Source organism: uncultured Methanobrevibacter sp. (assembly GCF_902764455.1).
GTDB lineage: Archaea > Methanobacteriota > Methanobacteria > Methanobacteriales > Methanobacteriaceae > Methanocatella.
The window spans coordinates 1-57,671 of the sequence record NZ_CACWVY010000006.1 but is presented as its reverse complement, the minus strand read 5'-3'; the positions used below and the strand labels follow the sequence as shown (position 1 = coordinate 57,671).

Sequence of the window (57,671 nt, the reverse complement as noted above, 5' to 3'; positions counted from 1 at the left end):
GCTTCAAGCTTTATGAGTGCTACCAACAAAAGAATTACTGAAGGAAATCTGGATTACTTTAAGAAATATTTGGAAAAGGGTTTTATTCCTGTTGTTTACGGTGATGTTGTACTTGATTCAAAGTTGGAAATTTGTGTTATTTCAGGAGACCAGTTAATACAGTATTTGGCTATGAATCTCAATCCGACTCAAGTTATTTTAGGAACCGATGTCGATGGGGTTTATAATAAGAATCCTAAAACACATGAGGATGCATTATTTTTTGACAAGTTTTCATCACTTGATGATTTGGATACTCTTGAAGGAACAACAAATGTGGATGTGACCGGTGGAATGGTTGGAAAAATTAAAGAACTTTTATATTTGGCTGATTTAGGAATTGAATCTAAAATAATAAATGCTGAAGTTAAGGACAATATTTTCAAAGCATTAGAAAATGAAGACGTGAAAGGAACAGTAATTTCAAGGGGAAATTAAGGTATGATTTCAGATAGAAAATTAGAGCATTTATTAATTTGTGAAAATTATGATGTAGAGTTTAAAAACAAAACAACAGGATTTGAAGACATAGAATTAATTCACAATGTCTTGCCTGAAATTGATAAAAATGAAATTGATTTATCAACTAATGTTTTTGGAAAAAAATTAGACTCTCCCTTATTTATAACTGCAATCACTGGAGGGCATCCTGCTGCAAAATCAATTAATAAACAATTGGCTATTGCAGCTGAAAACAATAATATTGCTTTAGGTGTAGGTTCTCAAAGGGCTGCATGTGAACATCCTGAACTTGCAGATACTTATACTGTCGTTAGAGAAAATGCTCCCGACTGTCTATTAGTAGGAAATATTGGTGCGCCTCAGTTGAATTTAGCAGAAAAAGCTGTTGAAATTTTAGATGCAGACATATTGGCAATTCATTTAAACCCTCTTCAAGAATCAATTCAGCCTGAAGGTGATTTGGATGCAAGAGGTTTTACTAATTTAATAGAACAAATCACAGAATCTGTAGATATTCCTGTCCTTGCAAAGGAAACAGGTTGCGGAATATCTGGTGACTCTGCAAAAACATTGGTTGATGCAGGTGTTGATTATATTGATATTGAAGGTGCAGGCGGAACCAGCTGGGCAGCTGTTGAAACATATAGGGCTGAAGACAAATACTTTGGTGAAATATTTTGGGATTGGGGAATTCCTACTGCAGTCAGTACTGCTGAAGTAACCAATGCAGTTGATGTTCCTGTCATTTCATCAGGAGGTATTAGAAACGGTCTTGAAGCAGCCAAAGCTATTGCACTTGGAGCTGATGCCGTAGGTATGGCATTACCATTTTTAAAGAATTGCACATCACAAAAACAATTAAATGATTTTATTAACAGATTTAATGATTCACTTAGAATTGCAATGTTTTTAGTAGGAGCTAACAACATTGAAGAATTAAAACAAGCCAATCTTGTTATTCGCGGTAAAACAAGAGAGTGGCTCAATGAAATAGGAATTAACACTAAAAAGTATTCAAGGAGATGAAACATGAGCGTAGAAGTAATCGCTATAGGCGGATATCAGGAAGTCGGGAAAAACATGACTGCGGTTCGCATTGGTGAAGATGTAATTATCTTCGATATGGGAATCCACCTTGATAGAATTAGTATGCACGAGGATACTGATATCGATAGGATGCATAGCCTAGATTTAATTGAAAGAGGAGTTATTCCAGATGATACATTAATGAAAGATGTTGACGGTAAAGTAAAGGGAATAATTTTCTCTCACGGACACTTGGACCATATTGGTGCAGTCGCCAAATTGGCACATAGATATGATGCACCGTTAATAGGAACACCATATACTGCTGCTTTAATTGAAAAACAAATTAAAGGGGAACGTAAATTTAAAGTAACAAACCCCATCAGGCCTTTAAATCCTGGAAGCAAATTAAAATTATCCAAGGATATTACTTTGGAGTTTGTCCAATCAACACACAGTATCCCTCAGGCGGTATTTCCAGTATTACATACTCCAGAAGGAGTAATTGTATATGCATTGGACTTTAAATTTGATAACCATCAGAAAGTTTCTCCACCGCCGGATTATAAGAGATTAAGAGAACTTGGAAGAAAAGGAGTTCTCACATTGATTGTGGAGACAACAAATGCTAAAAATTATAATGAAGTAAAAACTCATTCAGAAAGAATTGCAAAAAATATTCTCGAAGATGTAATGAAAGGACCTCTTCAAGAAAGTACTGGGATGATTGTAACTACATTTTCATCTCATGTTGAGAGAGTTCAGGCAATTGCAGATATAGCCAAAAAAAGTCATAGAGAAATATTTTTCCTTGGAAGATCAATGGAAAGATTCTGTGGTATTGCCCAAAAATTGGGAATTTTAAAATTGCCTAAAAATGCCAGTATTTATGGCTCTCCTAAAGCAGTAAATAAAGCATTAATGAAAGCTGATGAGGACCGGGCAAATTATCTTTTAGTAACAACAGGTCACCAGGGTGAACCTGATGCATTGCTGCCTAGAATTGCAAATGGCAGAACTCCATTCAATATTAAGAAAGGGGATAATGTAATCATTTCAGCACCGATTATTCCAAATCCAACCAATGCCGCAAATAGGCACATTATGGAAAGAAGGTTAAAAACAAAAGGTGCAAGAATCTATCCTAATGCTCACGTTTCCGGACACGCTGGAAGAGAAGACCACAGGGAATTCTTACGTATGTTAAGACCTCAACATATTATACCGGCTCACGGAGATTTATCAATGCTTGCAGCTTATGCAGAACTTGCAGAAGAAGAAGGATATAGAATAGGGTATGATATTCATATTTTAAGAAATGCTCAAGCACAAGTTTTTAAAAGTTAAAAGAGGGATTATAATGAGTGATGTAAAAGAGGTACTTGGAAGTTATTCAACTGACATTACTAAAACTATTGAAGAAGAATTAGCTAAAATTACTCCAGAAAATCTTGCAGAGGCATCAGTTTATCTCACAAGAGCTGGAGGAAAAATGCTCAGGCCAGCATTAACTTTAATCACTGCTGAAGCTGTTGGTGGGAAAAAAGAAAATGCTCTTAAAGCGGGAGCTGCAATTGAATTGATTCATACATTTTCATTAATTCATGATGATATCATGGATCAAGATGATATGAGAAGGGGAATGCCTTCTGTCCATAAAGTATGGGGAGACGATGTTGCAATTCTTGCGGGAGACACTCTATTTTCAAAAGCATTTGAAATAATTGTTGGGTCTGAAGGAACAAGTTCCATGCAAAACAACATGACTTTAGCTACTGTTGCTGATGCATGTGTTAAAATTTGTGAAGGTCAGGCTTTAGATATGGGATTTGAAGACAGGTTTGACGTTTCAGAAGAGGAATATATGGAAATGATTTTCAAAAAAACTGGTGCATTGATAGCTGCAGCAACAAAATCAGGAGCTATAATGGGTGGTGCATCAGAAGAAGTCATTGATTCAATGTATGAATATGGCCGTTTGATAGGACTTGCCTTCCAGATTCAGGATGATTATCTGGACATTGCTTCTGATGAAGAAACATTGGGTAAGCCAATTGGTTCAGACATTGGAAAAGGTAAAATGACCATCATTGCAATTAAAGGTTTGGCCAGTGTTGATGATGACAGATTGCTTGAAATCTTAAAATCTGAAAATAATTCTCAGGATGATATAGATGAAGCGATTGAAATTTTAACAAATTGTGGTGCCATTGAATATGCTCGCAATTTGGCACTAGAATCTGTTGACCAAGCAAAAGAAGTACTTGAAATATTGCCTGATTCTTCATTTAAACAGGTACTTGTAAACATTGCAGATTTTGTACTTGAGAGAAGTTCATAATTTCTCTCATTTTTTTTAAACTTTTTTTTAAATTTTTTTATAGTATCTTTTGAAAATTTTGAATAGATTTTGTCAAAAATGGGTGTCATGTCATTTTTTTTCAATTAGTAATATTCTTTTATTTTTAATTCATATTTGTAATAATTAATCATGATTATTAAGTTTTTTATTTTTCTAATATTTGCTCTTATTTTCTTTAAATAAATAATTTAATAGTTTTAAATTTTATTTTAAAAATAAATAATTTATTTTATATTATTTAAAGTTTATATGAATTGTTATATTAATTTTAAATGATTTATAGGGCTCAGATATTATGGTAAGATTTATATGTTAGAACGATAATACAATTAATTGGATTATTTGATTAATGGATTTTTTTTAATCGAGTAATTTAAATTATTGTTTTAATAAAATGGTTAGAGGAGTAATAGATAATTTATTCGTATATGTTTGAACAAAATAGCTGTATAGTGAGCTTTAATATTTTGGTCATGAAAATTTCTAATACTTTTTAGACTAATTTTGGAGATGAATTATGTTGGAGATTAAGCACACATTATGTCCATCCTGCAGTGTAGGTTGCGGCATTAATGTTGTTTTAAATGATGGTGAAATAGTAGGGACTTTTCCTTATAAAAGACACCCTGTAAATGCGGGTAAAAATTGTTTGAATGGAAGAAATTCCATTGACTGTTATAAAAACAAGTTTGATGATGTAAATGTAGACAGTTTAATTGGTGATGTTTCAAAAGAATTAAAATCTGCTTCTGACGTCACTGTAATTTGTTCTGGTAACAGTAGTATTGATGAAATTGAAGCAATAAAAGAATTTGCAGAATCTAATGGGTATAACATTGGATTTTATGCAGATAATTTAAAAAATTATGATGAAGTTGCTTCTTATGAAGATATTGAAAATGCGGAAAAGGTTTTTGTAATTGGCGATCTTTTATACGAAAATCCATTGATTGGAAGAAGAATTGTCCATGCAAAACAAAACGGAGCTAAAATTTCTGCATTTGTAAACTCTGAAGCTTCAGTAACATTTAATATTGCAGATGAATGCTTTAATGACTCTGTTGCCGAATTTTTAGATGCTGTTAAAGATAATGTTGATGAATCTTCAGTATTGATATTCAATCAAATCGACAATGCTGGGGATTTGGAAAAAATTGATGCACTTGGCTGTAAATTGTTACCGGTATTCAGTAAATCTAATTCAAAAGGTGCTTTAAGCATTTTAGAACCTAAATCAAAAGAAGAAATGTTTGAATTATTGGATAATACTAAATTATTACTGGTATTTGATGATGATATTGCTGATGAATTGGAATATGATTTTTCAAAAATATCCAAAATAATCAGTTTTGCTCCATGTGCAAATAAAACAACTGAAATTTCAGATATTGTTGTTCCAATTAAAACATGGCTTGAAAAAGATGGATCATTTGTAAATGCAATGGGTGAAACCCAATCTTTCAATGCTGCAGTTGAATCTGATGTTTTAAGTGAAATTGAGGTAATTGAAAAATTAAACGGATAAGCAGGTGATTATTATGAGTTATGTTTTAGCAAAATCTCAAAATGATGAAATACATAAAGCAGGTGAATGTGGGGGAGCTGTAACCAGTATTCTTAAATATTTGCTTGATGAAGAAATTGTAGATGGAGTTTTAGCAATAAGTCCTTGTGATGACGTATATGATGGTATACCAACTTTTGTAACCAACTCTGAGGATTTAATGAAAACTGCTGGTTCTTATCACTGTGCACCTACAATGATTGGAGACCTTGTTCAAAAATACTTGTTTGACAAAAAAGTTGCAGTTACAGCAAAACCTTGTGATATGAGGGCTATTGAAGAGCTTATTACAAGACACAAAATCAATAAAGACAATATTTATGTCATTGGTTTAAACTGTGGTGGAACTGTTCCTCCTGTTGCAGGTAGAAAAATGATTGACTTGTTCTATGAAGCAGACCCTGATGATGTTGTAAGTGAAGAAATTGATAAAGGTCAATTTATCATAGAACTTGCAGACGGTTCAGAAGAAGCAGTCAAAATACACGACCTTGAAAATGAAGGATACGGACGTCGTACCAACTGTCAAAGATGTGATGTAAAAATCCCAAGAAAAGCAAACATTGCCTGTGGAAACTGGGGAGCAGAAGATGGATGGACTTTCATTGAAATCAATGATGAAAAAGGCCAAGAAATGATTGATGGTGCAAAAAAGGCAGGAATTTTAGAAACTAAAAATCCAGCTGAACCTGCAATTGAAGGCAGGAAAAAAGTCGAAGGCATCATGATTAAGATGGCTAATAAGATTCAGGATAAAATGTATCCTACAGTCAATGAAATGGACGATTGGAATAGATGCATTAGTTGTTATGCTTGCCGTGATGTTTGTCCTATCTGCTGGTGTTATGAAAACTGTGAATTAAACAAGCCATTCTTTAAAGATGCACAAAACGTACCGCCAAGCCCTATTGCATTCCAAGGTGTAAGGTTATCACACATGAGTTTCAGCTGCGTAGACTGTGGTCAGTGTGATGATGTATGTCCAATGGACATTCCTGTTTCATTAATCTTTGATAAATTGCAGAAAAAATACTATAATAGAACTGGCTATGTAGCTGGAGTTTCAGATGATGTAAAACCTCCGTTATACAGTCCAGAAAAAACTGAATTATGAGGTGGTTTGATGTCTGAAGATTTAAAAATAGTAGGATTATTATGTAACTGGTGTTGTTACGGTGGTGCAGATACCGCAGGAACTGCACGTATGCAATACCCACCAAATGTAAGAATCATTCGTGTAATGTGTTCTGGAAGAATTAGCCCTTCAATGATTTTCAAAGCATTCCAAGAAGGTGCAGATGGAGTATTTGTAGGAGGATGCCACATAGGAGACTGCCACTATGATGCAGGAAACTACAAATGGTCTAGAAGATCAAAAATCGTAGAAGACATTCTTGAAGAATTTGGAATAGAAAAAGAAAGATTCCGCCATGAATGGATTTCCGCATCTGAAGGAGAAAAATTCAAAACAACTATGGAAGAATTCCATAAAACTCTTTCAAAACTCGGTCCATTAGAATTAGAATAATTGGATGAATATTTGGGTGAATAGCTATTAATGGCTATTTACCTTATTAATTGTCTTTCTAACATTGGTATTTTTTACTAATGTTAGAAAGATAGTTAAATAGTGAATATTTGATTATTTTTCAGATTAATTAATTCTATATAGATAAATTCATCATTAGCCGATAATTAGTATTTATTATATTAATTATTATTTTTCTCCATCGATATAGAATTATTAATTAAAAAAGAGAGATTTATATAAATAAAATTTATGTAGGTTTCTTTAACTGTCTACAATAGCTATTGAAGTTAATTTTACTTTGATAGCTATCTATTTTTTATATTTATTTTAGAAGTAATTTTTTTTTAATGATTCCAGATTTCTCCGGAATCATTTTTGCATATTATGCAACCTTTGTTAGTTTTGGTTTTGTTTTGAAATTTCTATTTTTTTAGTAACAATAATGTATGAATTTATTCAAGGAGTGGGTTAAGAAATTTTTTATAAATCCCAGTAATAGAAATTTCAAAGTTTATGATAATAGGGCCTATTATCAAATATAATTATATTTAAGGCCATATATAACTTTTTTCTTTGAAACTAAAACAATTCTACTAAGTTACTACAATTATAATGTGTCACAACAATTTTGCATGTTGCAATCAATAATTTTATTAATTGTTTTTACACAATATATTATCATGAAAGGAATTATTGGTGCAATTTGCGGAGATATTATAGGATCAACCAGGGAGTTCAATCCTATAAAAACAAAAGATTTTAAGTTATATACTAAAAAATCTACATTTACTGATGATACAATAATGACGCTGGCTATTGCTAAATGGTTATGTGAAGATAAGGATTCAAAAGACGTTTTAATTAAAAATTTAAAATATTTTGGAAATAAATATCCTAATGCAGGCTATGGGGGAAGGTTTGCCGGATGGCTTATTGATGATTCTCCAGAGCCATATGGCAGCTGGGCTAATGGTTCTGCAATGAGGGTATCTCCTTGTGCATGGGTGGCAGAATCCTTGGAGGAAGCTAATGATTTGGCATATAAATCTGCTATAGTTACTCATGATCATCTTGAAGGGATAAAAGGAGCTCTTGCAACATCTGATGCTATTTATTTGGCAAGAATTGGTGCAAATAAAGATGAGATTAGGGAACACATTGAAGTTAGATATGATTATGATTTAAATCGTAGTGTGGATGAAATAAGACCTTTTTACTCGTTTGATGTGTCATGTGCCGGAAGCGTTCCAGAATCCATAATCTGTTTTTTAGATGCAAAAGATTTTGAGGACACAATTAGAAATGCAGTCTCTTTGGGTGGTGATGCAGATACTCAGGCAGCTATTGCAGGTTCTATTGCCGGAGCGTACTATGATATTCCTAAAAATATTGCATATAAAGCAATTCATCGACTGGATTATGATTTGCTAAATGTTTTCATTGATTTTGAAGAAAAATTATGAAATTTTTCTTCTTTGTCTGCATTTTCTATCAGTAGTTTTCCATATCCGGAATCCACATTTTTTCTAATTTTCTATAATTTTCCTTACAAACCATTGTATATTTTGATATGTATGTTTCAATATTCATTATATCACCTGATTATTTGCTGTTGAAAAAATCACATCCGTCATCAGCAGGAGATAATCCTTCTGATGCGTAACAGTTCATACAAATGCCGTTTCCAATTAAATTCTTGTTAAATTTGTAGTTTTTGCAGTTTCCATGTATTTTAAGTAATTTTTTCATTTGTATCTCTCCTACTTATTATTTTAAATAATTAGTAATGTGTGTTCTAACTTCAATTGAACTTGTCATACTTGTTTATTAATTGATTTAAAGTATATAAATAGTTTTTCGAATGTAAGCGCTAACTTTCATCGGGGATATTAAAAAAATAACGTTGAGGGGTTTATTTTAAAAAATTAATAAATAACTCTATGTTTTAAAATTAAAAATTTTTATTTGAAATAATGGCCAAATTTTCTAAAATTTTTGTTTTTAATCCACATATATATAGTTTAAAAAACTTAAATATGAATGATGAATTACAATTTTAAAAAATATTCTCCAATAATCCTTTTTGTTGCGTTAATGTTTATATTGCATTTGATTATGGGGTTTAATGGGGATGATATTAAATATGCTAAAATCCTAAATAATCAGACTTTAATAGATTATGTTAATTTTAGATATTATAACTGGTCTTCCAGAATAATTATAGATACTGTTTTGGCAATTTTAGCCCGTCAAAACATGATTATCTGGAAAATCTTGGATATTGTGATTTACACATGTGGAGTTTACTATCTTATTAAATTAGTAAATAAAAACTATTCAAAAAAGATTGCCTATTTGGGAGTTCTCTTGTTTTTGATGTATCCGTTTTATGAAATGGCAAGTGCTGGATGGATTTCAACAACTCTTAACTATTCTTGGTGTTTTGCATTTGGAATGATTTCATTTATTCCCCTAATCTATGAGTATCATGGTGAAAAAGTAAATAAATATGTATACATAGTTTCATTTTTGGCACTTTTATACGCTACAAACCAGGAGCAGAGCGGTGCATTAATATTTGGATTTAACCTGTTGTATCTGTTATACTCTGTAATCAACAAAAAAGGAATAAACAAATTTAATCTGCTTGCAACAGTAATATCTGCAGTGGCACTGATTTTTGTATTAACATGTCCTGGAAACAGCATAAGATTTGCACAGGAAGTTTCATACTGGTATCCTGAATTTGCAAATTTCACAATCCTTCAAAAATCATATCTGGGTCTTGTTACAACATTTGGAAACCTGATTGAGCAAAAGGTCATATTTCCGTTATTTTATATTATTTTAAGTGTCGGTGCATTGATTCGTTCACAAAACAAATACTTCAAATACTTCTGTTACTTTAACATTGTCTTTGTATTGTTCATAACAATATTCAATACATTCATTGACATTTCCGTTTTAGAAACTTCTCTAAAATCTCTTGGAAGTGTTCCGAATGTTATTAAAAGTTCTCCATTAATGTTGATTCCGCAGATATTCAAACAGATTGTCAATATAGTTCCGTTCATCACAGATACATTAAAGCTGTTTACCTATGAAGGCCTTCCAAAGGTTGGTATAAACTCAATTGCTATTGTAATAATATCATTGTATTTCCTGATTAGCAGCTGTGCAATGATTGTCAAAGCATTTCCTAAAAATTTATTCCCTCTGTTCATATTCCTTGGAGGATTCCTTTCTAGATTTATTGTTGGATTTTCTCCTGTGATATTTCCTTCAGGTGCAAGAGTTACAATCTTTTTGTATTTTGCATTAATAGCAATAACTTTAATGCTTATTAAAAATTTATATGATGAAAATAGAATTCCTGATAAGTGGCAGTTTATTTTAGAAAAAACACTGCTTGTAATTGCAGTTTTAAATTATCTGATAGTATTTGCAATTTCATTCATGAAATATGGAATTTTTTAAGTACTGGAAGTAAGTATTATAATGCAAAAAATGTGAAAGCTAAATTTGTTGTTAAGTAGGTTGCATTACTTCTTTTTATTTTTTTCCATATCTATTTTTTGTTTTCTTTTGATTTTTTCTAATTGATTCATAAACCTTTCGTCATAGTTTCTTGCAACGTCTTCGTATTTGTTCCAGATTCCAATTGCAGTTTCAGGTATTACATAACGTTTATCTTCTGAAAACTTGGTATAGGTATGCATCATTTCTTTTGAATCGGAAATCAGAACCTTTACAAATGGAATATCTGCCTTTTGAACATTAATATTACTGTCCTTAAACATTTTAATGATATTAACTTCATTTTCATTAATGTAACATGTAGGTGAAGATAGTATATTCACTTTCAAACCACGTTTTTTCTTAAATGCCTTAATTAGGGCCTCGCCTTCTCCTTCAAATAAAAATCCAATTCTCATGTTAACTGTGTTTTTTGCTCTTTTTATGATTTCTATTTCTTGGCTGATGATTTTTTCAACGCCATATATCCTCCATATTGGTGCTTGAACTTGACTCATTCCGTTTTCATATATGTTAGTTAGTCTTGTTATTGTATCGTCAATTTGTGAGTCAATTTTTTCTTTTTCACGGCCCAACACTTCGACTGGGGATTTAACATTGTAGGTCAGAGGTCTTCCATCTTCAACATCAATGTAATTTTTCTTGATTAATCCCTTCAACACATCATATATTTTACTGCGAGGGATGCCTGATTTTTCAGCCACTTCACTTGCTGTTGATGAAATTAATGAGGTGAGTGTTAAATATGCTTGAGCTTCATACATTGTAAGTCCTAATCCTTTTAATACAGATATATTCTCGTCCATGATTGTAGTATGTTTGAAGTGATATTTAAGTTTACTACTTTTAACCCTTAAATAGTGACAAAATCTTTATAAGCTTTTCAAATATAATCTTAATTAACGACTCAAAAGAGGTAATTATTATGTCAGAAGGTTTAGATATGTTTTGTTATCAATGTTCCCAGACTGCTAAAGGTACTGGTTGTACAGTAAGTGGAGTTTGTGGTAAAAAACCAACCGTAGCAAGATTACAAGATAATTTAATCTTTACTATGAAAGGTATAAGTGCATACAACTACAATGCAAATGTTTTAGGCAAAAATGATCCGGAAATCGATGCATTTTTAACCAAAGGATTATACACTACTTTAACCAACGTTAACTTTGATGTGGAAGATTTAGTTGGATTAGCTTTAGAAGCTGGTGAAAAAAGTGTAGCAGTAATGAGATTGCTCAAAGACGCACACATCGAAGCTTACGGCGAACCACAACCTGTGGAAGTTAAAGTTGGAGCACAGGAAGGTCCGGCAATTATCGTAACAGGTCATGACCTAAAAGCATTGGAAGAGTTATTAAAACAAGTGGAAGGAACTGATATTAAAGTTTACACTCACTCTGAAATGTTGCCTGCTCACGGATATCCTGGACTTAATAAATACAAAAACCTGGCAGGTCAGTTAGGTGGAGCATGGCATGATCAAAGAACAATCTTTAAAAAATACAATGCTGCAATTGTTGGAACCAGTAACTGTGTCTTACCTGCACTTGATTCCTACAAAGAAAGAATGTTTACTATGGATGTTGCAAAACTTGAAGGTGTTAAAACTGTAGAGGATTATGATTTCTCAGAAGTAATAGAATGTGCAAAATCCTTAGGAGGATTGGAAGCAGAAGAATTAACCACTATCACTACAGGTTGGAGTGCAGGAGCTATTGTAGAACATGCAGATGCAATTAAAAAATTAGTTGAAGAAGGAAAAATCAGAAGATTCTTTGTTGTTGGTGGATGTGACAAAGCAGCAAAACACAATGACTATTACCGTGAATTCGTACAAAATCTGCCACAAGATACAGTTATATTGACATTAGCATGCGGAAAATATAAATTCAATGATTTGGATTTAGGAGATATTGAAGGAATTCCAAGATTGTTGGATGTAGGTCAATGTAATGATACAATTGTTGCAGTTGATGTGGCTGTAGCTTTATGTGAATTATTTGACATGGAATTAAATGAATTGCCGTTAACTATTGTTCTTTCATGGATGGAACAAAAAGCAGCAGCAGTACTCTGGGCATTACTATATCTTGGTAAAACTGATATGTGGATTGGACCTGTGCTTCCTGCATGGTGTAACGAAGACATTTTAAATGTCTTAGTTGGAAACTACAACTTAACACCAACTTCCGGTGATGCAATAGCTGATATTAAAACAATTATGGGGGAATAGGTGTGAGTGAAGATCTAAAAGCAAAACCTTTGGATATTCAGTTTTTGCTTGATTATCAAAAAGATAGTGTAGTCAGTCGTGAAATAATTAAAAAAGAATTGGGGACTGTTACATTTTTTGCTTTTGATCAAGGTCAAGGCCTATCAGAGCATTCAGCACCATTTGATGCGATGGTTCAGGTAATTGACGGTGAAGCTGAAATAACAATTTCTGGTGTAAAAAAAACTGTTAAAGCAGGTCAAATAATTATCATGCCTGCAAATGAACCTCATGCTCTTCAAGCTGAAAACAGTCCATATAAAATGATTTTAACCATGATTAAAAGTGATTAATTTCATTTTATTTCTTTTTTTTTAAATTTTTACTGATAAATTATTTTTTCCACCAAACCATTATCCAGTCTGCTTTGTCTTTAACGTTATAATATTTTTCAGTTTTACTATCATATGTTAATATTCTTTCCAGATACTCTTTTAAAAGCTCTTTTTCTTTATCATTGTATAAATCAAGTCTAAATTTACCGTTGTCCATTGCTTCTGCAATGCTGTCATATTCACGGTAGTTATTCAAATCAAAGCGCTGAACATTGGCATAAATTCCCATATTAAACAATATGTTAAAGAAGTAGTTGTAATCAGGAAAATCTTCGGTTTTTTTACCAAGCTCTTTTTCAAAGTCCTTTTCGATTTTTTTATTTTCCGGTCCAAAAATTGTTATGAACACATATTTGTTAGCAATCTTATCTAATTCACATAAAACATCTTCGATAGGTATTATTCCATTCAAAGACCTTGAACACACAACAACATCAACATTTCCAATCTCTTCATATTTTATCTCTTCAATTGGTTTTAATATTGTTTCAATATTGTCTGCATTATTTTCATGAGCTCGTTTTTCCAAATATTCTAGCATTTTGGGTGAGGAATCTAATCCAATTACATTTTTTACTTTTTTTGACAGGGGTATGGTTATTGATCCTTCACCGCAGCCCACATCTAAGACGGTATCATTTTCACTGAGGATTAACATGTCAAATAATGCATCGTTGTAATCGTCTTTTCGTGTTCTTTTAAAGAATCCCTGAGCAGCTTTGTCCCAATCTTTATTAGTTTTACCTTCCAGTCTTTCAGCCCAATAAGCTGGCCAGTTTACATCATTCGGATTTTCAATGCACTGTTTCATGGTTACACCTTGGTTTTTCCGGATAATACGTTTTGGAAATCTTCGTAGTTTTCCTTTAAGAGTTCCGGAATGTCCAGTTCGTAGGGGCAGTTGTCAACACATGCATAGCATTCCATACAGTTCAATGTCTGATTCATCATTTCCTGATATTCTTCAGTTAGGTATGGCTCAGCTGGAAATCTTCTAATCCAGAGAGACATTCTGGCACATAGGCTTATGTTAATTTCTTCAGGACAAGGCATGCAGTATCCGCATCCTCTGCAGAAATTCTCTCCAAGTTCTTTTTTATCACTTTCAATTGAAGATTTTAAATCATCATCCAAAACAGTATTTTCATCATATGATAAAAACTCGTCAAGTTCTGAAATTTTTTGAATTCCCCAAATTGGCAGAACATTATCAAATTGATTTAAAAATGCAAAACTGGCTTTTGAATTATTAATTAATCCTCCTCCCATAGCTTTCATTGCAATAAAACCAACGTCGAATTTTTCACATTTTTTAACAAGTTCTATTTCTTCATCTCCGCTCAAATAGGAAAATGGGTATTGGAGGGTTTCATAAAGCCCACTTTCAATGGAGTCATGTGCAAATGTGATTTTATGTGTGGTTATTCCAATATGTCTAATCATTCCTTTTTCTTTTGCTTCAAGCATTGCATGGAATAGTTCATCGTCCTCTTTAGGTACGAATGAAATATTGTGGAATTGATATAAATCCAAATAATCTGTTTTTAAGCTTTTAAGGGAAGTTTTTAAATCACTCCAAAAATCCTGTGGAGTTTCAGCTCCAGTTTTACTTGCAAGATAAATATTTTCACGTGGAATGTCTTCAAATGCATTTCCCATTTTTTCTTCACTGTCTGAATAAAAATGAGCAGTATCATAAAAGTTTATTCCATTATCATATGCTTTTTTAAGTATTTCAACTGCTTCATCCATATTGCATCTTTGGATTGGCAGAGCACCAAATCCATTTTTATTAACTTCAAGGTTAGTTTTTCCGAGCCTCATCTTATCTCAATTCCCCATAATTCTTAATGTTTATATATCTTCAATTAGATAAATAATATTACTTATTTTTATTAATTAAATTATTGATTGTGATGATTAAATGAATGATTTAGAAGAAATTATCTATAAACATGCTTTGCTCAATGCAGCTAAACATAAAGGAAATGCAAATCCTGGTGCTGTAATGGGTTCAATCATGTCCAACGAACCTGAACTCAGAAGTAAAGCTAAAGAAATTGGACCAATGTCTGGTAAAATTGTAGCAAAAGTAAACGCTTTATCTCCAGAAGAACAAAAAGTGGAAATGGAAAAATTAGGTGTTGAAGTTCAGGAGAAAAAACCTAAAGCAAAAGAAACCGGACTTCAAGAACTTCCTGGAACTCATGAAAATATAGTTTTAAGATTCGCTCCAAATCCTAGCGGGCCTCTTCATATCGGCCACTCAAGAGCAGCAGTTCCAAATGCAGAATATGTAAAAAGACATAATGGAAAATTGATTTTAAGAATTGAAGATACTGACCCGAAAAGAGTATACGAACCTGCTTATGAGATGATTCCTGAAGATTTGGAATGGTTAGGAATTAAAGCGGATGAAGTGATTTATCAGTCTGACAGATTTGAAATTTATTATGACCTTGCCCGTCAGTTAATCGAAAAAGGTGCTGCTTACATGTGTACCTGTGACGGAGCAACATTCAAAGAGCTTAAAGATAACTGTAAGCCATGTCCATGCAGAGACAACTCTGTTGAAGAAAATCTTGAATTATGGGAAAAATTCGATACAATGGACGCAGGTGAAGCAGTACTCAGGGTAAAAACCGATATTGCACATAAAAACCCTGCTATACGTGATTGGGTAGCAATGAGATTGGTTGATGAGGAACACCCTCGTTTAGGCACTAAATATAGAATTTATCCAATGATGAACTTCTCAGTTGCAGTGGATGACCATTTAATGGGATTAACTCATGTTTTAAGAGGAAAAGACCATTTGGCAAATACTGAAAAACAAAAATACTTATATGACCATATGGGTTGGGACGTGCCAGAATATATCCACTATGGTAGATTAAAAATGGAAGATATTGCTTTAAGTACCTCAAAGGCAATGGCAGGAATTGAAGATGGAACTTATAGCGGATGGGATGATCCAAGACTTGGAACTTTAAGAGCTATTGCAAGACGTGGAATTGACCCAAGAACAATTTACAATCTAATTACTGAAATTGGAGTTAAAATGGCAGATTCTGCAATTAGCTGGAAAAAGATTTACGGACTGAACCGTAACTTCCTAGAACCTGTGGCAAATAGATATTTCTTCTGTGAAAACCCTGTTGAAATTACTGTTGAAGGTTATGAAGGAGGCAGTGTAGATATTGAAAGGCCACTTCATGCAGACCATATGGACAGGGGAAATAGGATTTTACCTTTCGATGGGAAAGCTTATTTAGCTGAAAGTGACATTAACGATGGATTGTTCAGATTGATGGATGCAGTCAATGTTAACATTAACGGCAGCGAAATTACATATCATTCTACTTCTTTTGAAGAGGCAAGGGAAATTAAAGCAAGAATTATTCAATGGGTTCCTGTAAATGATAATGTTAATGTTAAAATAGTTATGGATGATGCATCAACTAAAACAGGTCTTGGTGAAGGTGCACTTCGTGATTTAGAAGTTGGAGATATAGTTCAGTTTGAAAGAGTAGGATTTGCTCGCCTAGATGAAATTGCAGATGATGAATTGATTTTCTACTTTGCTCATAAATAGGTGATTTAATGGTAATGTTTTCAAATGGATTTTCAACACTTCAGATGCCTGAGGATTTTCAGCAGATTCCTCCTAAAGATGAATTCACTGATTTATATTTGGTAAATACCAAAATTCCAATGTCCATTAAGTTTTCAACAACACCTACATTATCAGGACTTCCAGAAATAATGAACGGCATTGAAGAGAATTTAAAAGACAATGGTAAAATTGAATTGATTACTTCAGATTTCATTGTAATTAATGAATCTCTATATTATATGGTTGTTTCTTCATTTAATGACGGTGAAAATCAGATTAGGCGTAATGAATTTTTATATGTGGAAGATGATAATCTATACATTTTTGAATTCACATATCCCTATGCAGATCGGGAATTGGATGATTTTTATTTAAATATTATCCGCTCTTTAAAGATTATTGTTCCAAAATATATTGTTGAAAACGGAAGTTATAAATTAAACAAAGAAGAATCCTCTAATTCTTCTTAAATCTTTTTTTTAATAAAAAATAATAATAGTGATGTTAAATAGTGGTGTTGGTAAAAAAGATATTTAATATACCTTTTTCACATCTTCTGGTTTGATTTTAATGTCTTTACGTCTGTACCTTACAGAGATTTCATCACCGTTGATTGCATAAACTTGACTTGAATAAGTTTCTCCGTCATGTTTAAATATGATTTCATCTCCTTTTTTAAGTACAACTTCAGTATTACCCATTTGAATTTTAATATTGTCTCTTGATGGTTTAGATTTAATAACATTAGCTTTTGGTTCTGTTTTTTCAATTTTAGGTTTTTCAGGAGTAATGGTAGTTGTTTCAAATAACTTTCGAGTATTTTCTTGTCTTATTGCTTCATCATAATCCGGTTCATAATATTCTCCAAATTCATCATGAGTTTCATTAATGATTGGAGCATATTCATCTTCATATTCATTGACATTTCTTATGTATGTTTCTTCTAAATCATTAATAGGCTCATATTCTGGAGTTTCAGGTCTTAATTTTTCTTTAACGTCTTGGAATAATTTAGAACCTCTAATTGTATTTTTAATTTTGTTTAAATCATTTCTGTAATCTAGTTCATTTGCAGGTTCATCAGAAGATAAATAAGAGTCGTCTATTGGTGTTTCAACACTTTCAGTTTCACTGATTTTAGTTGGGGATTTTAAAGCAGGTTCTTTAATTTCCTCTTCTGAGTTTAATAATGCATCAGTAATGTTCTCTCTTTCTGAAATACTTTCAATTTCTTTTTCTTCGATTTCTTGGGATGCAGTGTTTATAGCTTCCTCAATGTCTTTTTGTGTTGCAACAGATTGATTTTCAATTTCAGGTGTTTCTGTTTCTTCTTTTATGTCTGCACTAACTTCTTTAGTACTTTCTTCAGGGGTTTCAACATCTAAAACATCTTGAACACTTTCTTCTGATGTTTCTTCTGTGTTTATTATGTCTGCTATGGTTTCTTCTGCAGGTGGTTTTTCTGTGTTTATTATGTCTGCTATGGTTTCTTCTGCAGGTGGTTTTTCTGTGTTTATTATGTCTGCTATGGTTTCTTCTGCTGGAGTTTCTTCAGCAGTTTCCTCAACAGAATCGCTTTCTAAGATTTTTCCGATTTCTTCATCAGCTAAAATTTCATCAATAAGTTTATCATCAACTTCTTTAGCTTCTTTTTGTTTTTTGATACTTTCTTTAAGTTCAGTTAATTCTTTGTCATCTTCACCTTTAACCTGTTGAGCTTCTTTTTCTCTTTCACTATCTTTCCTTTTAGATTCTTTGATTAATTCATCAATAGTAAATAAATCTTTTAATTCATGTTTTTCATTATCTTGAGTCATAATTTCAACCTGGTAATCGTTCATTGGTTCTTGAGTTTTTTTAACTTCATTTTCATAATTTATAAGTATTTGATTTTGAGATTCATATTCTGTATTTTTATTGTTGTTGTTTTCAACTTCGGGTGCATAAGAAATACTATAGTCCTCTTGAGCATATGATTCTGTCTGACTAATAAAACGATTTTGATTATGATGGGAACTATCTTTATGAAGGGATGTTTTAGGTTCGATATTATTGCGATTTGATATAAAATTAGTAATCCGCTCTTTGGAAATCATTGATTTTTCACTATTTTCAAGTTTATCCTCTTTAAAATGCGATTTAACAAATACTATTGCAACCGCACCTACTACAAAAATTATTATCCAAAGTATTATTGTAATTCCGTTCATTTTTTTCCCAACGTTATCATTTAATTTTTTATTATATTATAATATGTAAAATACTTAATTTAAATATTTTCATAAGTTTTTAAAGTGAGTTAGTTTATTGTTTAATTTGAAAAAAATGCGCTATAAATCTTGATATGGCAAAAAAATATTTTCCATGTTTTATTTTTTCATAAATCACATATATCTCTTCTTTTTTTAGGGGATTTTATTTTTTAATATTTTTTTATTAATTTTTACTAAAAATTGACATTTTTAACTATGCATTCAATTTATATATTTTTAAAATATAATATAAATTAGATTAATATTAATGAGGAATTAATCATGGTTGTTAAAATTAACGAAAACTATCTTAAATTAAAAAGCAGCTATCTTTTCGTAGAAGTTGCAAGAAGGGAAGCAGAATTTAGAAAAAATCATCCTGATGCAGATATTATTAAAATGGGTATCGGAGATGTAACAAAACCATTAGTTCCAGCAGTTATAAAAGCATTTAAAGATGCTGTAGATGAAATGAGTAACGCTGACACTTTCATGGGATATGGTCCTGAACAAGGTTACGGGTTCTTAGCAGAAGCAATCATTGAAAATGATTATAAACCGTTAGGTGTTTCATTGGACACAAGTGAGGTATTCATTAGTGACGGAGCTAAATGTGATACTGGGAACATTCAGGAAATTTTCGGCATTGACAATAAGATTGCAGTAACTGATCCAGTTTATACTGTATATGTTGATACTAACGTTATGGCAGGTAGAACTGGTGAAATGGGTGATGATGGGATGTATGAAGGTTTAACATATCTTCAATGTAATGCAGAAAATGATTTTGTTCCAGAACTTCCATCCGAACCTGTTGATTTAATTTATTTATGTTATCCAAATAATCCTACAGGTACTACACTTACAAAAGACCAATTAAAAGTATTTGTAGATTATGCAATAGAAAATAATGCCATTATTTTATTCGATGCAGCTTATGAAAAATTTATAAATGAAGATAATGTTCCTCACAGTATTTATGAAATTGAAGGTGCAAAAGAAGTTGCAATTGAATTTAGAAGCTTTTCAAAAACAGCAGGATTTACAGGAACCCGTTGTGCATTCACTGTTGTACCAAAAGAGCTAAAAGCATATGACAGTGAAGGAAATGCTGTTGACGTAAATCAGTTATGGAATAGAAGACAAACCACCAAATTCAATGGTGCATCTTATCCTGTACAAAAAGCTGCTGAAGCAGTTTACTCACCTGAAGGTAAAAAAGAAATCAATGAGGTTATAGAGTATTATATGGCAAATGCTAAAGTAATCAGAGAAAGCTTATCTGATTTAGGTTTACAGGTTTATGGTGGAGTAAGTTCACCTTATATTTGGGTAAAAACTCCTAATAATATGGATTCATGGGATTTCTTTGATTTATTATTAAATGAGGCTAATGTTGTTGGAACTCCTGGTTCTGGATTTGGTCCTAGTGGTGAAGGTTATTTAAGGCTTACTGCATTTAATACTTTGGAAAATACTAAAGAAGCTATGGATAGGATATCCAAATTAGAATTTTAGGTGTTTAATTTGAAAGCAAAATTTGAAAAACCTGTGCAAATTGAAGATGGTGACTCTTTTAAAGTAGTTTTATCTAAATATGGTGCATTAGCACTGGACAAACAAGAAAATCTGTCAGAATTAATTGGTGATTCTGTTGGTGATTTAGACATTGAAAATGGGACAATCACTTTTGAAAATATTACAATGCCTGTCCAAATCATTGGATTTCATGATGAAGAGTTGAAACAATGGTCATGGGCATGGGATAATGAAGATATCTTCGGTAAGGATTTAATCAAATCAGCTATCCAAATGAAAGCTATTGGTGATGAATTTGATATTCCTGAATTTAAAACCCCTGTTATCAATGCAGATGTTAATGATTGCCACACATTATCAATGTCAACAGTAGCTATTTTAAATATGGATGCATATTATGCGGTTTCCGAAGAGGGATTGGATATTTACGTTGCATTGGAATCAGATTTGATTAAAGAAAATAATTCTTTAGAGAAGTTTAGAAATACATTTTATACTTTCCAAAAGAATTTTAAAATTTATCCAAAAATTGCATTTGAATCCTATACTAAGCTTAAAGGATATGGTTTTAAGCCACATGATGATTTTGCAGTTGCTAAAATTAGAGATAGTAGAATAATTGTCGGATTCACTGAAAGAGGCAACGTAACTCGTATATTAATGTATGATGAAGAAGAATAGGGATATTATGAATCAGGATTTGGTTGAAGAAGTTGAATATATGATTGAAGTTTTAACTAGATCCGGATTTTTCAATGTCGATGAAATCATGGAAATATTGGAAGATCAATTTATTGAGGAAGATATTGATTTTTCTCAATTCAATATTTCTTTAAACGATTTTGATAATGTCAATTTCACAAAACTTGAGAATGCTTTTGATTCATTAGTGAAAGAGGATATTGTTGCTGTTCATAACTGCGGTTATGATATTGAAGAAGGTGTAGCTGATGCCTTTGAACTTCAGGTTCATCTTATGAATAATAAATTCAATCCAATTGGTTTTTGTTTTTACACTTTTGAGGATGTAGAGGAAGCTATTTGGGATGAAAAATTAAAAATTACATTTGGTGATTTTGAAAATAATGAAAAGAAAGCATTAAAAATTGGTGAAATTGTTGCAGAAAACTTAAAATCCGAAGGATTTTCTATTCTTTGGGATGAAACTATTAACAACCAGATTGAGATTAATCCACTTAAATGGGATAAATCATTTGACAGTGATAAAGAATATGAAATAGAAGGAGCTTATAATTGCTTTGTTAAAAAAGGGGTGCTAAAATGAATGTTCGTTCACTAAAATTAATTAGAGAGGTAATGACTAACTCTGGTATATTAACTTCTGTAGAAATATCTCAGGACTCCATATATCTTGAGTTTAAAGATGTTGAGCTTGGTGTTCCTAAAGAAAGTGAAGATTTTCCTTTAATAGTTCGTTTTGCATCTGAATCATTTTTCACTGTTTTTTATAACAATATATGGGATATTGATTTTTTAGCAAAATATAATTTTAAAAATCAGTTATTAAGTGAAGAAGTATTGTATGATGTTGTTGAAGTCAAATTCATTGATTTCGAATACCTTAATACATTTTTCTATAATTATAAAAAAGAAAAAACAATTTCTGTTGTTGAAGACTTTGATATTCACAATATCCGCAATGATTTTTTCATGCTTATTGAAACAAAAGAGATTGCAATTGTGGTTGGAGGAAATCAAATGGATTTCTTCACCAAATTTGAAAGGTTGGATGATGATTCCTTAAGGGAATTGTCTAATCAATGGATGCTTTCATTTTTAAAATATCATTTGAAAAGAAACATTATTAAAAACCCAATATATGAAAATCATCCTTTGATGTATACCAAAAAATAATTTTATTCTATTTTTATTAAATACTTTTAAAAAATTAGTTTAATAGATATTTTATTTAATTTCTTTTCAATATCTATTAAAATTATTAACGCTTATTTTAATTTAACATTAACTTCAATGTGGGATATGGCCGGTTATGAAATTGAATATGTCACGAACGCCAGATACATATCCGTTGTATTCATGGTTATGAATATTACTCATGTCATCTTCAATACACTTATCTATTTCTTTGATGAATGTGGTATTGTTATAGTCCTGAGTTGTGAAGTAATGAACTTGTATTGCATAGTTAGTGTCCTCTTTTGAAAATACGTAGTTTACTCCAATAGGACTCCAAACATGATCATTATTTCTTGAAGGATTTGTAAAGTATTGTTTTGAAACTGGTACTCCAGATAAAGTACTGTTTTCATTTTTAAGAACTTTATAACTTCCATTTTCCATTGATTTAAATTTGGCCTCCGATATGGACGTTATATGGTCTTCTGGCCAGTCGTCCCAATGGTCTATGAAGACATACTTATTAGTTATAGCATCATGAGTTTTGGATTGGTTTGTTAAATTTACTTCATCTGTTGTATTCCAGGCTTGCGGTACAACAGTTATACTGTGACCAAATTCCACGGTTTTATCAGTTTTGAAACTTAAAAAACTATTAATTCCATTGATATTAACTGCAATAAATATGATTAAAATAATAATTATTATTGAACGTAGAACATCTTGTTTTCTCATGTTTCTTTTCCTCCTTTATGAACAGTTTTTGACCATTTTCTTTCTTTTCTACTCATCATGGTATGCATAGTTAAGAAAAACAATGGAATTAGGTGGAAACAATAAATATAATATTTTACCATATCTTTAATCATTTCGATTACTCCCAATTTATCCCTCATAAGAGAAAATATAAGTCCTGGGAAAAATGCAACTGCAGATAATATACCTACAATTAGGGGAGCTTCCATTTTAATTAAGGTTACATTATGGAAAAAGAACCATGAAATAGCATTAATAATAGTAATAATGAATCCAAAGAAGATCAATAAATTAAAACTATAAAATGAAATATGTTCGAGAACATTAAATTTTTTTAGAAGGGATATTTTTGATCTTACGATTAAAGGAAGATAAACAAATAGTGTTTCAAAGTTTCCAATAGCCCATCTAGTTCTTTGTCTAAAGAATGCTTTCCAGTCTGTTACGGCTTCTTGATATACTGCGCAATCTCCACAATAACTAATTTTTCCACCATTTAGAATAATTTTTATAGCTAAATTTAAATCTTCAGTTACAGCAAATCCGTCCCATCTTCCAGATTCGATAATGGCTTGTTTTTTAACAAATTGACCATTTCCACCTAAAAATCCGGTATGGTCTAAATTATCTTTAGCAATTAAAGTATTTCCGAATGTGGTAAATTCCACATGTTGCATACGAGCTAAAAAATTCTCATTTTTATTAAACATTTTAACTCTTGTTTGTACACCATCAATGTCTCCATTAAGATAAGGTATGACTGTTTTTAAATAATCCGTTTTGATTTGTGTATCTGCATCAAATACTCCAATTATTTCTCCTCTTGATAATGTTAATGCATCATTTAAAACAAATCCTTTTCCTTTTCCTGATCGTGGAGGGTGTCTTGTAACAATTTTTACTTGAGGATATTCCTCTTTTAGCTTTGATAAAATTTCTCCAGTTCTATCAGTTGAACCGTCATTTACAACAATTAATTCATATTGAGGTTCCCTTTTTTCATCTTCTTCTTCAGGTTCCTTATGATAATCAACCTGACATACGCTTCTCACTGTATCTTCAATAGTGTTTTCTTCATTGTGAGCTGGAATAAAAATACTTACAAATGGAAAATCTTTTTCGTCAAGAGGCTCTGGTTTTTTCTGTTTTTTCAAACTCACGATTGAGTTTATAAGCATAGCTAATGTTGGTATTAAGAGAACCCATTGAAGCCAAGTAGCATTTCTTGATAAAACAGCGATAATGATTAGGGATAGACAAAGAATTAAAAGAAAACTTGAATCAGATTTTTCGATTAAAAGTTCATTACTTTTTTCCTGAAGTTTTGATTGTGCTTCTAGTATGTTTTGAACGTTTTGTTCATGTTTTCTGAGAGCTACCGCCATTGCTCTTTGAAGTTCCTCTTCATCAATCGGTTTAATCAGATAACCAAAAGGATTACTCATTAATAATGTATCAATGGTTTCATTAAACAAATCTCCAATTATGATTATGATAGGAATATTGAAAATTTCTAAATCATCTGTCAGTTCAATTAAGTCAATGTTTTCAATTTCAGAATCTAAAAATATCAGATTAACAGATAACTCTTCCACTTCTCTAAATATATCTGCTTTTTCAGATGCTGAGCCTACAAAATCATAATCGTAGTTATCAACATATTTTTGGATTTGTGATAATAAGTCTTTATCCTGACTAATTGCGAATATTTTTGGTTTTCCTTCAATTAATTCAAATTCAGTCATATCACACCATTATTCTGTAAAACCACTAGCTTGATTTATTTTCTTTTCTTCTAGTTTTGCTCTATTAATGGTAATTTTAAGAGTTTTGTCTAATTTTTGAATATCGTATGGTTTTGAAACAAATCCGTAGGATCCTTTAACATTTGATTTTTCAAATGTGTCTGTATCGGTGTTTGCTGTTAGGTATATGATTGGTATTCTTAATTCTGAAATAACTTCTGCTGCTTCTATACCTTCCATGTCTCCTTTTAATTTAATATCCATTAATACCACATCAGGTACGGTTTCTGCAGCAGTATCAATAGCATCTTGTCCGGTATCAACTGTATCGACAATTTCATAACCTAATTCTTCTAAACTATATTTCAAATCAAGTGCAGTAATTGCTTCATCTTCTACAATTAATATTCTTTCATTCATTTTATTACCCCATTATAATGTTAAAATTTTATTGTTCATTTTATTTAAATCTTAATACTTCATTTTATTTATTTAAATTTTATCCTTCGATTGTATGTTCCATATCGAGTGGGAAAGTTAGCCTATATCCGGTTCCGTTTTCATGCTGGTACAATTCAATGTGTCCATCAAGTTGTTTTGTGAGATTTTTGATAATTTCACAACCAAGGTTTTTAGAAATTTTAGACGGATCTTCAATACCAATTCCATTATCTTTAAGAATTAGTTCACCAGTTTCATTATTGATTTTACTAATTTTCTTATAGATAACTTTATTTGAAACACTTTTATCCGGGAATGCGTGTTTTATCGCATTCATAGTTAGTTCATCGATAACCAGTAAAAGAGGAGTTATGACCTCAATTGTTAAGTTAATGTCATCATCAACATCTGACTTAAATTCAATTCCATCTCTTAAACCAATTAAACTACTCATTTGACTATCCTGATCAACAATATAATCTTTCAGATTAATATTTTTGAAATCTGTAGTGTTATATGTTTTTTCATGAAGAATAGCTAATGAAGATAGTCTTGATTGCATATGGTCAATAATTACATGTGGTTTATCTTTATAGGCTCTTTTTTCTAAGTTTAAGAAACTGTTCAGAACTTGCAGGTTGTTTTTCACTCTATGGTGGACTTCTTTAATTAATACTTTTTGATGTTCGTTAGCTTCAACGAGTTCATTTTGTTTTTCTTTTTCTTCAGTAACATCAGTTAAAAATCCAATACTGTGAGTGCTTTCTCCAAATTCAAACCTTTCAAGATATAATTCACACATTTTTTGGTTGTTTTCATCACCATGCACATTGTATGTGAATGAAACTTGGAGTTCATCAATTTTTCCTTCCATAAGTTCTATCAGTTGAGACTTCACGTTTTCTTCAACAATATAATCAACAATCTCACGTTTGTGCCTATACTCTTCAGGAGGTATTTCAATCAGATGGTAGAAACCTTCAGAGAATTCATAATGTTTCACATTCAATGGATCAATTAATAATGCTAATTTTTTGCTGCTTTTAAATCCTTTAAGTAAAAAATCAACAGGTCTTTTCATTTTTCTGTCAGTATCTGTACTGACATCTTTCATTAGACCATATCTGTTTAATAGTTGTCCCTCTTTATCGAATGTGGAATAAAGATTTACTTCAACATATTTTAAAATATCATCGTGCGTTCTAATTCGGATAATCGATTCGTATGTTGTTTTTCCAGCATCTAACTCCCTAAGCATTTTTTCGAGTACTGGTTTATCTTCAGGGATAATCAAATCAAAGACAATATTATAATATTCGTCATTTTCTTCTCTTGTACGATTTATGATATTATAAATACCTTGAGTCCAGGTGTATCGGTCTTTAATTTTATAGTAACTTCCGGTTTGTGAGAAATACTCAATCAGATTAGCTTTTTCATCATTAGTATCATCAGGTGTATATAATTGAGTTTCCTGATTGTCTCTGTGATCTGAAATTAAAATAAGTTTGCCCATGTCATAAATGATTTTAACATTTGAAAATCTTGCTAGTTTTTCATTAAAATGATAATAAAACATCATTTTTTTAGTTTCATGGGTTTGATAAACTTCTCTTAAAGGTTCTGACAAAACTTTAAAATAACCTGGGGATGTTTTACTAAGTAAACGTCCTATAACGTCTTTTTGTGTAATATCTCCTCTTGTTAAAGCACCTAATCCTAATCTACCGATAATGAAGTCTTTACCCTCATCATATGCAAGAAACATATCTAAATCATTTGAAATTGCATTTAATGTTTTTTCGAAAGGCATAGGAGGTATCTCAAATTCTTGTGGAACAGATCTAAATAAATCGCTTTCAGTAATATCATAGATATGGACCTCTTCTATACTTTCTAATTGTCTGTATGTTTTTTCTATTCTCATTTGCTCACCTCCGTGTCATTAAGGTGATATTCAAGCGTGTGGTCGAAGTTTACAGGGAAAATGATTTTAAATCCTGTTCCAACTTCGCAGTCTAAAATTTCTAGTTTTCCATTGATTTGTCTTGTTAAATTGTTTATTATTTCCCATCCTAAGTTATGATTAATTAAGGATTCAGGGCTTTCAAGTCCAACTCCATTATCTCTAAGTATAAATTCACATACATGTTTGTCATCATCAATATAGTCGATTTTTTTAAATATTGTCTTATCAGGCATATCTGGATCAGGGAATGCGTGTTTTATTGCGTTCATTGTAAGTTCATCAACAATTAATAGTAATGGTGTAATTACATCCATGGATAAATGAATATCCGGGTTAACTTCAGATACAAAATTGATGTCTTTTGTTCCGAATAATGAATGTAATGTAGAATCTTGGTCTTTCATATAATCTTCAAGATTAATGTTGATAAAATCATCGGTGTTGTATGTTTTTTCGTGAAGTAGAGCAAGTGATGTTAAACGTGCTTGCATATTGTCTAAAATGTTTTCAGAGTTATTTTTATATGCTCTTCTCTCAAGATTTAAGAAACTACTCAATACCTGCAGGTTGTTTTTTACTCTGTGGTGAACTTCTTTAATCAAAATGTTTTTTGTTGCATTTGATTCTATCAGTTCTTTTTGTTTTTTGCGTGCATATGTAATGTCTGTTAAAAATCCAATACTGTGATTTTTATTTCCATAATCAAACCTTTCAATAAATAATTCGCATATTTTTAAATCACTATCGTCTCCATGCACTTTATAAGTTAGCACACAGTTCAATTCTTCAATTTCACCTTTAACTAATTTATAAAAATCCTCCTTAATATTCTCTTCAACAATATTTTCAATTATGTCGAGTCCGTGGACATATTTCTCTTTTTCAACTTCGATAATTTTATAAAATCCTTCACTGAATTCATATCTTTTACTTAATGGTTCAACAAGAAGTGACAGCTTTGAATTGTGATTAAATCCGTTTAACATAAAGTCTACTGGTCTTGTCATGTGTTTGTGCGAATCAATACTTACATCTTTAAACAAACCGTAATTACTAATTTCCTCGCCATTTTCATCAAATTTAGAATAAAGATATGTATCTAGATATTTAATAGATCCTCCGGGAATTTGGATACGAATTATGTTTTCGTAGGTGTCTGTTTCGGGGCTCATTGTTTGAATCAGTTCTTCTACTAACGGACGGTCTTCAGGTATTACTAAATCAAAAATGATATTATGGTATGCATCTCCAGCTTCCTTTGGACGATTTAGAATATTATAAATGCCGGGAGTCCATGCATATTCATTCCTTGTTTTGTAATAACTTCCGGTTTGTGAAAAATATTCAATTAGATTAGCTTTATGTTCCTCTTCTTCTTCTTTTTGTTCTTCTTCGGTTTTAACTTCATTAAATGTATTTCTTAAATCAGAAATTACATAAATTTCGCCTTCATCAGAAATAATATTTATATTTGCGAGGGTTCTAATTCTGTCACTAATATAATAAAATATTCTCATAGATTTCATTTTTCCAGTTTCTAAAACCTCTTTAAATGTGTCTTTTAAAAGGTCATAGTAAAATGGAGAGATTTGGCTTAATTTTCGGCCTTCAACTTCTTCTAAAGTGGTGTTATTTCTTTCCAGTAAATTCCAACCAATTCTTTCAATTAGAAAATCTTCACCGTTGTCAATTGGTTGGAATACATTTATATCGGAGGGCACGTGTTTCATAACATTACTTAAACGAACATTTTTGGGTTTTTTCACTTGAGGAGCCTTTTGATATGTATCGTCTCGGTTAAGATTATAAACCCGAACCTCTTCGATTTTTTCTAGTTCCTTGTACTGTCTTTCAACATGCATGCGAATTACCTTAAATTTTTTAAATAGTATATAAGATTTATATTTAATATAATATTTATATTATTATGAAAATTTTTGAAGATTATTTTTCCAAAAGCTTTTTAATCAGTAAAAATATAATATTAATGGTTGAAATTTTACATATTTTCAAAATTAATATTAAGGATGTTATTAAATGACTTGTAGTATTTTAGTTGGTGGAGCATGGGGAGATGAAGGTAAAGGAAAATGTATTACTTACCTTTGTGATGCAGATAAACCACAAATAATTGCTCGTGCAGGTGTAGGACCAAATGCGGGCCACTCTGTTGAATTCAATGGAGAAAAATACGGTTTAAGATTAACCCCATCAGGTTTTGTACATACTGATGCTAAACTCATGATTGGTGCGGGAGTTTTAGTAAATCCTGATGTACTATTTTCAGAATTTGAAAACTTAAAAAAATATAATGTTAAAGAAAGAATGTGTGTTGATCCTAGATGTGCTATAATTACCGAAGATCACATGTCTAGAGATAAAAAATCTGAACACTTGTCTAAAAAAATAGGCAGTACTGGTTCAGGATGCGGTCCTGCAAATTCAGACCGTGTATTAAGAACAATTGGTTTGGCAAAGGATGTGCCTGAACTTGAAGAATACATTACTGATGTGTCACTTGAAGTAAATGAATCTATTGATAACGGTGATGACGTATTCATTGAAGGTTCTCAAGGTTTTGCTCTTTCTCTTTATTACGGTTCATATCCGTATGTAACCAGTAAAGATACTACTGCATCAACATTTGCTGCAGATGTTGGTGTTGGACCAACTAAGGTTGATGAAGTTATTAACGTATTTAAAGCTTATATTTCACGTGTTGGTGAAGGTCCTTTCCCAACTGAAATGACTCAGGAAGAAGCTGAAAGCAAAGGGCTTGAAGAATATGGTGTTGTAACCGGAAGACGTAGAAGAATCGGTTACTTTGACATGGAACTGGCAAAAGAATCATGCAGAATCAATGGTGCAACACAAATTGCTTTAACTTGTGTTGACAGATTGTTTGATTGTGCTCGTGTACAAAACTATGATGAGTTGTCAGCTGAAACCAAAGCTTTCATTGAAGATATTCAAACTGAAACAGGTGTTCCTGTAACTATTATTTCTACAGGGCCTGATTTAAAAGACACAATTGATTTAAGAAAAGAATTATTATAATTCTTTTTCGCTCTATTTTTTTTTTAATTAACTCTTTCATTGATTTATCCCTAATTTTTATTATAGTATATTTTCAAATAATATATCATGTATAATGATATGATAATCGTTCGAGGAGCTAAAGTTCATAATCTAAAAAATATTGACATTGATATTCCCCTTGGAAAAATTGTAGCTATTAGTGGAGTTTCAGGAAGCGGAAAATCTTCTCTGGCTCTAGGAGTATTGTATTCAGAAGGGTCTCGCAGATATCTTGATGCTCTGTCTACCTATACTCGCCGAAGAATAACTCAATCCCAAAAAGCTCAGGTTGATTTAATTCAGTATGTTCCGGCAGCACTGGCTCTTCACCAAAGGCCGAATATTCCAAATATCAGATCTACTTTTGGAACTTCAACAGAACTTTTAAACTCTTTGAGATTATTATATTCAAGATGTGGAAACTACTTTTGCCCAAATGGACATATGCAGGAGCCAACACTAAATGTGGCTCGTGAAATTCCATTGAAATGCCATGAATGTGGTGAAGAGTTCTATGGTCTTGGGGCTGAAGAATATGCATTCAATTCTGATGGTGCCTGTCCGACATGTGCAGGTACAGGATTTATGCGTGATGTCGATGATTCCAAACTTGTTTTAGATGATACAAAAACAATTGAAGAAGGTGCTGTCGATGCATGGAATCAGTTTGGTATTTCATGGATGTATCATGTGGCAGGAGAGCTGGGAGTCAGACTGGATGTTCCATTTAAAGATTTATCTGAAAAAGAAAAAGACATTGTTTATAATGGTCCTGCAGTTAAAAAATACATTAACATTCCCTCTAAAAACGGTAAGTTATTTGAGTTGAATGCAGAGTATAGAAATGCTCACAGGGCCATTGAAGAAGCCTTAAAAAATGCAAAAACCGAAAAAGGACTAACAAAAATTAATAAATTTTTAAAAACGAAGGTCTGCAGTGATTGTGAAGGAACTCGAATTAATTCAAAAGCTCGTGAAACTCTTTTAGGTGGAATTAATCTTGCTGAAGCCTGCAAAATGAACTTAAAGGAATTGGTTTTATGGATTCCTGAAGTCATTAACGCTTTGCCGGAAGGTGTTAGACAAATGGCAGAAGATATTGCAGATGAGTTTATGGATGATGCAAATATTCTGCTTGATTTGGGTTTAAGCTACATTTCACTTGACAGGCCTTCAAACACATTATCCACTGGTGAGCTTCAAAGAGTGCAGATTGCTAAAACATTGAAAAATCACACAACAGGAGTATTATATGTTTTGGATGAGCCTTCAATCGGTCTTCATCCGAATAATGTTGACGGCTTGATTAATGTTATCCGGAGGCTGGTGGATGATGGAAATTCTATTATTTTGGTTGATCATGATGTTAAAATGTTAAATATTGCTGATTATATGATTGAATTGGGTCCAACTGCAGGTGCTGATGGTGGAAATATTATTGCAAAGGGATCCTTGGATGAAATCATTAATAATAACTCCTCACAAATTGCCCCATTTCTCTCAAATTCAGAAAAAATCATCATAAGGGATAAATCTGGTGAAATCTTTGAGAATGGTGAAATATCAATTAAAACTTCAAGGATTCATAATGTGAAAGAAATGAACGTTGAAATACCGAAAGGAAAGTTAACAGTAGTTACTGGGGTTTCAGGAAGTGGAAAAACAACTTTACTTTTAGAAGCACTCTATCCTGCAGTTAAAGCTCACATTAACGGTGAAGATTTGCCTGCATTCATTAAGGATTTGGATTGCGATGGCATTAAAAAAATAGATTTGATTGATAGTGTTCCAATTGGTAAAAATGTAAGAAGTACTGTGGCGACATATTCTAAAGTCCTTGATGATTTAAGGCATGAATTTGCCAAATTGACTGATGAGTATAAAATGGCTGATTTTTCATACAATACTGGAAAACTGAGATGTGGGACATGTAACGGAACAGGCAATGTTTCAATGGATGTGCAGTTCTTGCCCGATGTTGAAATGGCCTGTCCTGATTGTAATGGGCTTAGATATGATAAAAAAGTAGAAGAAATTAAATTCAATGGACTTTCCATTGCAGATATAATGAGCTTGACAGTTGATGAAGCTATTGAAGAGTTATTTGAGCTTTCTAAAGTTACTTCTAAATTGCAGAAGTTATCGGATTTGGGTTTAGGTTATCTGACTTTAGGTGAAGCAACCCCTAGTCTGTCTGGTGGTGAAGCTCAAAGGCTGAAATTGGCTTCAGAGATTGGAAAGTCCCAGAAAAATTCAGTATTTGTCTTCGATGAGCCGACAATTGGTCTTCATCCATTGGACGTTAAAGTATTAATTGATGTATTCGACCATTTAATTGACAAAGGAGCTACTATAATTGTTATTGAACATGATTTGGATTTAATTGCCAATGCTGATTATATTATTGACATTGGCATTGATGATGATTACTGGGGCGGTGAAATATTGGCCTGCGGAACTTTAGAGGATGTTATCAGCTCTAAAAAGAGTTTGACAGGTAAATATTTAAGTGAAAAAGTATTGTTTTAACAGTTTGTAATTAAATTTCATGATTTTATTATTTTTTTTTTTTGATTTTTTGGTCTGCCTTATTTTCAAAAAAATTTATATAACATAAGTTATATAACAATAGTTATTACAATTTACTCAATTGTAATAATCAATAATGGGGGGATAGTGTATGTGTGAAATTTTTTGTTTTAATTCTAATACGCCAAAACAAGTAAATGAATGTCTTGAATGTTTTTATAATCACTCTGAAGATCATCCGCATGGATGGGGATTAGCTAATATGCAATCAAATGAATTTGTTATAGATAAAGAGCCTATGAAAGCATCATGTAGTGAACACTTAAAAAATATATTATCTAATCCTGTTATTGGAAAAAATGTATTCGCTCATATTCGGTTAGCCACTATGGGTGAGATTATATCTCCCAATTGTCACCCATTTACAGAAGCTGATGATAACAATAGGTCTTGGATGTTAATCCATAACGGAACCATCTTTGATTATCCTAAACTAAATGACTATATTAAAAAGGAAAAAGGCAATACAGATTCTGAGCGAATACTCCTATATATTATCGATAAAGTCAATGAATTTGAAAGAGATAAAGGCAGATTATCAACAATTAAAGAACGTTTTAATTTATTAACTGATATTGTAGCTGATTTGTCTAAAAATAATAAACTTAATTTGATGTTTTATGATGGTGATTTAACTTACATTCACTCTAACATGAGGGATTCATTATATTATCTCAAAGATGATGAAAGCTTTCTGGTTGCTTCAACTCCATTAACTGATGATGAAAATTGGAAACCTGTGGAGTTGAATAAATTATTCGGATTAATTGATGGTAATATCATTTTTGAAAGTGAAGAGCATGAAAATGAATTTATATTAACAGAAGAACATGAAAAAGCCATTGAAGGGTTTTTAAAATCAATAAATCGGGATGACATTAATGATTAATGAGGATTTGGTAAAGAATAAATTGTATGATGAGTTTATAAAACCAACTAATCAAAAAAAGAATTTTATTGGTATTGAAATTGAAATTCCTATTGTTAATCTTAATAAAGAAGCTGTTGATTTTAATGTTGTTCACAAAATAACTGATAAATTCAAAAATCAGTTTTCTGATTTTAAAGCTGACGGTATAGATTATGACGGGAATATATTTTCTTTAAAAAACCCTAAAACAGATGATATTGTCTGTTATGACTGTTCATACAATAATATTGAATTTGCAATGGGTCGTGAAAAAGATTTGTTTACTATTAATGATCGTTTTTGTGAGTATTATTCATTTATAAAAGAATCTTTCAATGAGTATAATCATACATTAACTGGAATGGGTATTAATCCTTATAGGAAATATAATAATCATATTCCAATTCCTTCTGAGAGGTATTTGATGCTTTATCATCATTTGCAATCATTTGAAAATTATGATGATTTAACATTTCCTTTTCATCAATACCCTGAATATGGAATGTTTTCATCTGCTTCTCAAGTGCAGTTGGATGTGTATAGGGAAGACTTAGTTAAAACAATTAATGTATTTTCTAAAATTGAACCAATTAAGGCATTATTATTTTCTAATTCAGTTTTATATGAAGAAAATCCTCATTTAACTTGTTTTAGAGATATACTGTGGGAATATTCGACTCATGGAGTAAATCCTCATAATATTGGAATGTATGATGTTGATTTCAATGACCTTGATGGGCTTCAGGCTTATCTTGAATCTCTGAATATGTATTGTGTAATGCGTAATGGGGTCTATATTAATTTTCCATCAATGAATGTTCTGGATTATTTCAATCGGGAAAGCGTTTCTGGTGAAGTTTTTTGTGGTGGAAAATACCAAAGTATAGATGTAAAACCTTCCTTAGATGATATTCAATATTTAAGGCCTTTTAAATTTATTAATTTGACATTCAGAGGAACTGTTGAATTTAGAAGTGTATGTACCCAACCTATTAGGGATTCAATGTCTGTTGCAGCATTTCATTTGGGTTTAAATGATAAGCTGGATGATTTGGATGAGTTAATTTCAAATGATGATGTGATATACAATAAGGGGTATACGGCTAATGAACTTAGAAAATTGTTCATTCGGGATGAACTTCCTATCTTTGTAAATAAAAGAGAATTGTGTAGGTTATGCAAGGATATTGTTGATTTGGCAAGTCTTGGACTTAAAGAAAGAGGATTTGGTGAAGAAATATTTTTAAATCCATTATTCGAACGTATAAAAAATCATACAAATCCGGGAAAAGATTTAATTAATTCATTGAATAGAAATGTAAATATAGAAAAGATTATTGAAGAGTATAGCAAACCGTGTGAGATTTAATTTGGAGGTTCAAATGAAATTATTAAGCTTATCCAAATTATCTTTGGATGAAATTTTGTCAGGTTCATTTGGAATTGAATGGGAGAGCTTGAGAGCCAAAGGTGATGGTGAATTATCATTATCCCCTCATCCTGAAGTATTTGGGGATAAATTGACTAATCCTTTAGTTACTACTGATTTTTCAGAAAGTCAGATTGAAATTATCACTCCTACATTTAATACAATTGATAAGGCATTTGATACATTTTCTCTGATTGCTGATTTGGTGAATGCATCCCTTCCGCATGATGAATATCTCTGGTTTCAATCCATTCCATGTATTTTGCCGTATTGGGATCAGATTCCTATAGCTCAATATTCCGATGAAGGAGCATCTTCTCAAAAGTATCGTGAGGATTTGGCTAAAAAATATGGTGTTAAAAAGCAGATGATTTCTGGAGTTCATTTTAATTTTTCATTTTCAGATGATTTCTTAAAAGATTTATACGCTATGGAAGGTAGTGATTTGAGTTTTAAAGAGTTCAAAAACAATGTTTATTTAAAAATAACTAGGAATTACCTAAGATATTGTTGGTTAATTATTTATTTGACCGGCTGTTCAATCGGGTCTCATAAAACATTTTCCAATGAGTGTATTCATTTAATGGATGCTCGTGATGATTTCGGCAGCTATTATTCTACAAAAGGACCCTCATTTAGAAATGCATCTTGCGGATATAAGAATCTAAAAGACCTGTACCCTTCTTATAATTCTGTTGAAGAGTTTTCAAGGGATGTTAATTCTTTCATTGAAAATGGCGATTTGTCTGAGGCAAAGGAGTTATATACTCAAATCAGATTAAAACCAAAAAATCCTCAAGATTTATTGAATTCACTAAATACTGATGGAATTGAATATATTGAGATAAGAACATTGGATATTAACCCGTTTTATCAGTGTGGTCTTGTAAAGCATGACATGAAATTTTTGCATTTATTTTTAATATACATGTTGATTAAAGAGGAATCAGATTATGACGATTGGCAGAAGGAAGCTAAAATCAATGAGGAAAATACTGCTGAGAAAGCATATGTTGATTCGATGAGACTATTGAGAGATGGCAGGGAAGTTACTCTTAAAAGCTGGGCTTCCGAGATTATCAATGAAATGTTTGGAATGTGTGAAGTTGTGGGATTTGATGAATTTGATACATTGACTTTGATGCTTGGTCGTGTTTCAAATCCTGATTTGACCTATGGAAAAAGACTTTTAAAAATCATTGAGGAAGAGGGTTATATTAATGCCCACAGGGATTTATCTAAAAATAACAAGAAAACAAGCATTAATAACCTGAAAAAAATAGATTCCAAAGAATATGAAAGAGTTAAAAAGTATGCAGACATTGCTTTGGTTAAAAATTAAATTAAATTTTTTTAATATAATATATAACAATTGTTAATGGGGTGTTTTGATGGATTTTCTAAGACAAACTGATGTAATACGATGGGAAGATGGTAAATATGAAACAATTAAAGAAAACAGTGTAGATGACGAATATACTTATTTATTCATTGATTATCTACCTCCGCGTAAGTTTTCAACATATCCAAAAGATTTGGAGGATTTTGCAATAGGATACTGTCTTGGTGAAGGATTAATAAAGGATTATTCGGATATTGAGTCAATAACTTTGGATGGGACAAATGTTTTGGTCTCTACAAATCTGAATCATGATCCGGAAGAAGATTTGGAACAGGAGGGCATTGTTCAGGAGAGAAAGGGAAACTGTGAACATGCATGTGTTTGCAGACTGCTTGAATATCAGGGAGTTAATTCTGATAATGCTGGTGGAATACGCTCTGAGTTAAAAACAATAGAACCAAATACTTCTGATTTAAAAATTAATGCAACCCAAATAATTAAAGATATCAAACATCTAACTGATGAGGCTAAAATCTGGCAGAAAACTGCAGGGGTTCATGTAGCACAACTAAAATTTGAAGATAAAATCATCATCAGGGAGGATGTAAGCCGCCATGTTGCGGTTGATAAGGTTATTGGTGCAGCTTCAAGGGAAGGCTATGATTTTAGTAAATGTTATATTTCATATAGTGGAAGAATGCCTGCAGATATGTTAATAAAAGTTATAAGGGTTGGAATTCCAATAATTATTTCAAATGCAGCTCCTGCATCATCAGGTATTGATGTGGCTCGTGCAGGTAATATTACTATGGTTGGTTTTGTAAGAGGTAACAGATTTACTATTTTTACTGCACCGGAACGTGTAAATTTGGAAAAATAGTTTTTTTTTAAAAAATAAAGTTTAATAGATGTTTTCACATCTATTTAAATTTCTTCTAGGCTAAATGAAGCTAAATCAAGCAAATCAAATGTTAATATTTTTGGAGCAACGGTAACTTTTCCGACTCCAGTTATTATTTTATATGCTTCAAATGCTTCTAAACATCCAATTAAATTTGGAGTTGGTCCGATAACTGGTGGAACACCGGAAGTTACATTTTTTAATGCTTCAATTGTTTCATCATCTAATTCTTTACCTAATGATGGTAAATTGAACATTTCTTCATAGGTTTTGTCACTGTTGGGTAAAAATACAGTAATTTGACCCATTGTTCCATGAATGGCACCATGGATATATGGAATTTTTTTCTCACGGGCTTTTCTGGAAACAATTACTCTTGTTAGGACATTATCTAAAGCGTCAATAACAATATCGGAGTCTCCAATGACTTTATCGATGTTTGTCTGATCGATGTGTTCGTTAAAGATGGTTGTTTTAACATAAGGGTTGATTAATCTCACTTTTTCTGCAGCAACTGAGCTTTTTTCAAGCCCTAAATCTGCTATTGATGCTAAAGTCTGTCTATTTAAATTAGATAAATCAAATGCGTCTTTATCGACTAAAACCAGCTCGCCAATTCCCATTCTTGCAAGCATTTCAATGGTTTCTCCACCGATTCCTCCACAACCAATAACTGTGATTTTAGCATCTTTGAATCTTTGTTGTTCGCTTCTTGTTACAATACTCATTTGACGGGAAGCAATTTCCCAATATCCATCACCTATGTATCTTGTTGGCATTTTTTCACCTAAATATTTCTTCTTAATTTTGGTAAGATTTCCATAAATGTATCTAGTGCAAGTTCACGACTTTCTAAATCATGACCTTTTATTAATCCATTTTTGTAAATGGTTATTTTGTCCAATTCTATTTTTTCTTCATCATCAGAAATTATACTTTGGATTTGTTTTCTTGTATTTTTGAGGTTTATTGTGTATGGAAGTTGATATTGAAATGACTTGTCTTTGTAGTCAATGCTAATGCTTTCATCATCATCAATTTGCGATAAATTTAGTGCAACTTTCTTATAACCTTGCCTTTTTAATTCATCATTGATTTGATTATATTTGTTCTCAGAAAAAATCTGATTTATATTATCCACTTCAACTATACTGGTTTCTCCAAAATCTCTAACTTTAGCTATTTCACACTTTGTGTTTGCTAAAATATAATCTTCACATGCACTGATTCTTTCAATTTTTTCATGAGTAGTCTGAGTATTTGTCGGAATCCTTGTAGCAAGGCATGTAGTGGACCTTGAATATGGAATGTTGTTTCTATTCAGATACTCATGAATTTCCTTTGAAGTTAATTTGGCTTCAATCAGAGGAGTTTTAAAATTATTTTTATATGTTATGAGTATCCCTGGCCGGTCATTAACTAAATCACTAATATTATTGCCGTCACAGATAAAATCAAATCCTTTTTCAAGTGCCAATTGCTTAATTTGAGCATACATTAAGTTTCTACAGGTATAACATCTACTCGGTAAATTAGATAAAAACTCTTTGTCATTGTAAAAATCAATATCAATAATCTCATGAGATATTGCAAAAGACTGTGACATGTTTTTTGTATGTTCAATGAACCCATTTGGAAATAAATGATTATCAATTGTAATTGCTAATGTGTCTGATGCAACTTTTGAAGATAAGTAAGCCATCAATGTTGAATCTGCACCTCCAGAAAAACCAATAGCTACTTTCTTATCTTTTAAAATGTCTTTTACAATATTAATTTTATCTTCAATAATCATTATATCCCATTAATAGGTTGTTATTCTTTAAAATGAGTTTAAACTCATGTTCTATTTATGTTTTTTATAATATTTAGTTTTGGAGATTTAAAAACAAAATATTTTATAAAACCTCTTCATGGAAAAAGCAAATCCCTTCGAAAATATAACTATATAACAATAGTTATTTTTTTCCATAAATACAGATAGTGTACTATATTATATAAATGTTTTTATATTTTTCATGGTATAAAATTTGATTATAATCATATTTGAAATATCCATATTAAACATAATCTTATTTTCTAATTGATTTTTTAAATTTTTCATAGAAAGATTTATATTATACTCTAAATAATATAACAATTGTTAATTTTTGGTGGTGTTAAATATTTATGATGTAATAGTTGTTGGAACCGGTGCTGGCGGATCAACTGTAGCAAAGGATCTGTCTTTAGCTGGGAGGAAAGTTCTGATTCTGGAGAAAGGATGCAGGCAAAAACTTGGCAGTTATGTAAGTCACATGAAAACTAAAAAGATTTACTTAAATAATAATCTGACTGAAGAAGACATGAAAAACTATGAATTTTTAACATTGCCTTTGGAATTAACTAATATTGAAGAAATTGGAGGAACAACCACATCATCAATAGGCAATGCATGTTTTTCATGTAGCGGATGTTATTCAAACTCCATAATGCAGCAGTTTGAAGATAAAAAATTGGATATATTTGAAGAGCTTCTTGAAGCTAGTGGTGAGTTGAATGTAAGATATTTTCCAAAAAAGATATGGGGACACTCAACAGAGTTGATTGCACAGGCAGGAGGGGAATTGGGTTACATTGTCGAACCGATGCCTAAATTCATCAATTTTGAAAAATGCAGATTATGTGGGAAGTGCGTTAATGGATGTCTTTTTGATGCAAAATGGGACGGCACTTATTTTATTGATGAAGCTTTGGAATATGGTGCTGAATTAATTGAAGACATGAATGTTTTTGAAATTTTACATGAAAACAGTCAGGTTATAGGTGTTGCAGCATTAAACTCAAATAATGAAAAGCAAATTTTCAGGGCAAAAAAAGTTATTCTTAGCGCAGGGGCACTTAATACTCCAATTATACTTAAAAATTCAGGAATTGAAAATGTGGGAAATCAGATATTTTTTGATATATTCACAACAATCGGAGGATATCTTAAGGATGCAAATTTAAAAAATGAGCTGATGATGGGTGTTAAAGCAGAATTCGGACCATATTTTTTATCTCCACATTATTCGATGCAATTGCTACCATTAATGAATAAAAAAGGAATTGATGCTAATGAAGAAGATGTCATCGGATTAATGCTTAAATTTGCTGATACATGCATTGGAACAATTGATAATAATGGAAATATTGAAAAAACACTAACTAAAGTCGATGTTGATTTAATTAAAGAGGGTTATAAAAAAGCAATAGATATCTTATTGAAACTTGGGGTTCCTGGTGAATCTATTGTTGCAACTTCTCTTAAAGGAGCACATCCCGGCGGAACTGCTGCCGTAGGTGAAGTTGTTGACAATAATTTCGAAAGCAAAATAGGAGGATTATATGTTTGTGATGCAAGTGTGATTCCTGAAGCTCCCGGAAGACCTCCAATATTGACTATAGTTGCAATAGCCAAAAAAGTAGCAAAAATTGTTAATCAAATAATTTAAAGTGATATTATGAGTTTTAATTTAAAATTTAAGGATATTGATGAAATTAGAGAATTAAAAAATGAAAATTATACAATAAATGATTTGTTAAATGATCTGAACCTGTCTTCTCAAACGGTTGTTGCAAAGCAAAACGGCGAGTTAACAGTTGAAGAAAGCGTAATAAATGATGGTGACGAAATAAAATTGGTTCAGATTATTTATGGGGGATAATTTAGAAAAATTTATATATCTCTGAATATGATACTTTATTAAGGGGTTCAATATAACAATTGTTAATTTTAATGTATATATATTTATACTACATTCATAATATTAATAATTGTAGTTAATTTAAATTAATTAATGGTGAAAATAAATGAATAAAAAGATAACTTTTGTTTTAGTGTTAGCACTTGCTGCGTTTTTAGTAATGGGAGCGGCTAGTGCTGGGCTCTTCGACTTTTTAGGGGGAGGAGACAACACTGTAAAAATAGGTTATTTGCCTTCAGACCACGACGCTGCATTATTTGTGGCTGATGCTCAAGGTAAATATGCTGAAAAAAACATTACTACTAAACTTGTCCAATTTAACAATGGTGGAGACTTAATGACTGCTATGGCTAGTGGTGAAGTCGATGTTGGTTATGTTGGAATTGCTCCTGTTTTATCTTCTGTTGCAAAAGGAGTTCCAGTTAAAGTTATTTCATCCGCTCAAACTGAAGGTAGTGGAATTGTTGTAACTCAAGATTCTGGAATTAACTCTGCTGCTGATTTAAAAGGTAAATCTATTGCAACTCCTGGTGAAGCATCCATTCAACATGTATTGCTTTCATACTATTTAAAACAAAATGGAATGTCTATTAAGGATTTAAATGTTTCAGCTATGAAAGTTCCTTCAATGAATGATGCTTTAAAAACAAAACAAATTGACGGTATTATTACTTTCCAACCTTATGTAAGTATCGCTGCAAATGACAGTGGAAATAAGGTTTTAGCAGACAGTAAAATTATTTTACCAAACCACCCATGTTGTGTTGTTGTTGCATCAGATGACTTTATCAAAAACCATGAAAATACTGCAAAAGATATTGTAGCTATTCATGCAAATGCTACCAACTTCATTAATGAAAACGTTAAAAATGGTAGTGCAAATAAAGTTGTTGAACTGTTACCTAAAGACATTGTGTCCAATTCTGATATAGAAGCTCTTTCATTGAAAAGTTTCCCATTTATTTCAGGTATTGACAATACTTTCAAAGCTGATGTAGACGCATTCCAAAAACTTGAAGTGGATATTGGTATTTTAAACAGTACTATACCTCATGATAAATTGTACTGGGAAGCATAGTTTCATTTACTATGCTTTTTTTTAATTTTTTTCATATTCAGATTTCAAACCTGCCATTGCTTTTTTAGTCTTTTCATCTGAAACTTTGTTTATGATTCTTTCGTTTTCAATGACTTTGTCCATATAGACTTTTCTTTTTTCTTCATCGACTATTTTATATCTTGAAAAGTTAACAAGGCATTCTATAAGTGCAGGAAGGCCTCTGTTAAATGCCTGGATGTTTTCATCATTAACAACAACATCTCTGATTTTCCCTGTTATGAAGTAAATGTTATTGTCACGTTTAATCGGAAAATTTTCAGGAGTTTTAATCTCAACATCTTCAACATCCACAATAATGTAAACTGGAGTGTTTTTAATGAGGGCTATGTCACTGTCGCTGGTATAATATTCATCGCCTAAACAATTTAGTGTGGCATATGTGAAAACAAGAGGATCTTGTGTAATGTTAACTACATATTCATTAGTATCCAGTATGTTCTGCAGTGTTTTTGATCCTTCGAATATGTTGCAGAATACTTTGCCGTCTCCAAGATATTTGAATGCAAAAGCACCTGCATTTTTTATTCCGTCTTTACTTAATGTGGTTGTGATGCATTCATACTGCAGGTCCTTTTCGATACCGAATTTTTTTAAATCATATTTCATTTTATCATCTCTGTGGAAAAGGGTTCTGCAATTTTGTTTAAATTTTCAAATACATTAATCAATGATGAAATTTCCTCTTCAAGCTCATCATTTTCAATTTCCTGAAGAATTTTAATATATAGAGGAAATGTCTGTTTTCCATTTGAGAAAAACATATAATATTCATTCAGATTTACTTCTTTTCGGTTTAAATCTTCAACAATATCTTTGTATAATTTGTCCAAATCACTATAACTCTCTTTAAACATTGTTTTAATTTCATTAATGTCGTTTTTACTTTTCAATTTTTCAAAAGCAGTATTTAATCTTATTATAGAAAGAGTATATAGTTCTAAATCAATTTCACCATACATAATATCAAATTTTAAAATAAAAAGAAAAAAAGAGTAATTTCTCCTAAGAGAAATTATAATTTAATTTTAATATCGAGTGCACTTGAACCTTCTTCGTATACGAAGATTGGGTTGATGTCTAACTCGGATATTTCTGGGAAGTCTAAAGTTAATCTGGCTACTCTTTTGATAGCTTCTTTAACTTCTTCAACATCACAAGGTGCTTCTCCTCTGTATCCTGCAAGTAGTTTGGATACTTTAGTTGAATCGATTTGTTCATCAATTTCTTGTGAACTCATTCCTTTTGCGAGGTTGAATGATACGTCTTCAATGAGGTTTACATAGATTCCTCCCATACCGAATGCAATCATAGGACCGAATTGTTTGTCACGAATCATACCGACAATGACTTCTTCACCGGAATCCATCATTTTTTGCACTTCTACTCCGTCAGGAACAATATCTGGGTGAGCTGCTTTAGCATTTGCAATAATTTCATCAAATGTTGCTTTTGCTTCTTCAGCACTGCTTATTCCTACTTTTACACCTCCGATATCGGATTTGTGTAAAATTTTATCGGATGCAATCTTGAGCACAACAGGGAATTCCATTTCTTCTGCAAGGCTTGCTGCTTCATCAGCACTTGTGGATAATTTGATAGGTGCTGCTGAAATTCCATACGCTTCAGCTACTGCGTAAGCTTCACTACCGAGTAATGTGTCTCTTCCATCAGCTTTGACCTTTTCGAATATTGTTTTGACAGCGTCTTTGTCAACGTCGTCAACTTTTTCGACAACATCGTCATATACTCTGTTTTCTAATCTGGCATATCTTGTCATTGCTTCAAGTGCGGTTACTGCAGTTTCAGGGAATACGTAGGTTGGTACTCCATTTTCTCTTAAAGCATCGTTTGCAGCTTCAAAGGAGGGTCCTCCCATGTTGACAACAATGATCGGTTTGTCAAATTCTTTTCTTTCTTCTAAAATAGCATTTGCAATTCCATCAGGATCTGCTGATGCAGTAGGACAAACCATAACGATTAAACTGTCAACTTCATCTTGACTTAATACAATTTCCAGTGATTCTTTGTATCTGCTTACTGGTGCATCACCTAATACATCAATAGGGTTTTTAGCACTACCTTCTTCAGTAACACATTCTTTTAATCTTGCAGTTGTTTCTTCATCAAATTGAACGAGTTGTAATCCTGCTTTTTCCATTGCATCTACGGTAAGTACTCCTCCACCACCTGCATTGGTAATGATAGCTACATTGTCACCTTTTGGAAGTGGTGCTTTGGAGAATGCTAAACCTAAGTCAAATAACTCTGCCATGGTTTCTACACGCATAATTCCAGATTGCCTAAATGCGGTATCAAATGCTAAATCACTGCCTGCAAGTGCTCCTGTATGTGAGGATGCAGCTGCTGCTCCAGCGGAACTTGAACCAGATTTAAGTACAATAATCGGTTTTTTATGTGCAGTTTCTCTCATGGTTCTTACGAAGTCTTCATCATCGGAAATGGATTCTAAGTAACAAATGATTACGTTGGTTTCATCATCTTCAGCCAAGTACTGTAATAATTCGATTTCAGTTACTCCAGCTTTGTTTCCTAGACTAATAACTTTACTGAATCCAATTCCAGAAGTTACACTCCAATCGATAATAGCTACCATCATAGCTCCACTTTGGGAAATGAAAGCCATGTTTCCGGTTGGAGGCATCATTTGTGAAAATGAACCATTTAAAGGAGTGTGTGAATCAGTTATTCCTAAACTGTTTGGTCCAATAATGTTTATACCATATTCTTCACCAAGTGCTGTTAATTCTGCTTCTAATTTAGCACCTTCTTCTCCTACTTCTTTGAAACCTGCAGTGATAACTACCATGTTTTCTACACCTGCTTCTCCACATTCTTTAACTGTTGGGTTAACAAATGCAACAGGTATGGTAATTATTGCCAAGTCTACTTTTTCAGGAATGTCTTTTATGTTAGCATATGCTTTTTTGCCTAAAATCTCTCCACCTTTAGGGTTTACAGGATATATTTTGCCTTCAAATCCATCATTTATGAGATTATCTACAATGATATATCCAACTTTTCCAGGAGTATTGGAAGCACCAATAACTGCCACGGATTCAGGTTTAAACATTTTATTGAGATCTTTCATACTTTTTCTCCTATAATTTTTCTTATTTATCATCATTGCATTTATAATGATAAATAATTAAGAATTATTATAATATAATTTATGTTATATTCCTATTTAAATATATTGTTAAACATCGTGTAATTCTTAGTATATAATTTTATGGAGTCTTTATTCTTTTTTTGCATGATTTAGAAAAATGTTATTTTTATTTTTGAAAATTAATTTTTAGAATTATTATTTTTCATGTGTTTTCGCTTAAACTATTTATTATATGATGAATATAAATAGATATAAATAATAAATTTTTGATATTTTCTAAAATGTAAAATATCTAATTAAAGGGATATTATGAGCTTAATTATAGCATACATTGGTAAAAAAGGATGTGTGATGACTGGAGATAAGAGAAAGATAGGATATTTCGGTGATAAGGCTAGATTAGAGGAATTAGAATCAGATTTATATTCAGGTAAAATTAAAACAGATGATGAGTTTTCAAAACGTGCTGATGAATTGGGTATTTCTATTAAAATTACCGATGATGCAAACAAACTAAAAATTGTCGGTAACTGTGTTCGTGGAGAAGTAAGTACAAAAGGGACCATGGAAACAAAACGTAGAAGAATCTACGGAACTACAAATGGTTATCAAATTGTGGAATTATTGGGTTCTGAAACACTGTCACGTAATGCCGGTGAGAAAGGAATAATCATTTTTGGAAATAATTACGCAAAACATATGGCTCAGGACCTTATTCAGAAGAAATGGAAGGCCTCCCAAAGTCTGAAATATATGGGTGAAGTATTTGAAGATATTATGAGAGAAGTCTCTTCCAAAACTCCTACTGTGGGTTCCCATTTCGATACATTAATTCAGCAGCCTAAATACAATACTTCTGAAGCTCAAAAGCATCTTAACATTACTATTGACCATGATATTAAAGTATTGATTAAGTTTAGACAGGACTTGACTGAACAGCTGGTTCAGCAAAGCATAGCTATTGACATGGCCAATAAAATCATTGACAAAGGTGAAGTAGGTAAAGTCGTTTCAGTTGACGGAAACATGATTTATGTTCAGTTAAATGACAAGACACAGGCAATGGATGGAAATTGGAAACAATTGGCAGGTCCGGGTCAAAATGTTTTAATGTTCAGCGATAGTAATGATGTCAAAATAGGAGATAAAGTCGTTATTGAAGATGAAGACTTATGCCTTAAAAAAGATAAGTCATCTCTCAAATGTGATATAATATTATGTTCTTTGTGATGGGGATTTAAATGAAAATAACATTTTTTGGCAGTGGTGGTGGAAGGTTTTCCGCTATTTCACAACGAAGAATGACTGGAGGATTTAGGATTGATAATTTGGGTGGAAAAAATTATCATATTGATCCGGGTCCTGGTGCTCTTGTAAGGACATATCAGTTTGGATTTGATCCGCGTAACTTAAGCGGTGTTTTTGTATCCCATGCACATACTGACCATTATAATGATGCCGAGATTCTCATTGAATCCATGACCAAGGGTATGACACGAAGATACGGTACTATCTTCGGATGTGAAAGTGTTTTAAAGGGATTTGATAAATGGGGTCCTTGTATTTCCAGATATCATCAGTCCCAGTCCGATAAGGTCATTTTGAAACCTGATGAATTTAAGCATGTTGACAATATTAAAGTTAAGGGTACTAGAACCCAGCATGGTGATCCTACAGGTGCAGGTTTCCAAATTGACTATAATGGATTTAAAATTTCATATACTTCTGATACAGGTTATTTTGATGGTTTAGCTAAAGAACATGAAGGTGCTGATATTTTAATAGCCAGTGTATTGAGACCTGGAAACAGAACAATTAACGGACATATGTGCACCCGCAATTTCATTGATTTGATTAGTGAAGTTCAGCCAAAAGTTGCGGTCATGACTCATTTGGGTCTTAAAATGATATCCAGTAATCCTGTAACTGAGGCTAAAAAGGTTTCAAAGCAAACCGGAATTAAAACAATTGCTGCTTATGATGGTTTATCTTTTAATGTAAATTATAATAATCCTAAAAGGTTTAGACTAATATCTCTTAAGGATGTTGAATCATCAGCTCACAGCACATCTCATAACCTATTCAACAATGAAAGAAAGAATACTTATCAAATTGCCTTTAAGAATAACGAGTTTGATGAAGTATCCTTTATGAAAAAAAATTAATGTTGTTTTTCTAAATTGGTAGGATGGATGAATCCTGAGCGAATCATGTGGTCTGCAAGGACAATTGCAGTGCTTGATTCAGCCACTACTGTCACTCTTGGACAGATGCATGGATCATGCCTTCCTTTAATTTCTATTTTTTCGTTTTCCTGTTTTTCTAAATTGACAGAATTCTGACATTTTGAAATGGAGGGGGTTGGTTTTACAGCAATTCTTGAAACGATTGGCATTCCGTTGCTCATTCCACCAATAATTCCTCCGGAATTATTTGTTTTTGTGGTGACTTTGCCGTTATCAATTTGGTATTCGTCATTAATTTCTGATGCAGTATGGTTGGCAACATCAAATCCAAGTCCAATTTCAACTCCCTTAACCGCACCGATATTCATCAATATTCTTGCAAGGTCTCCATCAAGTCTCTCAAAAACAGGTTCTCCAAGACCTTGAGGCACTCCAACGGCAATTGTCTCAACAATTCCTCCAACTGAATCACCTTCCTGTTTTTTAGATAGAATTAATTCTTCCATTTTTTTGGCAGCTTTAGGGTCTGCACATCTAATTGGATTTTTTTCAATATTTTCTTTGATGGTTTCAAAATCCTGAGATTCGGCTTTAACATTTCCTATTTGGGTAACGTGGGATATAATTTCAATATTTTGAGTTTTTAAAAGTTTTTTAGCTATTGCTCCCCCAATTACATGTCCTATGGTAACTCTACCGCTTCCTCTTCCTCCTCCGTTATAGTCATAATTACCGTATTTCATCATCCATCCGTAATCTCCATGGGATGGGCGTGGAGTGTTTTTAAACATGGAATAATCTTTAGAATGCTGATTTTTATTAAAGATAACTCCTGTGATTGGTGTTCCATCAGTTTTACCTTCAAATATTCCGGATAATATTTGTATTTCATCGGATTCTTTTCTAGGTGTTGTAACACTACTTGTTCCAGGTTTTCTTTTATTCAGTTCTTTTTGAATGTCTTCTGCACTTAATTCAAGATTTGCAGGACATCCGTCAACAATAGCACCTACACCAACACCATGACTTGCACCGAAACTTGTTATTCTGAATTTTTCTCCGATTGAATTTGACATGTTAAGCCTCTTTAAGTAATTGGTGTAATGTTTGTTAATTAATGTTATTAAATGTTTGAATTTTTGCATTGACTGAAAACTTGTTTCAATTTAATTTAGATATCTTCAGTTACTAAATTTTTATATAATTTCAAATCAAAATTATTAACCAAGTGATAATTATGCAGTTCCCGACAACAAGAATGAGAAGATTAAGAAAAAATGCTAAAATTAGAGATATAGTTCGTGAAACCAAACTTGAAAAAGAGGATTTGATTTATCCGATTTATTTTAAAGAAGAACTTAATGACATGGAAAAGGAAGAAATTTCATCACTTCCGGGGGAATTTCGATTCTCCTTAAATGCAGGTGTTGAGTTTGCAAAACAGCTTGAAGAAAAAGGATTGAAATCAATCATTGTATTTGGAATACCTGCTGAGGATACTAAAGATGAGATTGCAACTCCGGATTACTCAGCAACAGGTATTGTTCAAAAAGCTGTAAGAAAACTTAAAAAGGAAACAAATCTTGTTGTAATTACAGACGTGTGTTTGTGCCAATATACTTCACACGGACATTGCGGAATGATAGTGGATAATGATGATACTGATGATGGAATTGAAATATTGAATGATGAATCACTCCCATACATTGCAAAAGTTGCCCTTTCTCATGCTGAAGCCGGTGCCGATATTGTTGCACCTTCAGACATGATGGACGGAAGAGTTGGTGCAATTCGACAATGTCTGGATGAAAACGGTTACACCAATGTAATGATAATGTCTTATTCAGCAAAATATGCCTCTGCATTTTATGAACCGTTCAGGGTTGCGGCCTGTTCATCCCCTCATGCAGGAGATAGAAAATCCTATCAGATGGATCCTGCCAATGCGGTTGAAGCAATCCGTGAATGTGAACTGGACGTTATTGAAGGATGTGATTTTTTAATGGTTAAACCTGCACTTCCTTACTTGGATGTTGTAAGAATGGTTCGTGATGAATTTATGTTGCCTTTGGTGGCGTATAATGTAAGCGGGGAATATGCAATGCTCATGGCTGCTATCGAAAAGGGATTTTTAACTGAACGCGCAATTTTAGAATCACTTCTTTCAATTAAAAGAGCTGGAGCAGACTTGATTATCACTAATTTCGCACCATATTTACTATTAAATGAGATGATATAATGAATCCGTCAGAAATAGCAAAACTGGCACAAATTGCATCAGCACTTGAAGTAAGCGGATATCCAAAGCCGGGAAATGTTCACAGAACTCGTGATTATGATGACATGGTTTTTGAAGATTTTATAATAAGTGGAATCGTCATTGGAGATACAATCCGTGAAGCATGTAGCGACGTTGATGTTGAAAATCCGAAACTTGGTAAATACATCCTGCAGGCAGTAGCTGAAACCGACAAATGGATTCAAAATAACACTAACTTGGGAATTGTCATGATGATAACTCCTATTGCAGTTGCAGCTGCCGTCAGTGATTCATTTGATGATATCAGGGAAAATGTTAAATTGGTCATGGCAAATACCTCTGTTGACGATGCATGCGATTTGTACGATGCAATCAACATTGCAGACGCCGGGGGAATGGGTGACCAGGATGAATATGATGTGGCCAGCGAAAATGCAAAACAGGAGCTGAGGGATAATAATCAGACAATGTATGATGTTTTGAAGATATCTGCACCATGGGACATGCTTGCCCGTGAGATGACCTCAGATATGCCTGCAGTTTTTGAATTGGGATATCCTACATATCATAAACTTATTCAGGAGAAATCTCAAAATGAATCCTGTATTTTAACATTTTTAACTATTTTATCTCATGTTCCGGATACTTTAATTTCAAGAAAATATGATAATGATGAAGCTTTGAAGGTTTCCCTGATGACAAGGGATCTGCTTAAAATGAAGGATTCTCCTGATTTTCATGAAAGACTTCAGGAATTCGATGATTATTTATTTAAAAATAAATATAATCCTGGAACAACAGCTGATTTAACTGCAGCTTCTATTTTTGTAAGTTATTTGAAATCAAACTTCGAATAACTCTTCTTTTTCTTTTTAGTGCCTTTGTGTTTTTGTGATTTTTCGCACTTGCCTTAATTTTATTACTTTTTCAGATGATATGTTCATACACGAATTATTAGGTGGTATGAACATGAACGAAAAGTTAGGGCAATTAATAGATATTGAATCCAGTGATTATAAAAACTTATTTGAGGACTATAATGAACTAATTGGTCAGTCCAAAATAGATGAAGCAATAAAACTTTTAGAAACAATTCCTAAAGGTCATAAAGATTATTCAAAAGCATTATATAGAAAATCCCTGGCAGTTTATTTCGATGATGAAGAAAAATCTTTTGAAATTTTTCAGCAGGCTTTAACAATGGAATTTGGTAATTCTAATTACAGTCCTGCATTTGGAAATCTGGATAATTCTGAAGATTTTTTTCTCTTTGCTTTGAACATGATTTATATTTTCAACGATTTTCAAAATGCCATTAAGTATCTGGATTTGTCTTTAAAAATTAAACCTGACCAAAGTGAGGCATTAAATTTTAAGGCAATATCCTTCGGATTTCTCCATAAGTATAAAAAGGCAATAAAGCTAATCAATAAGGCTATAAAAATTGATCCCGATAATTCTTCATATTGGAATAACAAGGGAGCATTTCTGCTTGAACAGAACTATCCCTCAAAGGCAATCAAAGCATTTGACAGAGCCATTGAATTGGAGCCTAATGTTGATTCGTGGTCTAATAAGGGAACAGTATATTATAGGGAAGGGGAATTTGTCAAGGCTTTAAATTGTTATGATGAGGCTCTTAAATTAGATCCTTTAAATATCAGTTCAGTTATCAACAAAGCCAGCATATACTCTGAACTGGGTCAGTTTAAATTGGCTGACGAATACTTTCAAATAGCATGTAAACTGGACAGTAATGATTTCACATATCTTGTTGAAATGGCAAAGCATCTGATTAATAAAGGTGAATTTAAAAAATCAATTCAATATTTGGACAAGTCTTTGGAAATTTATGAAGATTTCGCCTTATCATGGATGTATAAATCTATAGCGTTGAGTGAATTGGGAATGGATGATGAATCGGAAATATGCTTTAAAAAGGCTGTAAAACTTGACCCTGATTCATTATCTGTTTTTGATGAGGTTTTTGTAATTGATGATTAACATTAATTTTATTAATGTCTTTAAACATATTTTAATATATTATTAATCTTTAAATTATGGTGTTTAAATGAGTGAGGATATTGAAAAAACCATTAGTGAATTACATATTTATGAGAAGAAACTTTTAAAAGAACTGGAAGCTAATCCCAATGCAAATCCTGAGCAAATTGCAGAAAATACAGGCATGAACATTAAATCAGTTATGAGTGCTGCAGGTTCTCTTGCTTCAAAGGATATAATTGAAGTTGATAAAAAGGTTCAGGAAACATATTCCTTAACTGATGACGGCCGTGAATATGCAGAACACGGACTTCCGGAACGTAAAATATTGGAAGTTTTAGCTAAAAAAAATGAGATTCCAATGAAAGACTTGGCTAATGAAGCAGGCATTGATAAAAAAGAAACAGGAATTGCTCTTGGATGGTTACGTCAAAAAAACTGGGCTCAAATTGATAAAGGTAAAATCAACATTACAGATATGGGTAAAGAATTTTCACACAAACCTGATGTTGATGAAAGGGTATTGGAATATCTTAAAGTTAATGCCGAAGGTGTAAAACTCTTCACAGATGATTTAAGAGATGGATTTTTAAAGCTAACCGGTAGGAAAAACATTTTAAACATTAAAAAAGAAACCTCACATTCATTTAAAATCTTACCTAAAGGTGAAGAAATCCTTAAAATAGGATTTACAATTAAAGAACAAGCTACTCAATTAACTCATGAACATCTAAAAGATGGAGAATGGAAAAGTTTGGAATATCGTCCATATGATATTAATGCAGAAGCTCCTGTTATCTTTTCAGGTAAAAAACACCCGTTAAGAGTAATCATTGATGAAATTAGAGAAATCTTTTTAAATATGGGTTTTTCAGAAGACAATGGGGAGTATGTTGAATCTGCATTTTGGAACTTTGATTCTCTTTTCCAGCCACAGGACCATGCAGCCCGTGAAATGCAGGACACATTCTATCTTAAAAATCCATTAACCTGTGACTTACCAGATATGGATTTGGTAAAACTTACTGCTGAAACTCACGAAAACGGTGCGGATACCGGTTCAGTTGGATGGCAATATGATTGGAGTGAAGATATTGCTCGTCAAAGTGTTTTAAGAACTCACACTACTGGAATATCTACAAAACACTTATTTGAACATGAACCTCCAATTAAAATGTTTTCTGTTGGAAGAGTATTTAGAAGAGAGACTTTCGACTACAAGCACTTGCCTGAATTCCACCAAGTGGAAGGATTGGTTTGTGATGAAAAAATCAGTTATCAAAATCTTTTAGGTACTTTAAAAGAGTTTTATAAAAAATTAGGTTTTGAAGTCAGATTCAGACCTGCTTACTTCCCTTATACTTATTTATCTACTGAAACTGAAATTTATCTTGAAGAAAAGGAAAGTTGGATTGAACTTGGTGGTGCCGGAATGTTTAGACCTGAAGTATTAAAACCATTGGGTATTAACCAGCCTGCACTAGCTTTCGGTTTGGGTATTGAAAGGCTTGCCATGATCAGATATGATGTGGAAGACATTCGTATGCTTTATAAAAGTGACATTAAATGGCTTAGAGAATTGCCTATTTCACAAGGTGTTGAATTATAATGTCAATAAAGCTAGTTTCTTGGAATGTCAATGGAATTAGAGCAGTTTCCAAAAAAGATGAATTTTGGGACTGGTTTAGTCAAACTGATGCTGATATTATTAATTTTCAAGAGGTAAGAGCAACTCAGGATAAGATTCCTAAGAAATTAGCAGATGTTGATGGATTCCACCAGCACTTCAATGAAGCTGAAAAGAAAGGTTACAGTGGAGTTGGAACATACTCCAAAATTGAGCCTGTTAATGTAACATGCGGGCTTGGTGTTGAAGAGCTTGACAAAGAAGGAAGAGTATTAAAAATTGAGTATCCTAACTTCATTTTATACAACATTTACTTCCCAAACAGTGGTATGGAAGCTAAGCGTCTTGATTTCAAGATCGCTTTCTGTAATGCATTGCTGGATGAACTCGTTGAGCTTAAAAGTCAGGGCAAAAACCTGGTTATTACTGGAGATTATAACATTGCCCACAATCCGATTGATGTTTACAACCCTAAAAACTGTGAAGGAAAATCCGGTTATCTTCCTGAAGAGCGTGCCTGGCTTGATGAACTTGAAAAGGCCGGCTTCATTGATACTTTTAGAATGTTTGATGAGGGTGAAAACAACTTTACATGGTGGAGTTACAGAACTCGCGCACGTGAAAGGAATGCTGGTTGGAGATTGGATTATTTCTATGTTAATGAAGAAATTAAGGATAATGTAAAATCAGCAGAAATATTATCTGAAATATATGGTTCCGATCACTGTCCTGTAACTTTGGAACTTGAATTTTAAAAAATAGTGAATTTTTGGTGATTATAAAATAGTATCAACATCACCAATATCTTCAACAATTGTAATATCTAATTTTTCTTTTTTAATATATTCCCTGTCTTCTTCTGTAACATCGGAATTTACCAAAATTGCACTTAATCCTGCATTAACAGCACCTAATGCATCTGCTTTAAATTTATTTCCAATCATCACTGATTTTTCAGGGTTTCCATTCATTTTTCTAAGTGCAACATCAAAGATTAATCTGTTAGGTTTTTCCATACCTACCTCTTCGGATGTAATTACTTCATCGAAAAACGGATAAATGTTGAGTCTAACAAGTTTTTCCCATTGTTTGATGGTAATTCCATTTGAAATAACGGCTAAACGGTATCCTTGACTTTTTAAATAGATTAATGTATTGATAGTTTCGGAAAATGGTCTTAAAAGTGCCATTTTAACGTTATGGTAGGTAGTCATTCCAAGCGCTACAAGCATGGGATCTTCGTGGCCTAAAACAACTTGAGTTAGCATATTAAAGTGCTTACCATAATTAGATCCTTTTTCACGAATAATAGTTTTTAAAACTCCATATGCTTCATCTTTATCTAGAGGTAATCCGTTGTCTACCATTAGACCTATAGCTGCTTTTCTTGCAGTTTCAGCGAAATCAGTGGTGTCCATCAGTGTACCATCTATATCAAAGAAAACCACACGGTCATCATATTCCATCATATAATTGTTATTTTAATTTTAGAATTATTTAAATTTTTTTAGAAAAATGCATCTAAACTTTGTTGGACTTCTCCGCGTGCCATATCTTCCAGGTCTTTTTTTGTATATCCGAAGGCATACATAATTCTTTCAACTGCAGGAATCAACTGGTTGTTGATATAATAATCCTTGTCATATTTATATCCTTCGCTATATTCATAAGGAACAGCTCTCTGGCTGATGGAGCCTTTTCCCTTAACGATAATGTACTGGATAATGGTTCCTCTTGTCACTTTAATGCCGTGCTCTTCAATTCTCTTTGCAGCAACAACATGGGGGCCTACCTGTTTGTATTGGTCAAGAGGTTTGGTGATTTGGGTGTGAATAATCAGTTCTTTGTTTTCAACTTCGCCCTTTTTAATTCTTTTCATGACTTTTTTAACGGATTTAATGGCCTTGTCGGAATTTCCTTCCTTTAAAATAGACATTAAAATTTCTTCTTGTGTTTTTTTAACAATCGGTGCCCAGTCTCTTCTGACTAACTCCAATCCTTTAGCTATTATCTCTCCATCTTCAATAACAGCATATCTTTTTTTGCTTACAAAAAATCCTCTTCTGTAAAAACCTTCATATTCAAGTTCCATGCTTTCCGGAAGGGTTGAATTGAGATAAGTGATGAATTTTTGAGCTTGCGCTTTGATTTCAGCTTCAAGAGCTAATTGTTCTGGGCTTTCTTCAATCAATTTTTACACCTATGTTATTATATATTGGATGGTGTTAATATTCTTTTTTGAAGTCAATTTTACATTGTCATTGCAATTTTATTGTCTTAATTGGGTTTTATTTAGCTTAAAAATACTGGATATTACTTATCAAATGCTCTTGGACTTTGGATATATTGTATGTCCTATATAGTATAGTATGGAGTTGATAACATGAAAACAGAAAGATTGATTTCAAGTTATGATGAGATAAACGATACATTTGTTGGTAAGATAGATGGTAAGAATGGATACAGTGCCAATTATGGTATTTCAGAAGGAATTTTTTTAAACATTGACAAAAATAACCTTCCTGCTTCAGTCATGATAAATAATGCATCTGAAGTTTTCAATGTTTCAAAAAAATGTTTAGAAAGTGCAAACATTAAAATAGGTATTGACTGCAATGAAAGCTGTCTTTATTTTATGATGTTTGTTGAAAATTCTGAAATCTGTTCTCTTAGATGCAAAAACGATTTTGGAATTCCTGATTTGGAATGTATAATGGATTGTAACATATAATTACAATCCATATTTTTATATAGGTTAATTTTAATAGTTATATTAGATTTAATCATTGGGTGATAATATGGATGAAAAAATAAATATTAATCCTGGCGATGAGATTGTTATTGTTGTACCTGAAAGTGATGATGATGAAATAGTCATTGATTTAGATGAATTAGGTATAGATTTAGAAGCTTTAGGCGATGATGTTAATATTGTTTTTCAAATTGAAGGTGAAGAAGCAGATGATTTCATAATTGAGGATGATGATGACGATGAAATGATGGAACCTAATGAATGGTATTTTGATGATGATCCTTATGAAATCGTTTATTATGAATTCCCTGATTTTGATTAGGTGAGTCCTGTGGATGAAATTCCTTATTATGTTTATGATGATGAAGAAAAATCTCACATAATGTCTGAAAATGGTGAAGCGTACATTGATGATGGAGATTTAAGAGAATTATTATTGGATTTGCTTGGAGATAAAGTTTCAGAAGAGGAAATTCAAAAAATATTAAAAGCGGCTTCTGATGATAAGATTTCAGAAGAGGAATTTGATGATTTATTGGATGATTTTATTTTAAATCACAAATCCTAATTTTTACTATTTTTGCCTTAAAAATAAAACATTTATATATAATGATAAATTAATATTTAATTATCATTATTCTTTAAGGCTCTTTTTTGCTCTCAAAAATTAAGCTATTATTTATCTTGCAAATAGTTTTAATTGGAAAGAGACTTATAGACTGCGATTATTATATTATATATTATATTTATTTAGGTGAAATAATGGCAATTTCTCAAGGAAAATCAACAAGAAGTCCATCTGGTGCAAGAAATGTTGCAAACCGTGGAAAAAGGAAATCAGAATTAGGAAGAGACCCAGCTGAAACTAGGTTAGATGAGAAAAAATTAAGAAAAATCAGAACCCGTGGCGGAAATGAAAAACTCAGATTAGCTACTGGTAATAAAATCAACGTTACTGATGCTAACGGTAAAACTCAAGTAGTTGACATTCTCGGTGTAATTGAAAACACTGCAAACCCTAACTACGTTAGAAGGAACATCATTACTAAAGGGGCTATTGTAGAAACTCCTGAAGGTAATGCTAAAGTAACATCAAGACCTGGTCAAGACGGTGTTATTAACGGAATTTTAATTTAAATATATTTGACATATATTTAATTCTCTCTTTTTTTTATACTTTTTTTCAAATATTTTTTCAATGCCGTCAATTTAAGAATTTCATTATAATACTTTAAATCAGTATTATGAAAATATTAAATTGTATTTTAGTGTACTATCCTTTAAGAATTTATCA

General features: G+C 32.1%; 55 protein-coding genes (1 of these 55 running past the window's edge). 37 read left to right on the top strand and 18 right to left on the bottom strand.

Going from position 1 to position 57,671, the window contains the following annotated elements; all coding sequences use genetic code 11:
- From QZU75_RS02575 to QZU75_RS02540, 8 genes are all read left to right on the top strand, one after another.
- Positions 1-477, top strand: the 3' portion of a protein-coding gene (locus QZU75_RS02575) for an isopentenyl phosphate kinase (protein WP_296881384.1). Its footprint begins 324 nt before the window's first position; 477 of the gene's 801 nt are visible here — the last part of the coding sequence; its start codon lies off the left edge, out of view; the stop codon is at positions 475-477.
- Between the two features lie 3 nt (positions 478-480).
- Complete coding sequence (gene fni, locus QZU75_RS02570) at positions 481-1,527, top strand: type 2 isopentenyl-diphosphate Delta-isomerase (protein ID WP_296881383.1); 1,047 nt, start codon at positions 481-483, stop codon at positions 1,525-1,527.
- Positions 1,528-1,530: 3 nt separating this feature from the next.
- Positions 1,531-2,874: an RNase J family beta-CASP ribonuclease gene (locus QZU75_RS02565; RefSeq protein WP_296881382.1), complete on the top strand. Its 1,344-nt coding sequence runs from the start codon at positions 1,531-1,533 to the stop codon at positions 2,872-2,874.
- Between the two features lie 13 nt (positions 2,875-2,887).
- On the top strand, positions 2,888-3,868 hold the full coding sequence (gene idsA / locus QZU75_RS02560) for a short chain isoprenyl diphosphate synthase IdsA (protein ID WP_296881381.1): 981 nt from the start codon (positions 2,888-2,890) through the stop codon (positions 3,866-3,868).
- A 538-nt stretch (positions 3,869-4,406) separates the two neighbouring features.
- Complete coding sequence (locus QZU75_RS02555; RefSeq protein ID WP_296881380.1) at positions 4,407-5,414, top strand: molybdopterin-dependent oxidoreductase; 1,008 nt, start codon at positions 4,407-4,409, stop codon at positions 5,412-5,414.
- A 7-nt stretch (positions 5,415-5,421) separates the two neighbouring features.
- Positions 5,422-6,567 (top strand): Coenzyme F420 hydrogenase/dehydrogenase, beta subunit C-terminal domain, encoded by a 1,146-nt coding sequence (locus tag QZU75_RS02550; protein ID WP_296881393.1) that lies wholly within the window; start codon positions 5,422-5,424, stop codon positions 6,565-6,567.
- A gap of 9 nt (positions 6,568-6,576) precedes the next feature.
- The gene (locus tag QZU75_RS02545) at positions 6,577-6,981 is read left to right on the top strand and encodes a hydrogenase iron-sulfur subunit (RefSeq protein ID WP_296881379.1); all 405 of its coding nucleotides are present in this window, start codon (positions 6,577-6,579) and stop codon (positions 6,979-6,981) included.
- Positions 6,982-7,664: 683 nt separating this feature from the next.
- The gene (locus QZU75_RS02540; RefSeq protein WP_296881378.1) at positions 7,665-8,447 is read left to right on the top strand and encodes an ADP-ribosylglycohydrolase family protein; all 783 of its coding nucleotides are present in this window, start codon (positions 7,665-7,667) and stop codon (positions 8,445-8,447) included.
- Positions 8,448-8,586: 139 nt separating this feature from the next.
- Here the strand turns inward: QZU75_RS02540 and QZU75_RS02535 are convergent, their stop codons facing one another.
- Positions 8,587-8,733: a hypothetical protein gene (locus QZU75_RS02535; RefSeq protein WP_296881377.1), complete on the bottom strand. Its 147-nt coding sequence runs from the start codon at positions 8,731-8,733 to the stop codon at positions 8,587-8,589.
- A gap of 291 nt (positions 8,734-9,024) precedes the next feature.
- Between QZU75_RS02535 and QZU75_RS02530 the strand changes: the two genes are divergently transcribed.
- Positions 9,025-10,461 carry a DUF6056 family protein gene (locus QZU75_RS02530; RefSeq protein WP_363139633.1) on the top strand — a complete coding sequence of 479 codons (1,437 nt, stop codon included), beginning with the start codon at positions 9,025-9,027 and terminating at the stop codon, positions 10,459-10,461.
- A 65-nt stretch (positions 10,462-10,526) separates the two neighbouring features.
- On the opposite strand, the gene QZU75_RS02525 is transcribed toward QZU75_RS02530, so the two are convergent.
- Positions 10,527-11,327, bottom strand: a complete 801-nt coding sequence (locus tag QZU75_RS02525; RefSeq protein WP_296881375.1) for a TrmB family transcriptional regulator — start codon at positions 11,325-11,327, stop codon at positions 10,527-10,529.
- 119 nt (positions 11,328-11,446) lie between these two features.
- Here QZU75_RS02525 and hcp point away from each other — a divergent pair, with 119 nt between their 5' ends.
- Complete coding sequence (hcp, locus tag QZU75_RS02520; protein ID WP_296881374.1) at positions 11,447-12,754, top strand: hydroxylamine reductase; 1,308 nt, start codon at positions 11,447-11,449, stop codon at positions 12,752-12,754.
- A gap of 2 nt (positions 12,755-12,756) precedes the next feature.
- A complete protein-coding gene (locus QZU75_RS02515) occupies positions 12,757-13,086 on the top strand; it encodes a cupin domain-containing protein (RefSeq protein WP_296881373.1) in 330 nt (109 codons plus the stop codon).
- Between the two features lie 40 nt (positions 13,087-13,126).
- Here QZU75_RS02515 and QZU75_RS02510 read toward each other — a convergent pair whose 3' ends face one another.
- Positions 13,127-13,939 (bottom strand): class I SAM-dependent methyltransferase, encoded by an 813-nt coding sequence (locus QZU75_RS02510; RefSeq protein ID WP_296881372.1) that lies wholly within the window; start codon positions 13,937-13,939, stop codon positions 13,127-13,129.
- A gap of 2 nt (positions 13,940-13,941) precedes the next feature.
- Positions 13,942-14,952 carry an aldo/keto reductase gene (locus QZU75_RS02505; RefSeq protein ID WP_296881371.1) on the bottom strand — a complete coding sequence of 337 codons (1,011 nt, stop codon included), beginning with the start codon at positions 14,950-14,952 and terminating at the stop codon, positions 13,942-13,944.
- A gap of 100 nt (positions 14,953-15,052) precedes the next feature.
- Here QZU75_RS02505 and QZU75_RS02500 point away from each other — a divergent pair, with 100 nt between their 5' ends.
- Positions 15,053-16,723, top strand: coding sequence for a glutamate--tRNA ligase (locus tag QZU75_RS02500; RefSeq protein ID WP_296881370.1), 1,671 nt, complete (start codon positions 15,053-15,055; stop codon positions 16,721-16,723).
- An 8-nt stretch (positions 16,724-16,731) separates the two neighbouring features.
- Entirely contained in the window at positions 16,732-17,214 is a 483-nt protein-coding gene (locus QZU75_RS02495; RefSeq protein WP_296881369.1) for a hypothetical protein, read from the top strand.
- 63 nt (positions 17,215-17,277) lie between these two features.
- Here the strand turns inward: QZU75_RS02495 and QZU75_RS02490 are convergent, their stop codons facing one another.
- The gene (locus QZU75_RS02490) at positions 17,278-18,954 is read right to left on the bottom strand and encodes a hypothetical protein (RefSeq protein ID WP_296881368.1); all 1,677 of its coding nucleotides are present in this window, start codon (positions 18,952-18,954) and stop codon (positions 17,278-17,280) included.
- Between the two features lie 324 nt (positions 18,955-19,278).
- On the opposite strand from QZU75_RS02490, the gene QZU75_RS02485 reads away from it, so the two are divergent.
- Genes QZU75_RS02485 through QZU75_RS02470 form a run of 4 tightly spaced genes read left to right on the top strand, consistent with a single transcriptional unit; the run spans position 19,279 to position 22,410 of the window.
- Positions 19,279-20,514: an LL-diaminopimelate aminotransferase gene (locus tag QZU75_RS02485; RefSeq protein ID WP_296881367.1), complete on the top strand. Its 1,236-nt coding sequence runs from the start codon at positions 19,279-19,281 to the stop codon at positions 20,512-20,514.
- Positions 20,515-20,523: 9 nt separating this feature from the next.
- The gene (locus tag QZU75_RS02480) at positions 20,524-21,216 is read left to right on the top strand and encodes a DUF6882 domain-containing protein (protein ID WP_394350225.1); all 693 of its coding nucleotides are present in this window, start codon (positions 20,524-20,526) and stop codon (positions 21,214-21,216) included.
- Between the two features lie 7 nt (positions 21,217-21,223).
- Positions 21,224-21,820, top strand: a complete 597-nt coding sequence (locus QZU75_RS02475) for a DUF6891 domain-containing protein (RefSeq protein WP_296881365.1) — start codon at positions 21,224-21,226, stop codon at positions 21,818-21,820.
- A complete protein-coding gene (locus QZU75_RS02470; protein ID WP_296881364.1) occupies positions 21,817-22,410 on the top strand; it encodes a hypothetical protein in 594 nt (197 codons plus the stop codon). The genes QZU75_RS02475 and QZU75_RS02470 overlap by 4 nt, the downstream gene beginning before the upstream one ends.
- 114 nt (positions 22,411-22,524) lie before the next feature.
- Here QZU75_RS02470 and QZU75_RS02465 read toward each other — a convergent pair whose 3' ends face one another.
- The 5 genes from QZU75_RS02465 to QZU75_RS02445 form a co-directional block, all read right to left on the bottom strand.
- Positions 22,525-23,148: a hypothetical protein gene (locus QZU75_RS02465; protein ID WP_296881363.1), complete on the bottom strand. Its 624-nt coding sequence runs from the start codon at positions 23,146-23,148 to the stop codon at positions 22,525-22,527.
- Positions 23,145-24,914, bottom strand: a complete 1,770-nt coding sequence (locus QZU75_RS02460) for a glycosyltransferase (protein ID WP_296881362.1) — start codon at positions 24,912-24,914, stop codon at positions 23,145-23,147. The genes QZU75_RS02465 and QZU75_RS02460 overlap by 4 nt, the downstream gene beginning before the upstream one ends.
- A gap of 9 nt (positions 24,915-24,923) precedes the next feature.
- Complete coding sequence (locus QZU75_RS02455) at positions 24,924-25,334, bottom strand: response regulator (RefSeq protein ID WP_296881361.1); 411 nt, start codon at positions 25,332-25,334, stop codon at positions 24,924-24,926.
- Between the two features lie 79 nt (positions 25,335-25,413).
- Positions 25,414-27,282: a sensor histidine kinase gene (locus QZU75_RS02450; RefSeq protein ID WP_296881360.1), complete on the bottom strand. Its 1,869-nt coding sequence runs from the start codon at positions 27,280-27,282 to the stop codon at positions 25,414-25,416.
- Positions 27,279-29,186: a histidine kinase dimerization/phosphoacceptor domain -containing protein gene (locus QZU75_RS02445; RefSeq protein ID WP_296881359.1), complete on the bottom strand. Its 1,908-nt coding sequence runs from the start codon at positions 29,184-29,186 to the stop codon at positions 27,279-27,281. The genes QZU75_RS02450 and QZU75_RS02445 overlap by 4 nt, the downstream gene beginning before the upstream one ends.
- Positions 29,187-29,361: 175 nt before the next feature.
- Between QZU75_RS02445 and QZU75_RS02440 the strand changes: the two genes are divergently transcribed.
- The 6 genes from QZU75_RS02440 (at position 29,362) to fdhD (ending at position 37,552) form a co-directional block, all read left to right on the top strand.
- Positions 29,362-30,381: an adenylosuccinate synthetase gene (locus QZU75_RS02440; protein ID WP_296881358.1), complete on the top strand. Its 1,020-nt coding sequence runs from the start codon at positions 29,362-29,364 to the stop codon at positions 30,379-30,381.
- Between the two features lie 87 nt (positions 30,382-30,468).
- Positions 30,469-32,931, top strand: coding sequence for an ATP-binding cassette domain-containing protein (locus tag QZU75_RS02435; RefSeq protein ID WP_296881357.1), 2,463 nt, complete (start codon positions 30,469-30,471; stop codon positions 32,929-32,931).
- 151 nt (positions 32,932-33,082) lie between these two features.
- Positions 33,083-33,880, top strand: coding sequence for a class II glutamine amidotransferase (locus tag QZU75_RS02430; RefSeq protein WP_296881356.1), 798 nt, complete (start codon positions 33,083-33,085; stop codon positions 33,878-33,880).
- Positions 33,873-35,270, top strand: a complete 1,398-nt coding sequence (locus QZU75_RS02425; protein ID WP_296881355.1) for a hypothetical protein — start codon at positions 33,873-33,875, stop codon at positions 35,268-35,270. The genes QZU75_RS02430 and QZU75_RS02425 overlap by 8 nt, the downstream gene beginning before the upstream one ends.
- A 13-nt stretch (positions 35,271-35,283) precedes the next feature.
- Positions 35,284-36,672, top strand: a complete 1,389-nt coding sequence (locus QZU75_RS02420; RefSeq protein WP_296881354.1) for a glutamate--cysteine ligase — start codon at positions 35,284-35,286, stop codon at positions 36,670-36,672.
- A 49-nt stretch (positions 36,673-36,721) separates the two neighbouring features.
- A complete protein-coding gene (gene fdhD, locus QZU75_RS02415) occupies positions 36,722-37,552 on the top strand; it encodes a formate dehydrogenase accessory sulfurtransferase FdhD (RefSeq protein ID WP_296881353.1) in 831 nt (276 codons plus the stop codon).
- A 44-nt stretch (positions 37,553-37,596) separates the two neighbouring features.
- Here fdhD and QZU75_RS02410 read toward each other — a convergent pair whose 3' ends face one another.
- Positions 37,597-38,352 (bottom strand): HesA/MoeB/ThiF family protein, encoded by a 756-nt coding sequence (locus QZU75_RS02410; RefSeq protein ID WP_296881352.1) that lies wholly within the window; start codon positions 38,350-38,352, stop codon positions 37,597-37,599.
- Positions 38,353-38,360: 8 nt separating this feature from the next.
- A complete protein-coding gene (locus QZU75_RS02405; RefSeq protein ID WP_296881351.1) occupies positions 38,361-39,368 on the bottom strand; it encodes an ATP-binding protein in 1,008 nt (335 codons plus the stop codon).
- Positions 39,369-39,729: 361 nt separating this feature from the next.
- Here QZU75_RS02405 and QZU75_RS02400 point away from each other — a divergent pair, with 361 nt between their 5' ends.
- From QZU75_RS02400 to QZU75_RS02390, 3 genes are all read left to right on the top strand, one after another.
- Positions 39,730-41,046, top strand: coding sequence for a GMC family oxidoreductase N-terminal domain-containing protein (locus tag QZU75_RS02400; protein WP_296881350.1), 1,317 nt, complete (start codon positions 39,730-39,732; stop codon positions 41,044-41,046).
- Positions 41,047-41,055: 9 nt separating this feature from the next.
- On the top strand, positions 41,056-41,259 hold the full coding sequence (locus QZU75_RS02395) for a MoaD/ThiS family protein (RefSeq protein WP_296881349.1): 204 nt from the start codon (positions 41,056-41,058) through the stop codon (positions 41,257-41,259).
- 145 nt (positions 41,260-41,404) lie between these two features.
- A complete protein-coding gene (locus QZU75_RS02390) occupies positions 41,405-42,376 on the top strand; it encodes an ABC transporter substrate-binding protein (protein WP_296881348.1) in 972 nt (323 codons plus the stop codon).
- Between the two features lie 21 nt (positions 42,377-42,397).
- On the opposite strand, the gene QZU75_RS02385 is transcribed toward QZU75_RS02390, so the two are convergent.
- From QZU75_RS02385 to acs, 3 genes are read right to left on the bottom strand one after another with little or no spacing between them, the layout of a single operon-like run.
- Complete coding sequence (locus QZU75_RS02385) at positions 42,398-43,024, bottom strand: DUF447 domain-containing protein (protein ID WP_296881347.1); 627 nt, start codon at positions 43,022-43,024, stop codon at positions 42,398-42,400.
- Complete coding sequence (locus QZU75_RS02380; RefSeq protein ID WP_296881346.1) at positions 43,021-43,377, bottom strand: hypothetical protein; 357 nt, start codon at positions 43,375-43,377, stop codon at positions 43,021-43,023. The genes QZU75_RS02385 and QZU75_RS02380 overlap by 4 nt, the downstream gene beginning before the upstream one ends.
- 53 nt (positions 43,378-43,430) lie before the next feature.
- On the bottom strand, positions 43,431-45,527 hold the full coding sequence (acs, locus tag QZU75_RS02375; protein ID WP_296881345.1) for an acetate--CoA ligase alpha subunit: 2,097 nt from the start codon (positions 45,525-45,527) through the stop codon (positions 43,431-43,433).
- A 330-nt stretch (positions 45,528-45,857) separates the two neighbouring features.
- Here acs and QZU75_RS02370 point away from each other — a divergent pair, with 330 nt between their 5' ends.
- Both QZU75_RS02370 and QZU75_RS02365 read left to right on the top strand, forming a co-directional pair.
- Complete coding sequence (locus QZU75_RS02370; RefSeq protein WP_296881344.1) at positions 45,858-46,778, top strand: DUF2121 domain-containing protein; 921 nt, start codon at positions 45,858-45,860, stop codon at positions 46,776-46,778.
- An 11-nt stretch (positions 46,779-46,789) separates the two neighbouring features.
- Positions 46,790-47,713 (top strand): MBL fold metallo-hydrolase, encoded by a 924-nt coding sequence (locus QZU75_RS02365; protein ID WP_296881343.1) that lies wholly within the window; start codon positions 46,790-46,792, stop codon positions 47,711-47,713.
- Here the strand turns inward: QZU75_RS02365 and aroC are convergent.
- Complete coding sequence (aroC, locus tag QZU75_RS02360; protein WP_296881342.1) at positions 47,710-48,810, bottom strand: chorismate synthase; 1,101 nt, start codon at positions 48,808-48,810, stop codon at positions 47,710-47,712. The genes QZU75_RS02365 and aroC overlap by 4 nt on opposite strands.
- 161 nt (positions 48,811-48,971) lie before the next feature.
- Here aroC and hemB point away from each other — a divergent pair, with 161 nt between their 5' ends.
- The 5 genes from hemB to QZU75_RS02335 all read left to right on the top strand — a co-directional run bounded on the left by hemB (position 48,972) and on the right by QZU75_RS02335 (position 54,380).
- Positions 48,972-49,973 carry a porphobilinogen synthase gene (gene hemB, locus QZU75_RS02355; protein WP_296881341.1) on the top strand — a complete coding sequence of 334 codons (1,002 nt, stop codon included), beginning with the start codon at positions 48,972-48,974 and terminating at the stop codon, positions 49,971-49,973.
- Positions 49,973-50,851, top strand: coding sequence for a triphosphoribosyl-dephospho-CoA synthase (locus QZU75_RS02350; RefSeq protein WP_296881340.1), 879 nt, complete (start codon positions 49,973-49,975; stop codon positions 50,849-50,851). Before hemB ends, QZU75_RS02350 begins: the two co-directional genes overlap by 1 nt.
- Before the next feature lie 112 nt (positions 50,852-50,963).
- Complete coding sequence (locus QZU75_RS02345) at positions 50,964-51,998, top strand: tetratricopeptide repeat protein (protein WP_296881339.1); 1,035 nt, start codon at positions 50,964-50,966, stop codon at positions 51,996-51,998.
- Positions 51,999-52,065: 67 nt separating this feature from the next.
- The gene (locus tag QZU75_RS02340) at positions 52,066-53,607 is read left to right on the top strand and encodes a phenylalanine--tRNA ligase subunit alpha (RefSeq protein ID WP_296881338.1); all 1,542 of its coding nucleotides are present in this window, start codon (positions 52,066-52,068) and stop codon (positions 53,605-53,607) included.
- Positions 53,607-54,380: an exodeoxyribonuclease III gene (locus QZU75_RS02335; protein WP_296881337.1), complete on the top strand. Its 774-nt coding sequence runs from the start codon at positions 53,607-53,609 to the stop codon at positions 54,378-54,380. Before QZU75_RS02340 ends, QZU75_RS02335 begins: the two co-directional genes overlap by 1 nt.
- A gap of 21 nt (positions 54,381-54,401) precedes the next feature.
- On the opposite strand, the gene QZU75_RS02330 is transcribed toward QZU75_RS02335, so the two are convergent.
- Together QZU75_RS02330 and QZU75_RS02325 are read right to left on the bottom strand one after the other, a co-directional pair.
- Positions 54,402-55,091, bottom strand: a complete 690-nt coding sequence (locus QZU75_RS02330; RefSeq protein ID WP_296881392.1) for a TIGR02253 family HAD-type hydrolase — start codon at positions 55,089-55,091, stop codon at positions 54,402-54,404.
- A 41-nt stretch (positions 55,092-55,132) separates the two neighbouring features.
- Positions 55,133-55,813 (bottom strand): DNA polymerase domain-containing protein, encoded by a 681-nt coding sequence (locus tag QZU75_RS02325; protein WP_394350226.1) that lies wholly within the window; start codon positions 55,811-55,813, stop codon positions 55,133-55,135.
- A gap of 195 nt (positions 55,814-56,008) precedes the next feature.
- Here QZU75_RS02325 and QZU75_RS02320 point away from each other — a divergent pair, with 195 nt between their 5' ends.
- The 4 genes from QZU75_RS02320 to QZU75_RS02305 all read left to right on the top strand — a co-directional run bounded on the left by QZU75_RS02320 (position 56,009) and on the right by QZU75_RS02305 (position 57,514).
- On the top strand, positions 56,009-56,356 hold the full coding sequence (locus QZU75_RS02320) for a hypothetical protein (protein WP_296881335.1): 348 nt from the start codon (positions 56,009-56,011) through the stop codon (positions 56,354-56,356).
- A 67-nt stretch (positions 56,357-56,423) separates the two neighbouring features.
- A complete protein-coding gene (locus tag QZU75_RS02315; RefSeq protein ID WP_296881334.1) occupies positions 56,424-56,699 on the top strand; it encodes a hypothetical protein in 276 nt (91 codons plus the stop codon).
- Between the two features lie 9 nt (positions 56,700-56,708).
- On the top strand, positions 56,709-56,945 hold the full coding sequence (locus QZU75_RS02310; RefSeq protein WP_296881333.1) for a hypothetical protein: 237 nt from the start codon (positions 56,709-56,711) through the stop codon (positions 56,943-56,945).
- 194 nt (positions 56,946-57,139) lie between these two features.
- A complete protein-coding gene (locus QZU75_RS02305) occupies positions 57,140-57,514 on the top strand; it encodes a 30S ribosomal protein S8e (protein ID WP_292745829.1) in 375 nt (124 codons plus the stop codon).
- The last annotated feature ends 157 nt before the right edge of the window (positions 57,515-57,671 follow it).

Bases quoted from the DNA above. Each gene is read 5' to 3' on its own strand.
- QZU75_RS02495 (WP_296881369.1), top strand. From the start codon at position 16,732: ATGGTAATGTTTTCAAATGGATTTTCAACACTTCAGATGCCTGAGGAT.
- QZU75_RS02335 (WP_296881337.1), top strand. From the start codon at position 53,607: ATGTCAATAAAGCTAGTTTCTTGGAATGTCAATGGAATTAGAGCAGTT.
- QZU75_RS02530 (WP_363139633.1), top strand. From the start codon at position 9,025: ATGATGAATTACAATTTTAAAAAATATTCTCCAATAATCCTTTTTGTT.
- QZU75_RS02500 (WP_296881370.1), top strand. From the start codon at position 15,053: ATGAATGATTTAGAAGAAATTATCTATAAACATGCTTTGCTCAATGCA.
- QZU75_RS02350 (WP_296881340.1), top strand. From the start codon at position 49,973: ATGAATCCGTCAGAAATAGCAAAACTGGCACAAATTGCATCAGCACTT.
- QZU75_RS02395 (WP_296881349.1), top strand. From the start codon at position 41,056: ATGAGTTTTAATTTAAAATTTAAGGATATTGATGAAATTAGAGAATTA.
- QZU75_RS02490 (WP_296881368.1), bottom strand. From the start codon at position 18,954: ATGAACGGAATTACAATAATACTTTGGATAATAATTTTTGTAGTAGGT.
- QZU75_RS02340 (WP_296881338.1), top strand. From the start codon at position 52,066: ATGAGTGAGGATATTGAAAAAACCATTAGTGAATTACATATTTATGAG.
- QZU75_RS02565 (WP_296881382.1), top strand. From the start codon at position 1,531: ATGAGCGTAGAAGTAATCGCTATAGGCGGATATCAGGAAGTCGGGAAA.
- QZU75_RS02450 (WP_296881360.1), bottom strand. From the start codon at position 27,282: ATGAGAATAGAAAAAACATACAGACAATTAGAAAGTATAGAAGAGGTC.
- QZU75_RS02535 (WP_296881377.1), bottom strand. From the start codon at position 8,733: ATGAAAAAATTACTTAAAATACATGGAAACTGCAAAAACTACAAATTT.
- QZU75_RS02345 (WP_296881339.1), top strand. From the start codon at position 50,964: ATGAACGAAAAGTTAGGGCAATTAATAGATATTGAATCCAGTGATTAT.
- idsA (WP_296881381.1), top strand. From the start codon at position 2,888: ATGAGTGATGTAAAAGAGGTACTTGGAAGTTATTCAACTGACATTACT.
- QZU75_RS02555 (WP_296881380.1), top strand. From the start codon at position 4,407: ATGTTGGAGATTAAGCACACATTATGTCCATCCTGCAGTGTAGGTTGC.
- QZU75_RS02305 (WP_292745829.1), top strand. From the start codon at position 57,140: ATGGCAATTTCTCAAGGAAAATCAACAAGAAGTCCATCTGGTGCAAGA.
- QZU75_RS02315 (WP_296881334.1), top strand. From the start codon at position 56,424: ATGGATGAAAAAATAAATATTAATCCTGGCGATGAGATTGTTATTGTT.
- fni (WP_296881383.1), top strand. From the start codon at position 481: ATGATTTCAGATAGAAAATTAGAGCATTTATTAATTTGTGAAAATTAT.
- QZU75_RS02545 (WP_296881379.1), top strand. From the start codon at position 6,577: ATGTCTGAAGATTTAAAAATAGTAGGATTATTATGTAACTGGTGTTGT.
- QZU75_RS02435 (WP_296881357.1), top strand. From the start codon at position 30,469: ATGTATAATGATATGATAATCGTTCGAGGAGCTAAAGTTCATAATCTA.
- QZU75_RS02465 (WP_296881363.1), bottom strand. From the start codon at position 23,148: ATGAGAAAACAAGATGTTCTACGTTCAATAATAATTATTATTTTAATC.
- QZU75_RS02420 (WP_296881354.1), top strand. From the start codon at position 35,284: ATGAAATTATTAAGCTTATCCAAATTATCTTTGGATGAAATTTTGTCA.
- QZU75_RS02410 (WP_296881352.1), bottom strand. From the start codon at position 38,352: ATGCCAACAAGATACATAGGTGATGGATATTGGGAAATTGCTTCCCGT.
- acs (WP_296881345.1), bottom strand. From the start codon at position 45,527: ATGAAAGATCTCAATAAAATGTTTAAACCTGAATCCGTGGCAGTTATT.
- hemB (WP_296881341.1), top strand. From the start codon at position 48,972: ATGCAGTTCCCGACAACAAGAATGAGAAGATTAAGAAAAAATGCTAAA.
- QZU75_RS02380 (WP_296881346.1), bottom strand. From the start codon at position 43,377: ATGTATGGTGAAATTGATTTAGAACTATATACTCTTTCTATAATAAGA.
- QZU75_RS02525 (WP_296881375.1), bottom strand. From the start codon at position 11,327: ATGGACGAGAATATATCTGTATTAAAAGGATTAGGACTTACAATGTAT.
- QZU75_RS02460 (WP_296881362.1), bottom strand. From the start codon at position 24,914: ATGACTGAATTTGAATTAATTGAAGGAAAACCAAAAATATTCGCAATT.
- QZU75_RS02540 (WP_296881378.1), top strand. From the start codon at position 7,665: ATGAAAGGAATTATTGGTGCAATTTGCGGAGATATTATAGGATCAACC.
- QZU75_RS02385 (WP_296881347.1), bottom strand. From the start codon at position 43,024: ATGAAATATGATTTAAAAAAATTCGGTATCGAAAAGGACCTGCAGTAT.
- QZU75_RS02365 (WP_296881343.1), top strand. From the start codon at position 46,790: ATGAAAATAACATTTTTTGGCAGTGGTGGTGGAAGGTTTTCCGCTATT.
- QZU75_RS02445 (WP_296881359.1), bottom strand. From the start codon at position 29,186: ATGCATGTTGAAAGACAGTACAAGGAACTAGAAAAAATCGAAGAGGTT.
- QZU75_RS02455 (WP_296881361.1), bottom strand. From the start codon at position 25,334: ATGAATGAAAGAATATTAATTGTAGAAGATGAAGCAATTACTGCACTT.
- QZU75_RS02330 (WP_296881392.1), bottom strand. From the start codon at position 55,091: ATGGAATATGATGACCGTGTGGTTTTCTTTGATATAGATGGTACACTG.
- QZU75_RS02425 (WP_296881355.1), top strand. From the start codon at position 33,873: ATGATTAATGAGGATTTGGTAAAGAATAAATTGTATGATGAGTTTATA.
- fdhD (WP_296881353.1), top strand. From the start codon at position 36,722: ATGGATTTTCTAAGACAAACTGATGTAATACGATGGGAAGATGGTAAA.
- QZU75_RS02475 (WP_296881365.1), top strand. From the start codon at position 21,224: ATGAATCAGGATTTGGTTGAAGAAGTTGAATATATGATTGAAGTTTTA.
- QZU75_RS02430 (WP_296881356.1), top strand. From the start codon at position 33,083: ATGTGTGAAATTTTTTGTTTTAATTCTAATACGCCAAAACAAGTAAAT.
- QZU75_RS02470 (WP_296881364.1), top strand. From the start codon at position 21,817: ATGAATGTTCGTTCACTAAAATTAATTAGAGAGGTAATGACTAACTCT.
- QZU75_RS02390 (WP_296881348.1), top strand. From the start codon at position 41,405: ATGAATAAAAAGATAACTTTTGTTTTAGTGTTAGCACTTGCTGCGTTT.
- QZU75_RS02505 (WP_296881371.1), bottom strand. From the start codon at position 14,952: ATGAGGCTCGGAAAAACTAACCTTGAAGTTAATAAAAATGGATTTGGT.
- QZU75_RS02440 (WP_296881358.1), top strand. From the start codon at position 29,362: ATGACTTGTAGTATTTTAGTTGGTGGAGCATGGGGAGATGAAGGTAAA.
- QZU75_RS02320 (WP_296881335.1), top strand. From the start codon at position 56,009: ATGAAAACAGAAAGATTGATTTCAAGTTATGATGAGATAAACGATACA.
- QZU75_RS02370 (WP_296881344.1), top strand. From the start codon at position 45,858: ATGAGCTTAATTATAGCATACATTGGTAAAAAAGGATGTGTGATGACT.
- QZU75_RS02485 (WP_296881367.1), top strand. From the start codon at position 19,279: ATGGTTGTTAAAATTAACGAAAACTATCTTAAATTAAAAAGCAGCTAT.
- aroC (WP_296881342.1), bottom strand. From the start codon at position 48,810: ATGTCAAATTCAATCGGAGAAAAATTCAGAATAACAAGTTTCGGTGCA.
- hcp (WP_296881374.1), top strand. From the start codon at position 11,447: ATGTCAGAAGGTTTAGATATGTTTTGTTATCAATGTTCCCAGACTGCT.
- QZU75_RS02510 (WP_296881372.1), bottom strand. From the start codon at position 13,939: ATGAAACAGTGCATTGAAAATCCGAATGATGTAAACTGGCCAGCTTAT.
- QZU75_RS02405 (WP_296881351.1), bottom strand. From the start codon at position 39,368: ATGATTATTGAAGATAAAATTAATATTGTAAAAGACATTTTAAAAGAT.